General features: G+C 68.1%; 53 protein-coding genes, 2 tRNA genes, 1 other RNA gene and 1 riboswitch (1 of these 57 cut by a window edge). Of the genes, 35 read left to right on the top strand and 21 right to left on the bottom strand.

From position 1 onward, the window contains the following. On the top strand, nt 1-74 hold the 3' end of the coding sequence (locus tag M3G03_RS01300; RefSeq protein WP_259807513.1) for a 1,4-dihydroxy-2-naphthoyl-CoA synthase. 859 nt of this gene lie to the left of the window's left edge; 74 of the gene's 933 nt are visible here — the last part of the coding sequence; the start codon falls outside the window, past its left edge; it ends in the stop codon at nt 72-74. An 89-nt stretch (nt 75-163) separates the two neighbouring features. On the opposite strand, the gene M3G03_RS01305 is transcribed toward M3G03_RS01300, so the two are convergent. After that, nucleotides 164-859 (bottom strand): GNAT family N-acetyltransferase, encoded by a 696-nt coding sequence (locus M3G03_RS01305; protein WP_259807514.1) that lies wholly within the window; start codon nt 857-859, stop codon nt 164-166. Beyond that, entirely contained in the window at nt 856-1482 is a 627-nt protein-coding gene (gene upp, locus M3G03_RS01310) for a uracil phosphoribosyltransferase (RefSeq protein ID WP_259807909.1), read from the bottom strand. The genes M3G03_RS01305 and upp overlap by 4 nt, the downstream gene beginning before the upstream one ends. A gap of 112 nt (nt 1483-1594) precedes the next feature. Here upp and M3G03_RS01315 point away from each other — a divergent pair, with 112 nt between their 5' ends. The 3 genes from M3G03_RS01315 (at nt 1595) to M3G03_RS01325 (ending at nt 2769) form a co-directional block, all read left to right on the top strand. Next, nucleotides 1595-2191 carry a tRNA adenosine deaminase-associated protein gene (locus M3G03_RS01315; protein WP_259807515.1) on the top strand — a complete coding sequence of 199 codons (597 nt, stop codon included), beginning with the start codon at nt 1595-1597 and terminating at the stop codon, nt 2189-2191. Between the two features lie 17 nt (nt 2192-2208). After that, nucleotides 2209-2643, top strand: a complete 435-nt coding sequence (tadA, locus tag M3G03_RS01320) for a tRNA adenosine(34) deaminase TadA (protein WP_259807516.1) — start codon at nt 2209-2211, stop codon at nt 2641-2643. A 38-nt stretch (nt 2644-2681) separates the two neighbouring features. Then, nucleotides 2682-2769 (top strand) — tRNA-Ser (locus M3G03_RS01325). A 78-nt stretch (nt 2770-2847) separates the two neighbouring features. On the opposite strand, the gene M3G03_RS01330 is transcribed toward M3G03_RS01325, so the two are convergent. After that, nucleotides 2848-3381, bottom strand: coding sequence for a LytR C-terminal domain-containing protein (locus tag M3G03_RS01330; protein WP_259807517.1), 534 nt, complete (start codon nt 3379-3381; stop codon nt 2848-2850). A gap of 20 nt (nt 3382-3401) precedes the next feature. Further along, nucleotides 3402-3695: a type II toxin-antitoxin system VapB family antitoxin gene (locus tag M3G03_RS01335; protein ID WP_259807518.1), complete on the bottom strand. Its 294-nt coding sequence runs from the start codon at nt 3693-3695 to the stop codon at nt 3402-3404. Between the two features lie 87 nt (nt 3696-3782). On the opposite strand from M3G03_RS01335, the gene M3G03_RS01340 reads away from it, so the two are divergent. Continuing rightward, a complete protein-coding gene (locus tag M3G03_RS01340; RefSeq protein ID WP_259807519.1) occupies nt 3783-5417 on the top strand; it encodes a DUF853 domain-containing protein in 1635 nt (544 codons plus the stop codon). Between the two features lie 38 nt (nt 5418-5455). Here the strand turns inward: M3G03_RS01340 and M3G03_RS01345 are convergent, their stop codons facing one another. The 3 genes from M3G03_RS01345 to ngcE all read right to left on the bottom strand — a co-directional run bounded on the left by M3G03_RS01345 (nt 5456) and on the right by ngcE (nt 8980). Further along, the gene (locus tag M3G03_RS01345; RefSeq protein WP_259807520.1) at nt 5456-6394 is read right to left on the bottom strand and encodes a carbohydrate ABC transporter permease; all 939 of its coding nucleotides are present in this window, start codon (nt 6392-6394) and stop codon (nt 5456-5458) included. Next, on the bottom strand, nt 6391-7392 hold the full coding sequence (locus M3G03_RS01350) for a carbohydrate ABC transporter permease (protein ID WP_259807522.1): 1002 nt from the start codon (nt 7390-7392) through the stop codon (nt 6391-6393). The genes M3G03_RS01345 and M3G03_RS01350 overlap by 4 nt, the downstream gene beginning before the upstream one ends. Before the next feature lie 187 nt (nt 7393-7579). After that, nucleotides 7580-8980, bottom strand: coding sequence for an N-acetylglucosamine/diacetylchitobiose ABC transporter substrate-binding protein (ngcE, locus tag M3G03_RS01355; protein WP_259807524.1), 1401 nt, complete (start codon nt 8978-8980; stop codon nt 7580-7582). 232 nt (nt 8981-9212) lie between these two features. Here ngcE and M3G03_RS01360 point away from each other — a divergent pair, with 232 nt between their 5' ends. Together M3G03_RS01360 and M3G03_RS01365 are read left to right on the top strand one after the other, a co-directional pair. Beyond that, the gene (locus tag M3G03_RS01360; protein WP_259807526.1) at nt 9213-10247 is read left to right on the top strand and encodes an N-acetylglucosamine kinase; all 1035 of its coding nucleotides are present in this window, start codon (nt 9213-9215) and stop codon (nt 10245-10247) included. A 118-nt stretch (nt 10248-10365) separates the two neighbouring features. Beyond that, nucleotides 10366-11070: an EcsC family protein gene (locus tag M3G03_RS01365; protein ID WP_259807527.1), complete on the top strand. Its 705-nt coding sequence runs from the start codon at nt 10366-10368 to the stop codon at nt 11068-11070. Between the two features lie 65 nt (nt 11071-11135). On the opposite strand, the gene M3G03_RS01370 is transcribed toward M3G03_RS01365, so the two are convergent. Beyond that, nucleotides 11136-11867, bottom strand: a complete 732-nt coding sequence (locus M3G03_RS01370; RefSeq protein ID WP_259807529.1) for a glycerophosphodiester phosphodiesterase — start codon at nt 11865-11867, stop codon at nt 11136-11138. Between the two features lie 101 nt (nt 11868-11968). Here M3G03_RS01370 and M3G03_RS01375 point away from each other — a divergent pair, with 101 nt between their 5' ends. Beyond that, on the top strand, nt 11969-13504 hold the full coding sequence (locus M3G03_RS01375) for an FGGY-family carbohydrate kinase (RefSeq protein WP_259807531.1): 1536 nt from the start codon (nt 11969-11971) through the stop codon (nt 13502-13504). A 206-nt stretch (nt 13505-13710) separates the two neighbouring features. On the opposite strand, the gene M3G03_RS01380 is transcribed toward M3G03_RS01375, so the two are convergent. Beyond that, entirely contained in the window at nt 13711-15093 is a 1383-nt protein-coding gene (locus M3G03_RS01380; RefSeq protein WP_259807532.1) for a sn-glycerol-1-phosphate dehydrogenase, read from the bottom strand. A 129-nt stretch (nt 15094-15222) separates the two neighbouring features. On the opposite strand from M3G03_RS01380, the gene M3G03_RS01385 reads away from it, so the two are divergent. Continuing rightward, nucleotides 15223-16716 (top strand): DUF2252 domain-containing protein, encoded by a 1494-nt coding sequence (locus M3G03_RS01385; RefSeq protein WP_259807534.1) that lies wholly within the window; start codon nt 15223-15225, stop codon nt 16714-16716. 3 nt (nt 16717-16719) lie between these two features. Here M3G03_RS01385 and M3G03_RS01390 read toward each other — a convergent pair whose 3' ends face one another. After that, entirely contained in the window at nt 16720-18171 is a 1452-nt protein-coding gene (locus tag M3G03_RS01390; protein WP_259807536.1) for a hypothetical protein, read from the bottom strand. Between the two features lie 191 nt (nt 18172-18362). Between M3G03_RS01390 and M3G03_RS01395 the strand changes: the two genes are divergently transcribed. Genes M3G03_RS01395 through M3G03_RS01405 form a run of 3 tightly spaced genes read left to right on the top strand, consistent with a single transcriptional unit; the run spans nt 18363 to nt 21553 of the window. After that, nucleotides 18363-18929, top strand: a complete 567-nt coding sequence (locus M3G03_RS01395; RefSeq protein WP_259807538.1) for a SigE family RNA polymerase sigma factor — start codon at nt 18363-18365, stop codon at nt 18927-18929. Next, nucleotides 18929-20260, top strand: a complete 1332-nt coding sequence (locus M3G03_RS01400; RefSeq protein ID WP_259807540.1) for a hypothetical protein — start codon at nt 18929-18931, stop codon at nt 20258-20260. Before M3G03_RS01395 ends, M3G03_RS01400 begins: the two co-directional genes overlap by 1 nt. 21 nt (nt 20261-20281) lie before the next feature. Next, entirely contained in the window at nt 20282-21553 is a 1272-nt protein-coding gene (locus M3G03_RS01405; RefSeq protein ID WP_259807542.1) for an aromatic acid exporter family protein, read from the top strand. Here the strand turns inward: M3G03_RS01405 and M3G03_RS01410 are convergent. Beyond that, nucleotides 21529-22464 (bottom strand): class F sortase, encoded by a 936-nt coding sequence (locus tag M3G03_RS01410; RefSeq protein WP_259807544.1) that lies wholly within the window; start codon nt 22462-22464, stop codon nt 21529-21531. The two genes, M3G03_RS01405 and M3G03_RS01410, sit on opposite strands and share 25 nt — an antisense overlap. A gap of 6 nt (nt 22465-22470) precedes the next feature. Between M3G03_RS01410 and M3G03_RS01415 the strand changes: the two genes are divergently transcribed. Then, on the top strand, nt 22471-22605 hold the full coding sequence (locus tag M3G03_RS01415; RefSeq protein WP_259807545.1) for a hypothetical protein: 135 nt from the start codon (nt 22471-22473) through the stop codon (nt 22603-22605). On the opposite strand, the gene M3G03_RS01420 is transcribed toward M3G03_RS01415, so the two are convergent. Continuing rightward, a complete protein-coding gene (locus tag M3G03_RS01420; RefSeq protein WP_259807911.1) occupies nt 22598-25264 on the bottom strand; it encodes a multicopper oxidase domain-containing protein in 2667 nt (888 codons plus the stop codon). The genes M3G03_RS01415 and M3G03_RS01420 overlap by 8 nt on opposite strands. A gap of 133 nt (nt 25265-25397) precedes the next feature. On the opposite strand from M3G03_RS01420, the gene M3G03_RS01425 reads away from it, so the two are divergent. Continuing rightward, nucleotides 25398-25928: a hypothetical protein gene (locus tag M3G03_RS01425; RefSeq protein ID WP_259807547.1), complete on the top strand. Its 531-nt coding sequence runs from the start codon at nt 25398-25400 to the stop codon at nt 25926-25928. 36 nt (nt 25929-25964) lie between these two features. Here the strand turns inward: M3G03_RS01425 and yaaA are convergent, their stop codons facing one another. Further along, entirely contained in the window at nt 25965-26744 is a 780-nt protein-coding gene (gene yaaA / locus M3G03_RS01430; protein ID WP_259807548.1) for a peroxide stress protein YaaA, read from the bottom strand. A gap of 32 nt (nt 26745-26776) precedes the next feature. Next, complete coding sequence (locus M3G03_RS01435; protein ID WP_259807549.1) at nt 26777-28156, bottom strand: FAD-binding oxidoreductase; 1380 nt, start codon at nt 28154-28156, stop codon at nt 26777-26779. Between the two features lie 109 nt (nt 28157-28265). Between M3G03_RS01435 and M3G03_RS01440 the strand changes: the two genes are divergently transcribed. From M3G03_RS01440 to M3G03_RS01480, 9 genes are all read left to right on the top strand, one after another. Further along, nucleotides 28266-29345, top strand: a complete 1080-nt coding sequence (locus M3G03_RS01440) for a helix-turn-helix transcriptional regulator (RefSeq protein WP_259807550.1) — start codon at nt 28266-28268, stop codon at nt 29343-29345. A gap of 26 nt (nt 29346-29371) precedes the next feature. Further along, nucleotides 29372-29465: riboswitch (TPP riboswitch) on the top strand. Then, nucleotides 29458-30258, top strand: a complete 801-nt coding sequence (gene thiM, locus M3G03_RS01445; RefSeq protein ID WP_259807554.1) for a hydroxyethylthiazole kinase — start codon at nt 29458-29460, stop codon at nt 30256-30258. Its footprint overlaps the riboswitch before it by 8 nt. Beyond that, the gene (gene thiE / locus M3G03_RS01450) at nt 30255-30893 is read left to right on the top strand and encodes a thiamine phosphate synthase (protein ID WP_259807556.1); all 639 of its coding nucleotides are present in this window, start codon (nt 30255-30257) and stop codon (nt 30891-30893) included. Before thiM ends, thiE begins: the two co-directional genes overlap by 4 nt. Then, nucleotides 30890-31720 (top strand): bifunctional hydroxymethylpyrimidine kinase/phosphomethylpyrimidine kinase, encoded by an 831-nt coding sequence (gene thiD, locus M3G03_RS01455; RefSeq protein WP_259807558.1) that lies wholly within the window; start codon nt 30890-30892, stop codon nt 31718-31720. The genes thiE and thiD overlap by 4 nt, the downstream gene beginning before the upstream one ends. Further along, complete coding sequence (locus tag M3G03_RS01460) at nt 31720-32364, top strand: TenA family protein (RefSeq protein ID WP_259807560.1); 645 nt, start codon at nt 31720-31722, stop codon at nt 32362-32364. The genes thiD and M3G03_RS01460 overlap by 1 nt, the downstream gene beginning before the upstream one ends. Nucleotides 32365-32463: 99 nt before the next feature. Further along, nucleotides 32464-33291 (top strand): ABC transporter ATP-binding protein, encoded by an 828-nt coding sequence (locus tag M3G03_RS01465; protein ID WP_259807562.1) that lies wholly within the window; start codon nt 32464-32466, stop codon nt 33289-33291. Next, nucleotides 33288-33953 carry an ABC transporter permease gene (locus M3G03_RS01470; protein ID WP_259807564.1) on the top strand — a complete coding sequence of 222 codons (666 nt, stop codon included), beginning with the start codon at nt 33288-33290 and terminating at the stop codon, nt 33951-33953. The genes M3G03_RS01465 and M3G03_RS01470 overlap by 4 nt, the downstream gene beginning before the upstream one ends. Next, nucleotides 33950-34612, top strand: a complete 663-nt coding sequence (locus M3G03_RS01475; protein WP_259807566.1) for an ABC transporter permease — start codon at nt 33950-33952, stop codon at nt 34610-34612. The genes M3G03_RS01470 and M3G03_RS01475 overlap by 4 nt, the downstream gene beginning before the upstream one ends. A gap of 54 nt (nt 34613-34666) precedes the next feature. After that, nucleotides 34667-35596, top strand: a complete 930-nt coding sequence (locus tag M3G03_RS01480; RefSeq protein WP_259807568.1) for an ABC transporter substrate-binding protein — start codon at nt 34667-34669, stop codon at nt 35594-35596. Between the two features lie 76 nt (nt 35597-35672). Here the strand turns inward: M3G03_RS01480 and M3G03_RS01485 are convergent, their stop codons facing one another. From M3G03_RS01485 to M3G03_RS01495, 3 genes are all read right to left on the bottom strand, one after another. Then, nucleotides 35673-36050, bottom strand: coding sequence for a hypothetical protein (locus tag M3G03_RS01485; protein ID WP_259807569.1), 378 nt, complete (start codon nt 36048-36050; stop codon nt 35673-35675). A gap of 294 nt (nt 36051-36344) precedes the next feature. Beyond that, nucleotides 36345-36432: transfer RNA gene (locus tag M3G03_RS01490), tRNA-Ser, on the bottom strand. 20 nt (nt 36433-36452) lie between these two features. Continuing rightward, nucleotides 36453-36839, bottom strand: coding sequence for a molecular chaperone TorD family protein (locus M3G03_RS01495; RefSeq protein ID WP_259807570.1), 387 nt, complete (start codon nt 36837-36839; stop codon nt 36453-36455). Between the two features lie 282 nt (nt 36840-37121). Here M3G03_RS01495 and ffs point away from each other — a divergent pair. The 3 genes from ffs to M3G03_RS01510 all read left to right on the top strand — a co-directional run bounded on the left by ffs (nt 37122) and on the right by M3G03_RS01510 (nt 40207). Next, nucleotides 37122-37218, top strand: an RNA gene (ffs, locus tag M3G03_RS01500) — signal recognition particle sRNA small type. A 207-nt stretch (nt 37219-37425) separates the two neighbouring features. After that, entirely contained in the window at nt 37426-39819 is a 2394-nt protein-coding gene (locus M3G03_RS01505) for a DNA polymerase III subunit gamma and tau (RefSeq protein ID WP_396121859.1), read from the top strand. 76 nt (nt 39820-39895) lie between these two features. Beyond that, the gene (locus tag M3G03_RS01510; RefSeq protein WP_259807572.1) at nt 39896-40207 is read left to right on the top strand and encodes a YbaB/EbfC family nucleoid-associated protein; all 312 of its coding nucleotides are present in this window, start codon (nt 39896-39898) and stop codon (nt 40205-40207) included. A gap of 33 nt (nt 40208-40240) precedes the next feature. On the opposite strand, the gene recR is transcribed toward M3G03_RS01510, so the two are convergent. From recR to M3G03_RS01525, 3 genes are read right to left on the bottom strand one after another with little or no spacing between them, the layout of a single operon-like run. Further along, nucleotides 40241-40840 carry a recombination mediator RecR gene (recR, locus tag M3G03_RS01515; protein WP_259807573.1) on the bottom strand — a complete coding sequence of 200 codons (600 nt, stop codon included), beginning with the start codon at nt 40838-40840 and terminating at the stop codon, nt 40241-40243. 54 nt (nt 40841-40894) lie between these two features. Beyond that, entirely contained in the window at nt 40895-41854 is a 960-nt protein-coding gene (locus M3G03_RS01520) for an N-acetylmuramic acid 6-phosphate etherase (protein WP_259807574.1), read from the bottom strand. Beyond that, nucleotides 41854-43155 (bottom strand): anhydro-N-acetylmuramic acid kinase, encoded by a 1302-nt coding sequence (locus M3G03_RS01525; RefSeq protein ID WP_259807575.1) that lies wholly within the window; start codon nt 43153-43155, stop codon nt 41854-41856. Before M3G03_RS01525 ends, M3G03_RS01520 begins: the two co-directional genes overlap by 1 nt. A gap of 309 nt (nt 43156-43464) precedes the next feature. Between M3G03_RS01525 and M3G03_RS01530 the strand changes: the two genes are divergently transcribed. The 8 genes from M3G03_RS01530 to M3G03_RS01565 all read left to right on the top strand — a co-directional run bounded on the left by M3G03_RS01530 (nt 43465) and on the right by M3G03_RS01565 (nt 53567). Further along, a complete protein-coding gene (locus tag M3G03_RS01530) occupies nt 43465-45144 on the top strand; it encodes an ABC transporter substrate-binding protein (RefSeq protein WP_259807577.1) in 1680 nt (559 codons plus the stop codon). Nucleotides 45145-45284: 140 nt separating this feature from the next. Then, a complete protein-coding gene (locus M3G03_RS01535) occupies nt 45285-46280 on the top strand; it encodes an ABC transporter permease (protein ID WP_259807579.1) in 996 nt (331 codons plus the stop codon). Further along, the gene (locus tag M3G03_RS01540) at nt 46273-47379 is read left to right on the top strand and encodes an ABC transporter permease (RefSeq protein ID WP_259807580.1); all 1107 of its coding nucleotides are present in this window, start codon (nt 46273-46275) and stop codon (nt 47377-47379) included. The genes M3G03_RS01535 and M3G03_RS01540 overlap by 8 nt, the downstream gene beginning before the upstream one ends. Continuing rightward, entirely contained in the window at nt 47376-48272 is an 897-nt protein-coding gene (locus tag M3G03_RS01545; RefSeq protein WP_259807582.1) for an ABC transporter ATP-binding protein, read from the top strand. The genes M3G03_RS01540 and M3G03_RS01545 overlap by 4 nt, the downstream gene beginning before the upstream one ends. Beyond that, complete coding sequence (locus M3G03_RS01550; RefSeq protein ID WP_259807583.1) at nt 48262-49092, top strand: ABC transporter ATP-binding protein; 831 nt, start codon at nt 48262-48264, stop codon at nt 49090-49092. Before M3G03_RS01545 ends, M3G03_RS01550 begins: the two co-directional genes overlap by 11 nt. Nucleotides 49093-49099: 7 nt before the next feature. Continuing rightward, on the top strand, nt 49100-51427 hold the full coding sequence (locus M3G03_RS01555) for an N-acetyl-beta-D glucosaminidase (protein ID WP_259807584.1): 2328 nt from the start codon (nt 49100-49102) through the stop codon (nt 51425-51427). Next, complete coding sequence (locus M3G03_RS01560) at nt 51424-52647, top strand: DUF1343 domain-containing protein (RefSeq protein WP_259807585.1); 1224 nt, start codon at nt 51424-51426, stop codon at nt 52645-52647. The genes M3G03_RS01555 and M3G03_RS01560 overlap by 4 nt, the downstream gene beginning before the upstream one ends. Further along, nucleotides 52647-53567, top strand: a complete 921-nt coding sequence (locus M3G03_RS01565) for a MurR/RpiR family transcriptional regulator (RefSeq protein WP_259807586.1) — start codon at nt 52647-52649, stop codon at nt 53565-53567. The genes M3G03_RS01560 and M3G03_RS01565 overlap by 1 nt, the downstream gene beginning before the upstream one ends. Before the next feature lie 3 nt (nt 53568-53570). Here M3G03_RS01565 and M3G03_RS01570 read toward each other — a convergent pair whose 3' ends face one another. After that, nucleotides 53571-55166 carry a threonine/serine exporter ThrE family protein gene (locus M3G03_RS01570; protein WP_259807587.1) on the bottom strand — a complete coding sequence of 532 codons (1596 nt, stop codon included), beginning with the start codon at nt 55164-55166 and terminating at the stop codon, nt 53571-53573. A 218-nt stretch (nt 55167-55384) separates the two neighbouring features. On the opposite strand from M3G03_RS01570, the gene M3G03_RS01575 reads away from it, so the two are divergent. Next, nucleotides 55385-55825: a hypothetical protein gene (locus tag M3G03_RS01575; protein WP_259807588.1), complete on the top strand. Its 441-nt coding sequence runs from the start codon at nt 55385-55387 to the stop codon at nt 55823-55825. The last annotated feature ends 42 nt before the right edge of the window (nt 55826-55867 follow it).

Consider the following 55867-nt stretch of genomic DNA (forward strand, 5'->3'; position numbering starts at 1 on the left):
AGGCCGTCGAGGGGCGCGACTCATTCCTGGAGAAGCGGGATCCGGACTGGTCGGACTACCCCTACTACTACTAGCAACCCCTACTACTGCTAGCAACGGCCTCCCCATGGCGGGGACTGGCCATGCACGGTCGGGCGTCAGGATGAGGCCGAGGGGTGGCGTGTCATGCGGGCTCGGCCGAACCGCCCGCGTCCCCCTCGAGCCCGAGGAACCGGCGCAGCGGCTCGAGGCCCTCGACCTCGACCGGCTCCTTGGGGCGCACCAGGGTCCCGGGGGTGAGGCGATACATCAGCGAGTCCGCTGCGCTCCTGGTCCCTCGTGGGATCCGGTGGATGCCATTGCGCACATACCCGGTCTTCTCACTCACCCGCTGGCTCGCCGGGTTGTCGGTGAAGGCGCCGGAGATGACCTCCTGCGTCCCGAGCTGATCGATCAGAAAAGTGCAGAACACCTGGCGCATCAACGTCCCGATGCCGCGGCCCTGGAACTCGCGCCCGATCCAGGAGCCGGTGCTGATCGATCGGGTGAGATGGAACTTCTCGCCCTTTCCCTCCTGGACGCCGACGATCTCACCCTGGTACTCCACGGCCAGCGCCAGGATGAACGAGTCGCGGGTGAAGTTGACCCGGTGACCCCAGGCCCATCTGGCGTAGTTGATCGCCAGGTACCGCGGGGGAGCGGCGGTCCAGTCGAAGCCGAGCGGGTTCTCCTCCTCGCCCTTGTCGTGGACACCACGGCGAGCCACCTCGACCAGCGGCATGATCAGCTCATCGGTGATCCCCCGCAGGACGAGGTCCCCGCAGGTCACCCTCAGCCCGAAGGGAGGGTAGACCTCCTCGAGGGTCCTGGACGGACTCATTCCGCCAGACCGTAGAGCCGGTCGCCAGCGTCACCGAGGCCGGGCACGATGTAGCCGACCTCATTGAGCTTCTCGTCCACGGCGGCCGTCACCAGAGTGCAGGGCACGTCGAGGGCGTCGACCAGTTCACGGAAGTGAGCGATGCCCTCGGGGGCAGCCAGCAGGCAGATGCAGGTGATGTGGTCGGCGCCGCGGTCCACCAGGAACTTCACGGTGCCGCCCAAGGAGCCGCCGGTGGCCAGCATCGGGTCGAGCACGTAGCACTGGCGTCCGGTCAGGTCCTGGGGCAGGCGCTCGGCATAGGTGACCGGCTGCAGGGTCTCCTCGTTGCGGGCCATCCCCACGAAGCCGACCTCAGCGGTCGGGATCAGCCGCATCATGCCTTCGAGCATTCCCAGGCCGGCGCGCAGGATCGGCACCACCAGCGGGTTCGGCTTGGCGATGCGGGTCCCGACCGTGGGGGCGACAGGGGTCTGCAGCTCCCAGGACTCGACGCGTACTTCGCGCGTCCCCTCATAGGCGAGCAGGGTCATCAGCTCGTCGACGAGCTGGCGGAAGGTCACGCTGGAGGTGTCCCGGCTGCGCAGCAGGGACAGCTTGTGGGCAACCAGGGGGTGATCGATGACACGCAGTTCCACGCAATCACTCTCTCACACGCTTCCAGCCCGATTGGGGGGAGCGCTGGGGAAGGGTTCGTGGCAGGATGGGCAACGGGCACCAGCCGTAGGAGGAATCGTGAGCGCCGACGAGGACGAACTTTTCGACGAGGACATCGAGTCCTTCGACGAGGATGACCTGGACGACCTCGACGACGATGACGACGACTTCATCGAGGATGCCACCGACGACGAGATCGACCTGGTCGTCGCCGCCTACCGTGAGGATGGCGAGCCGGTTGTCGTCCCGATGGCGCTGGAGCTGGCCAATGATCTGGATGAGCTGATCACCCAGCTGCGTCGCCTCCCCGGCGACGGCGGCGTGGTCGGCGCGGTCTCCATCAACAGCGAGTTCTTCGTGTTGGTCCGTGTCCGCGGGCGCAATGTCGAGGTCCTGCTCAGCGATGCACTGGCAGCTCTGGAGTGGCCCCTCGCCCACGATGTCGCCGACTTCCTCGGTGTGGACGTCGAGGACGAGGATGACGACGACGACTCCGACTACCTGGGTGACATCGAGATGTTCGCCGACGTGGGCATCGAGGAGATGGACATGGAGGCGATCGTCGATGAATCCAATGACGGCAACTCCGAGGACGCCGTCGCCATGGTCTTCGACCAGCTCAAGTTCGGTGCCCAGTACCGTCGCGCACTGCAGCAGGCCGGGGGCAACCGCTGAGTCGGTGGGACGCGCCGATGGACGCGGCGCTCGAGTTCGCCCGCCGGGCTCTCCTCCACGCCGACGTCCCGATCGGGGCAGTCGTCGTGGACGCCCAGGGCCGGGTGATCGCCGGTGCCTGCAATGAGCGCGAGTTGCACCACGATCCGACTGCGCACGCGGAAGTGCTGGCGCTGCGCCGGGCCGCCGAGCGACTCGGGACCTGGCGGCTGGAGGGCTGCACGCTGGTCGTCACCCTGGAACCCTGCACGATGTGCGCTGGAGCGCTGGTCCTGGCGCGGGTGCAGAGACTGGTCTTCGGGGCGTTCGACGAGAAGGCGGGGGCGGTGGCGTCCCTGTTCGACGTGGTGCGCGACGCGCGGCTGAACCACCGCCCCGAGGTGGTGAGCGGCGTTCGCGTCGAGGAGTCGGCGGAGCTGTTGCGCGAGTTCTTCGCCGACCACCGACCATGATTTGGTGACAGATTGGTGAACGCGATAGCCTACTGGGCGGTGACGTGTCTGAGCGGCCGAAAGAGATCGCCTCGAAAGCGATTGTGGTGCAAGCCACCGAGGGTTCAAATCCCTCCGTCACCGCCAGCTGAGAAGGCCCGGATTTCCTGAGGAATCCGGGCCTTCTCCGTGTCAGAGGGGGTGGGCGCAGCAGGTCAAGGCGGCTCAGGCCTCGGAAGGGCTGGCGCTCGGCGGGGGCAGGCAGGGGTCCTCGCTGACGGCGACCTCGAAGGGCTTCTTCGCCGGGGAGGTGCCGGCGAACTTGTTGCCCACGAGTACGTCCACGATGCCGTCGGGCTTGCCGTCCTCGCGGATCTCGGGCTTGACGAACTGTTGGGCGACCAGTTTCACAGCTGGATCGTCCTTCGAGTTTCCGATGATGACGGTCGTCTCGACCTTCTCCTCGGTGTTGTCGACGTGTTGGACGCTGAAACCGCGTGACTTGAGCTGCTTGGCGACCTTGCCTGCCAGGCCGTGCTGGCGTCCGCCGTTGTAGATGTTGACGGTCACCTGGCTGCTCTTGAGCACCTTGCCCACCGGCGAGGGCGAGCAGGAGATGATCGGCGGGGGCAGCGGCGGAGCAGTGACGTTGCGATAACCCCACCGGGCGCCCAAGAACAGGATGGCGAGCAGGACAAGCAGTGTCAGCGGTGACACCAGCGAGCGTGAGACCCGCTTCCAGTTCGTTGCCTCGGCCATGGGCGTCCTCTCGGGCGGGGTCAGCGCAATTCGAGCACGCGGGCGTGCATGGTCTGACGCTGCTGCAGCGCGGCGCGGAGGGCGCGGTGCAGACCGTCCTCCAGGTAGAGCTCGCCACGGTAGGAGACGACGTGGGCGAACAGGTCACCGTAGAAGGTGGAGTCGTCCTCTAGAAGGGCTTCGAGGTCGAGGGTCCGCTTGGTGGTCACCAACTCGTCGAGCCGGACCTGGTGGGGTGCAATGGCTGCCCACTGCTTCTGCACGTACCCGTGGTCGGGGTAGGGGCGAGTGTCGCCGACACGCTTGAAGATCACCTCGTCAGCCTACCAACACCCGACGCGACCAGCGTGGTGGCGCGCGTGCCGACGCTGCCCGGGCACCAGGGCCCTAGTCTGGGGTTCATGACTGAGAACGCTGCGGCCGCCGGCATCGTCGAGGAGATCACGAAGGGTTACACCTTCGAGGAGGGCTCTCTCGAATTGGGTGTGCTGATGAACGAGGACGCCCCCGTCCCGGGCGCAAAGGTGCGCATCCCGCTGTCGATGGTGAACCGTCACGGGCTGGTCGCCGGAGCCACCGGCACGGGCAAGACCAAGACCCTGCAGCTGCTGGCAGAACAGCTCTCGGCCGCCGGCGTCCCGGTCTTCGCGGCCGACATCAAGGGCGACCTGTCCGGTCTGGCCTCGCCGGGCCAAAGCAGCGAGAAGCTGCTGGCGCGCACGCAGAAGATCGGCCAGGAGTGGACGGCCAGGGGCTTCCCGGTGGAGTTCTTCACCCTCGGCGGTGAGGGTCTGGGTGTCCCGATTCGTGCCACCATCAGCTCCTTCGGTCCGATCCTGCTGTCGAAGGTGCTCGACCTCAACGACACCCAGGAGTCCTCCCTCGGGTTGGTCTTCCACTACGCCGACCAGGCCGGGCTGCCCCTGCTGGACCTGGCCGACCTGCGCGCGGTGCTGCAGTTCCTGACCAGCGACGAGGGCAAGCCGGAGTTGAAGAACCTCGGTGGGGTCTCGACGGCGACCGCCGGGGTGATCCTGCGCAAGCTGGTCGCCTTCTCCGACCAGGGCGCCGACGAGTTCTTCGGTGAGCCCGAGTTCGACACCTTCGACCTGATCCGGGTCACCGGTGATGGGCGGGGTGTGATCTCGCTGTTGGAGCTCCCCAACCTTGTCGACCGGCCGGCGCTGTTCTCGACTTTCCTGATGTGGCTGCTGGCTGACTTGTTCAGCGACCTTCCCGAAGTGGGCGACCTGGACAAGCCCAAGCTGGTCTTCTTCTTCGACGAGGCACACCTGCTTTTCAGTGGGGCATCCAAGGCGTTTGTCGAGGCCATTACCCAAACGGTGCGACTGATTCGTTCCAAGGGGGTCGGCGTCTTCTTCGTCACCCAGACCCCCAAGGACGTCCCGGACTCGGTGCTCGCCCAGCTCGGTTCCCGCGTCCAGCACCAGCTGCGGGCCCACACCCCCAATGACGCCAAGGCGCTGAGGGCGACGGTGCAGACCTTCCCCACCTCGGGGTATGACCTGGCCCAGGTGCTGCAGCAGCTGGGCATCGGCGAGGCGATCGTCACCGTGATGGACCCCGACGGCGCCCCCACGCCGGTGGCGTGGACGAGAATGCGGGCGCCCGAATCGTTGATGGCCCCCACCCCGGCAGAGGTGTTGCGTCCGGGCATCGCGGCGTCCTCGATGATGGCAAAGTACGGCCAGGCAATCGACCGAGACTCGGCCTACGAGATCCTGGGCCGCAAGCTCCAGGAGGGCGCCCAGCGTGCCGCCGAGGAGCAGGCCCGTGCCGAGGCCGAGAAGCAGCACGTCCAGGAGGAGAAGGCTCGAGCGGCAGAGCAGCGCCGCCTCGAGCAGGACCTGCGCGCCGCCGAGCGCTCGGCGTCCCGTTCACGTGCCCGGGCGCCGAAGCCGGAGCCGGGCATGGTGGACAAGATCGTCGGCTCCTCGGCCTTCAAACAGATGGCACGGTCGGCTGGACGCGAGATCGTCCGCTCGATCTTCGGCACCGCTCGCCGCCGCCGCTGATCAGCGGGGGTGAGCCCGGGTCAGCCACTGGCTGACGGCTACTTCATCGTCCCCTGGGAGACCGAGCCCTGCAGCTGGCGCTGGAAGAGCACGTAGACCACCAGCACCGGCAGGACCGTGATGACCACGGCGGCGAACAGGGCGCCGAAGTCCACGTCGTAGCCCGCGCTGGAGGCGAATCGGGCCAAGCCCTGGGAGAGCACGTACTTCGGCTCGTCGGTGTTCAGCGCCACCGGCAGCAGGAACTGGTTCCACAGACCCAGGAAGTTGAAGATCGTGATCGAGGCCAGGCCCGGGCGCGCCATCGGCAGCATGATGCTGAAGAAGGTGCGCCAGTCCGAGGCACCATCGATCTGGGCGGCCTCACTGATCTCGTAGGGCAGCGAGCGGAAGAAGGCGTACAGGAAGAAGACCGTGAACGGCAGCGCGAACGCCACGTAGGTGATGGTCAGGCCGGGCAGGGTGTTCAACAGCCCGAAGCCATCCAGGATGAAGAACAGCGGCACAATCGCCAGGATCACGGGCACCATCAGGCCGGCGAGCAGGGCGTAGTAGATCAGCCGGTTGCCGGGGAAGCGGAAGCGAGCCAGGACGTAGGCGCACATGGCACCCAGCAGCATGACCAGGAAGAGCGCCGAACCGACGACGAGAACGGTGTTGAGGAAGTAGCGCCCGATGCCGGCGGTCTCCCAGGCGTTCACGTAGTTGGCGAAGCCCCACTTCGCCGGCAACGTGAAGGGCGAGGCGAAGATCTCGCTGGTGGTCTTGAACGAGGTCAGCAGCGTCCACAGCATGGGCGCGACGACGATGAAGCTCCACAGCCCCAGCACGATGTGCGCGACGGTGGCGAAGGTCTTGTCGGCAGCGGTTGAGACCGGCTTGCGCAGCTCCTGTCCGGACGCGCTGCCCTGAATGGTGCCGACGCTTCGCACCCGGGCGGTGGGCTGGGTGGGGGTGGGGTTCTGGGTGGTATTCATGCCATCGTCACCTGGTCCTTGCCTCCGGTGAGGGCGTTCACGGTGAAGACGATCGCTGCGAAGACGGCGGTCACCAGGCCCATCACCACGCCCATGGCGCAGGCCAGCCCGAACTGGGACTTCTCGAAGGCCGTGGTCATCAGGTACTGCGGCATGACGAGGGTCGAATTGTTCGGGCCACCGAAGGGGTTGAGGGCCTGCATGTACACATAGGCGTCGATCGCCATGATGCCCAGGTAGATGTAGGCGGTCTGGACGTTCTCCCGGATCAGGGGGAGGGTGATCGACCAGGCGGTGCGCAGGCGTCCAGCGCCGTCGAGGCGTGCGGCCTCGTAGATCTCGCCGGGGATGCCCTTGATCGCCGCCACGAACAGGATCATGTAGAAGCCGATCATGCCCCAGCAGATGATGAACATCGTGATGGGCATGGCAGTCGACTCCTCGCCGAGCCAGGGGAAGTCCTTGAACTTCGAGAAGCCGAGCTTGGTGAGCAGGCCGTTCACCAGGCCGGCGGAGGGGTCGAAGATGCGGCCCCACATGATGCCGACCACGATCGCGGGAATGGCATAGGGGAAGAAGGAGATCACCCGGTAGAAACCGGCGCCACGCAGGCCACGTGTCTCACCGACACTACGTCCCGCGACCGTGATCATGGTTGCCAGCGCGAGCGACAACACCACGATCGCCAGCGGCAGCACGATGGCCAGCAGGATGTTGTTGGTCAGCGCCTTGCGGAAGATCTCGTCCTCCATCAGGCGCTGGTAGTTCGCCAGCCCCACGCTGTCCTTGGCGTCGGAGTAGCCGCTCCAGTTGGTGAAGGAGTAACCGATGGCCTGCACGAAAGGTGACACCACGAAGATGCCGTAGATGGCCAGGGGCAGCCCCAGGAAGACCAGGAACAGACTGACCCGGTCGAAGGAGAGGTTGCGCCTGCGTTTGCGCATGGGAGGCGGCGGTGCCGTGTCGAGCGCGGGTGTGGCAGGGTTCAGTGTCGTCATGGAGGCCCTTCCGCTGGGTGGGGTGTGGGGAGTCCAGGGCCTGCCCGATGGGCGGGCTCCGACATGCAGGGGTGAACCCCTGCACCGAAACTGCGTGACATGCAAGGCCCGTCAGCCCCCCGCCGGTCCTCCCCGGGGAGCACTGGCGCGATGCCGACGGGCCGTTGCGGATGTCAACGGGCCGGGATCACTTGATCTCGATCCTCTTGACGGCCGGGTCCTTGGCTGCCTTGTCGGTGATCTTCTGCATGCCCTTGGTGAGCTCGTCCACGCTGGACTTGCCGGCCAGGAACTCGTTCCAGACCACCAGCTGTTCCCTGTTCATGCCGTAGTAGGTGTTGGAACGCAGCGCGAAGACGTTCTTGTCGGCGTCCTTGAGCATCTTGTTCTGCGACTGGAGGGCGCTGGAACCGAAGCCATCCTCGGGGACAGTGTCCTTCACGATGGTCGGAGCCAGGCGGGTCTTGGCGAAGTTGGCGGCAGCTTCCTTCGACAGCATGGCGCGCAGGAGCTCCTTGCCGCCGGCCGGATTCTTCGACTTGGTCGGGACGATGAAGCCTTCGCCAGCCTCGGCACGGATCGTCTCGTAGGGCATCTTGGGGGCGTCCGAGACAACCAGCTCAGGCATGCCGGTCATCATGAAGCCATCCTTGGTCTGGGACTTCATCTCGTTCTCGATCCAGGCACCGGAGGGGTAGATCAGGGCCTCCTGGCCGTTGGACCACTGGGCCTGGGCGGCGGTGAACTGGGTGCCATTGCCACCGGGCTTCATGTAGCCGGCCTTGATGATGGCCTCCAGACCCTTCCAGACGTCCTGGACAGCCTTCTGGGACCAGCAGTCGGGCTGAAGGTTCTCAATGCTGAGACGAACCTCGTCGCCACCCTCCTTGATCGCGGAGATCATGGTCGAGGTCAGGTAGTAGGTGGCGGCCTCCTTGCCCCAGAGCATGAGGTACTTGCCCTTCTTCTTCGCCTCGGCGCCCAGCTTGAGTGCCTCTTCGTAGGTCTTGGGCGGGGTCCAGCCATTGGCCTCGAAGAGGGAGGCCGAGTACCACATGCCGAACACCGAGAGCACGTAGTTGAGCACGGCGAACTTGTCGTTGTAGGTGCCCGGGTCCTTCACGCCGGCGAAGAGGGTGTCCTTGATGGCGGTGCCCTCGTAGTTCTTGGCGTCGAGCAGGTCGTCCAGAGGCTCGAGCTGGTCGACGATGGAGCCGAAGCCGATGAAGTTGGCACCGGAGTTGTCGATCAGGTCCGGCGGGTTGCCCTTGACGAAGCGGGGCTGCAGTTCCTGGGAGATCTGGGTCGAGGGCTTGACCTGCACCGTGACGTCGGAGAACTTCTTCTTCATCTCTGCGGCGGCGAAGTCGACGTAGTCGTGTTTGTAGCCGCCCGAGAAGATCACGGCTTCGACGCTGGTGCCCTTGCCCAGGCCGAAGGGGTTGTCGTCGGACTTGGCCTCGGTCTTGGCGCCCTCGGACTTCTTGCTTCCGCTGCTGCTGCCAGCGCAGGCTGCGAGGGGCGCGATGGCGACCGTGGCCGCGATGCCTCCCAGGACGCCACGACGTCCGAGCTGGAATTCCTGCATGGATGCTCCTGTTGTGATGGGGAGGGCCGCCGCATCATTGCCGGCTTGTCCCTCGGTTGTGGTCACAGAGTAACCCGGCATGCCGGGGGTAAAGAAGGAAAGCTTCACCGGCGAGTCTTTCCGAAACCAAGTCGTGATTAAGGCCGCGCCGCTGGGAGCCGAAGCGCTCACCACCCCTGCGCAGGCGCAGGGGTGGTGCCCGCCCTCGACACGGGGCTGGAAGACTCATGGGGTGATCTCCACCCACCCATTCCCGCTGAATTCCTCCGCCCGCACCGCGATCGGGGTGGACGCCGGCGGCACCGGCACCCGGGCCGTTCTTCTCGACGAGTCCGGTCGGTGCCTGGCCCTCGCCCGCAGCGGGCCGGGCAACCCGGTCTCCGCCGGGGCGGAGGTGGCGATCGGCAATGTGGTCGCGGCCTGCACCGGGGCTCGCGCAGCGCGCCCGGACGTCGGCGATCCTCAGGTGGTCGCCCTCACCATGGCAGGTGTGATGGCGCTGGGGGGACGACTGCCCGGGCTCGCGGAGGCGCTACAGGGTGCCGGGTTGGGTGCCAGTGTCCATTTCCACGCCGATGTCGAGAGCGCCTTCCGCTCCGCCACCTCCGCCAAGGAGGGCGGCGTCCTCATCGTCGGTACCGGGGCGACCGGCGCAGCGATCCGTGATGGCCGGCTGGCGGCCCTCCGTGACGGCCTCGGGTGGCTGCTGGGGGACGAGGGATCCGGCTTCTGGATCGGCCGCGAGGTGGTGCGGGCGGTGGGGCGTGCCCTGGACCGTCGCGGGCCCGACACCGCGTTGACCGGCCTGCTGCTGCCCCTGGTCCAGACCGGCGGCGGGGCCGCCCAGCCCGGTCGCGACCCCCGGGTGATCGACCTGCTCGACTGGGTTCGGTCCCGGCGTCCGGTCGAGCTGTCGATCGCCGCCCGCCTGGTCGCAGCCCCGGAAGCCGCCGACGACCCTGTGGCGCGCGCCATCGTGGAGGGTGCAGTCGAGGCGCTGGGCGGCACCCTTGCGGCCGTGGCGGAGGTGGCGCCGGAGGGTCCGATCGTGCTGGGTGGCAGCGTGGTCGCCCCTGGGGCGCCGGTGGGTGAGCGCCTGGTGGAACTCATCGGAGCGCGGCAGTCCGGGCGTCCCGTGCTCAGGGCCCGTGATGGCGTCGCGGGGTCGGCCCTGCTCGCCCTCGAGAACCTCGGCGCAGCGGCGGGTGAGACCGAACTGGGGCGAATCCACGCGTCCCTCGCAGGGCTTGCCGACCTTCGCCCCTGAGGGTGGTCCGTCCGTGGAACCTTCCCGAAACGCCCTCGTGGGCGGGTGGCGGCTGGCACTCTGGTGAAGTCAAGGACTCACACGCCGGCAAAGTGTCGGCATCCAGGGAGGAGGCCCCGTGGGACTGTTTTTGGGGCGGGACAAGAAGAACACGAAGGCTGAGAAGGCAGCCCAGGAGGCCGCCTTCGGAGACCCGCAGAAGGTCGACGAGGACATGGTCACCAAGTTCATCCAGCAGTTGCTGGAGGTGGGCATCGACGGCCGCGGACCGCTCAAGTCCGCCGTCCAGCTGGCCGACAAGGCCCGGGCAAAGCACAAGAACACCGAGGACGCCGTCGACGAGGTCGCCGGCGATGCGCTCAAGGCCCTGGCGGCAGGTGGTTTCGTGACCGGCCTGGGCGGCTTCATCACCCTGCCCGTCGCTCTCCCGGCCAACATCCTGGAGTTCTACGTGCTCGCAGCGCGGATGACGGCCTCGATCGCGCACCTGCGCGGCTACGACACCTCCAAGCCGGAGGTGCGCTCGGCCATCCTGCTCACCCTGACCGGGTCCAAGGCAGAGGAGGTCCTCCAGAAGGCAGGCGTGGGTGGCGCGGTGAGTGGCCGGGTCACCAACCTCGCGCTCGGCAAGCTGCCAGCGGCCGCGCTGATGATGGTGAACAAGGGCGTCGGATTCCAGATCCTGCGCTCCACCGCGTCGAAGACCCTCGCCAAGCTCGGCAAGGGCGTTCCGGTCGTTGGCGGCGTCATCGGCGGCGGCATGGACGGCTGGATGGGCAAGCGCATCGCGGACGCTGCCCGCGAGTCCTTCCCCCAGCGCTGACCCGTCCCCCCAAGCCCTCCGGTGGTCCCACCCTCAGGAAGGCCCATCCTCAGGAAGGCCCAGCCTCAGACCCGGCCGAGGACCTGCCTGGCCCGCAACGGGGTGTTCGTGATGATGGCGTCCACTCCCTGCTGGGCCAGCCGCAGGACCTGGGTCGGGTCGTCCACTGTCCAGGTGTGGACGAACACGCCGTTCTCGTGGCACTCGGCGACCTCGCCCTCGTCGAGACTGCCCCAATGGGGGTGGATGGCGACCGCCCCGAAGGTGTGGGCGTAGTCCCAGGACTTCACCAGCGGCTCCACGAAGAGGGCACCCACCGGGACGCGCGTGCCCGAGGCGACCAGCAGTTCCAGCGAGCGGTGGTTGAAGGAGCTGTAGATGAGTCGCTCGCTGGCATCTCCAGCGAGACGGGAGGTCTCGACCAGAGCCTCGCAGGCAGCTTCCATGCCTCGGTAGGGGACGATCGAGTTCTTCAGCTCGATGTTCAGGCGTACGTGGGTGGGAGCGATGAGGTCGAGCACCTCGGCCAGGGTGGGGATCGAGCAGTGCATGCCGTCACGTCCATGGCTGAAGTTGTACTGGCGCAGCTGGTCGAGGGTGAGCTCGGCGATGGCCCCGCTGCCATCGCTGGTGCGGTCGATGGTCTCGTCATGACAGACCACCAGGACGCCGTCGGCGGTGAGTTGCACGTCCAGTTCGATGCCGTCGGCTCCCTGATCGATCGCCAGCTGGAAGGCATCCATCGTGTTCTCGGGGGCATCCGCGCTTGCTCCCCGGTGGGCCCAGATCTGCGTCATGCGACCACGGTATCCCCCCGCCCCTGCGCAGGTCGCAGACCTCTGGCAGGGTGGGATGGTCTGACCCTGGAATGCAAAAAGCCAAGGACGAGGAGGTCCTCATGTCGTCGAACAGTGATTCCCCGCTGGTCATCGGAGTCGATTCATCCACCACCAGCACCAAGGCCATCGTGGTCGACCGCGACGGCAATGTCGTGGCCGAGGGGCGAGCCGACCTGGAGATGCTCACCCCGCGGGTCGACTTCTACGAGCAGGACCCTCGCGAGTGGTGGCGCACCACCAACGAGGCAATCACCCAGGCCGTGGGTGCCCTGGGTACGGCGGATCGTGCGCGGATCAGCCACGTCTGCTGCACCATCCAGCGCCAGTCCTTCGCCCTGGTGGACACCCAGGGATCTCCGCTGCGTCCGGGCATCCTGTGGCTGGACGGTCGAGCGACTGAGCAGGTGCGCAGACTGGGCAGCGAGGAACTCCACGTGCTCTCCGGCTTCCAGCCCGACGTCACGCCCAGCTTCTACAAGATTGCCTGGCTGCACGACCACGAGAGGGAGACGCTGGAGAAGGCGGCCAGGATCGTCGGCGTCCATGCCTACCTGGCCTACGCGATGACCGGTCAATGGATCGACTCCAAGGGCGCCGCGGACAGCCTGGGGCTGTTCGACATGTCCCGCCAGGACTGGTCGGACCAGCTCCTTGAGATGGCGGGCCTTCGTCGGGACCAGCTCTGTGACCTGGTCGAGCCCGGCAGTGTCATGGGCACGGTCAGTCCTGAGATCACCACCGGCTGGGGACTGGACCAGAAGGTCGAGTTGGTGGCGTCCTGTGGTGATGGCCAGGCTGCTGCGCTGGGTGCTGGGGCGATCGGCCCTGATGAGGCCTACCTCAACATGGGCACCGCGTTGGTCGCCGGGGTCCACTCGCCGAGCTATGAGCATGCCGATGTCTTCCGGACCGATGCCGCCGGCATCCCCGGCCACTACGTGCTCGAGATCGTCCAGAACTCCGGCGCCTACCTGGCTGGCTGGTTCCGCGACAAGCTCGGACGCCCGGAGCTGGGCGGCACACCGGATCCTGAACTGGAGCGCGCCGCGTCCGCGGTGCCGGCCGGCTGCGGTGGCCTGGTGACGCTGCCGTACTGGAATGCAGTCCAGTCCCCCCACTGGGACCCGATCGCGCGGGGTGCTTTCGTGGGCCTGGCCGGGGCCCATGACCGTGCGGTGATGTACCGCTCGGTGTTGGAGGGGCTGTCGCTGGCGATGGCCCGCAACCTGAAGGGATTGCAGGAGACGACCGGGGTGCCGCTGACCAGCATCCGTGTGGTCGGTGGCGGGCAGCGTTCGCCCCTGTGGCGGCAGATCATGACCGATGCCTGCGGGGTCCCACTGACCGAGGTGAAGCAGTCGGAGGTCTCGGCGATGGGGGCGTCCGTCATGGCGATGGCTGCCGCGGGGGCATACGGATCGGTGGAGGAGGCAGCGTCCGCGATGGCGCAGCTGGGTGAGGCGAGTGAGCCGAACGAGGACCTGCACGAGCTGTACGGGGAACTGGCCGCCGTCCAGGAGAAGCTCTATCCAGCCCTGCGCGAGGTCTTCGAGGCCCAGTACGCGTTCAGCCAGAAGCATCCGCTCCACCACTGAGCCCCCCTTCCTGCTACTACGCGCCGTAAGTACTCACTCGGACCAGCGACAGGACGTCACGACTGTGAAGGTCGACCACCCCCGTGGTGGCCCTGCGCTGACCGGGCACTGAACCACGCACACCCGCGCGAGAAACACCGGACGCCGGGAGTCAGGGCTGACAGCAGCCCGGCTCCCGGCGTCCGTGTGCTCAGGGGTGGCGTGGATCAGTTCTCGGGGACGATGGAGCCCTCTGTCGGGACAGGTGCCTCGGCCCAGTAACCGCCGGGCGCGAAGAGGGTGTCGATGACCTGGTCGAGCAGGCCGAGCTCGAACAGTGCATCCATGATCGTGTAGCGGCTGCGGATGGTCTGGGACTGGTAGTAGGTGAGCTTCATCTTGTCCAGGTCGACGCCGACCTGCGCGGGGTGGTAGGGCCCACCGACACGGCGCAGGATGTCGGCGACCTCCTCGGCAGGCATCGTCTGGGGCTTGACCCGCTCGAGAATGGCGTCCCAGTGGTCCTTGATCAATTGGACGCGCTCCGCGGCCTGCTCGGCGGGCACGTACTTCGCACGCGACTGGCCGAGCGCGGCCTCCTGGATCGCCGGGATCGGCTGCAACTCGACGATGCGGGAGTCGTTCTGCTCGGGGGTGAGCCACTCGGCGGCCCGCTTCTCCGGGTCGATCGAGGCGACGTCGAGGGTGGGCAGCAGGTCATAGACCGCCGAGGTGGCGACCGAACCGATGCCGACCTTGTTGCCGTGGCTCAGCGGGGGCTCCCAGTCCAGGCCGTGGCCCTCCATCTCCCACTGATGGCTGAAGTTGTGGCCGGCGCCCGAAGCAGGGCGGGAGGACTGGTGCGCCTGCATGGCCAGGCCCGACATCAGCAGGCCATCGGCCAGCCCGACGATCGACTCGGCATTGCCGGCGGCCAGACCGTCGGGGTCGGACAGGGCATCGCGCAGTGGGCCCTGGACAAGCCCCCAGACATAGTCGTCCACGGCTTCGATGCCGAGTTCGTCAGCGACCAGCCAGTCAGCGCCGCCGGGTACCTTCTCGATCAGGTCGCCCAGGCCGGTGGCGGTCAGGCGCTGCGGGGCGGCAGCCATGATGTCGTAGTCGGCGATCAGCGCGGCGGGCGCGGGACAGTTGCGGGTGATCTTGAAGCCGTCCTTGGTGATGGACGCACCGAAGGCCGCGTAGCCGTCCATCGATGCGGCGGTGCAGACGTTCATGTACTGGCGCCCCAGTTCGCCGGCGGCGAGCTTGACGATGTCGTTCAGGGTGCCCGAGGCGATCGAAACCGGGACCGCCTCGACCTTGTGGAGAATCTCCCGCACCGTGGTGACGTTCTCGTAGCCCGCGTACAGGGTCGGCTTCCCGGGGAAGATGTGTTCGCCGGCAATCGGCACGCCGGCTTCCTGCAGCGAGGCGCGGACCTTGTCGCCGGCGACCCCCCAGGTGTTTTCGTCGGCCACCAGGAAGGCAGGCTGCTGCCCGAACACCTCGGTGTAGATCCGTCCGGTCTGGGCAATCACCCCGCGACCCGCCGCGATGGCCTTGGTATCGGTGGCGTTCTGCAAGGCCTGGTCGATCAGTTCTGACATCATCGTCCTCCATTGACTGGCTGTTTTTCACATCATACCTCTGGATTCTTCACGTCGCAGTTGTGAAGTCGAAGAATCCTTCGGCACCTTTCATGGCAACGAGCACAGCACAGGTGGCAGGATCAAGAGGTGCATTCCAGCGAAGCCAACGCCACCGACGTCGAAGAACACCTCTTCGAGGAGCCGGCCCTGCCCGAGCGCGAGTTCAGCATCCGCCGCCGCACCACCCCCCGCGACCAGCGCAAGGCCTACGGCAGGCGCCTGCGCGAGCGCGTCCCGCGACATGCGGTGGCCGAATTTCGGCCGACGGCCGACCGTCCCGACCCGGTCGACCTGATCATCCAGTCCCACGAAGGACGCATCGAGCGACTGATCCCCCTGCGGGTCGCGCGGATGACCGCCAGCCCCTACGGCTTCCTGCGCGGAGCAGCCAATGTGGCAGCCTCCGATTCGGCGTCCATGCCCTGTACCGGCATCATGCCGGTCATCTGCGGCGACGCCCACCTGGGCAATTTCGGCTTCTACCGGACGTCTGAGGGTGAGCTGGTCATCGACCTCAACGACTTCGACGAGGCGCACCCCGGCCCCTGGGAATGGGACCTCCATCGTCTCACCGCCAGCGTCTGGGTCGCCGGACGCCAGAACGGGCTGACCGAGCACCAGTGCGCGGACGCAGTGCATGCCTGCGCAGCGGCCTATCGCGATGAGTTGCGCCTGCTCGCCGACCAGTCGCTGATGTCGCGCAGCTTCGCGCGGCTCGACATTGCCCGGCTCACCGAGACCGTCAGCGAACCCAGCCTGCGCGACGAGGTCGAGCGAGCCTCCGAGAAGGCACGCCGCAAGACCTCCGACCGCGCCCTGCCCAAGCTCACCCAGGCGGGGGAGGACGGAGGCCGGCGCCTCATCGACGACCCGCCCATCCTGATTCGCTCCTCCCGGGCGCGCACCGAGCAGATCGGCGAAGCCCTCGACGACTACCTCGGACGCCTGCCGCACCAGTGGGCGCGAGTTCTCAACGGCTACACGCTGGTGGACGTGGGGCACAAGGTCGTGGGCGTCGGGTCGGTCGGCCTGCGGGCGTTCATCGCGCTGCTGGAGGGCACCTCCTCCGATGATGTGCTGTTCCTGCAGTTGAAGGAGGCCCGGCGTTCGGTGCTGGCCCCCTTCGTCCACGGCGACACCGCCCTGCACGCCCATCAGGGCCAGCGCGTGGTGGAGTACCAGCAGGCCCTGCAGACCGCGTCCGACCCGCTGCTGGGCTGGTGCTCGATCGGGCCGCTGGACCCTGCGACGACCAGGCTGGGGCCCTCGGTGCGCGGGGAGGTGCCGGAGTTGCAGTTCTATGTGCGGCAGTACCGAAACCTCAAGGGTGCGGTCGTGATCGATGACCTGGACGCCGTCGCGGTGGCGGACTATGCGAATGTCCTCGGACTGTTGTTGGCGAAGGGCCACGCGCGGACCTCGGGGGCGTCCATGATCGCGGGCTACATCGGCAAGTCGGACGCCATACCGGACGCCTTCGTGGGCTTCGCCCGGGCCTATGCGGACCAGACCGAGATCGACCACGCGGCGATGCTGAAGGCTGTCAAGGTCGGCCGGCTGCCGAGCCCCGAGGGCGAGTAGGGCTCAGTCGGCGATGCGGCGAGGGTGGAGCATCCCGCGAATCCCGAACAACCTGGCGCCTCCGGTGACGTGGCAGACGATGATCACTGCGGCGGGGTTGTCCGCCCGCCAGGGACGCCCGGGAAAGTCGAGCACCTGCCATCCGCTCTCGGTGAGGGGGCGGCAGGCCTCCCGCTCGAAACCGACCACGGGCTGACGGTACCGGTCCGACCACAGCTCATAGGTGACCGAGCCACCCTCAGGGACCTCCACCAGCAATTCAACCGGCTGGTGGCTGCCCTGGGCAGGAATGTTGAACGGGCCGAGCGCGAGCGTCCCGGGCCGGGAGGCATCGACCTGGGAGTAGTGGCCGAACTTGTCGACCTCGAGCCAACCGCGTCCGAAGGAGGTCTCCCGGAACCCACCGTGGGGACCGTTGCCACCCATCCAGTAGAACCAGAGCTTGCCGTCATCCTCGATCGGCGGTGCCGAGACGAAGATGCAGCCGCAATCCCAGTCGCCGTCGGGGTAGCTGCCGCTGCCGCGACTGATCAGCTGTTGGCCCTCGGCGGCGAAGGTCCAGGAGTCGAGGTCCCAGGCGACTGCCAAGCCGGTGTCCACCAGGTCATGGTCGAGGGCGTCCCGGTCGCCTTCGTGGAACAGCGACACCAGACCGAGGTAGTGCTGGTGATGGCGGAACACGGTCATGTCGTAGATCTGGTTGCGTGGGCCGTCACCGCGCAGGATCTCCACCGGATCACTCCAACACAGGAAATCGTGGCTGTAGGAGACGGCCGCAACGCGCATCCCGTCACGCCATGCCCGGGTGATCAGCACATAGCGGCGGCTCATCGGGTCACGAAAGACGAAATTGTGCACATCGGCGCGCGGGTTGAACCCCACCAACCGGTGCGGAGCGGACCAGCGGAGCCCATCGGGTGAGAAGGCGGCGCACAGGATGTGGTTGTCCGGGCCCCAGTCCATCCGCGTCAGCATTTTGTACCGGCGGTTCGGGTCCGGGTCGTCCACATCGAGACTGATGCCGGTGCCGTGAGCGATCGGCATCACGAGGTTGTTGGCGCTGCTGCCCTCGAACTCGAACAGGCCCAGCGAGGGCTTGATCCAGTGCACCCCATCGGTCGATTCGGCATAGGCCAGCGCCGCGGTGCGTTCATTGACCGGGTGGTAGGTGGTGGTGGGGCGCTTCTCCAAGGGTGTGGACGCCGAGACCGGGTCGGTGATGAAGACGCTCCACCACACCTTGTACTTGCCGTCGGCCGGGTCCCGGATGACATTGGGGTAGCCGTTGTCGAAGCGGGCCTCCCAGCGGCGCGGGGGGTCGGCGAAGAAGTCTTCGGTGAACAGGGGGTTGTTCTCGGTGTCCTTCTGGACCTGGCACAGCTGCAGTCGCATGTTGCGACCCAGGGGGTGGAAGACGGTGCCGGGATCGATGAACAAGAAGGTGTTGAGCACCATCTGACCTCCTGACGTCCCGGGGCGAGCGAGATGATCGTGACATGCGCGCGTCGCTGCGGAAGCGTCGGGAAGAATCTGACCACCCGTAGGGGTGGCAGCGTCCCCGGCGGGGGCAGGCATTCCATAATTCTGTGGACGCCCCACAACCCTCCAGAACCCCTGGCCGTATTGGAGGGTGAGAGGAGGGTCAGATGGGTCGAGCCACAGACGAGAGCTTCGTGCGCTTCGTCGATGAACGAAGTCCGGAGTTGATGCGGCTGGCACTGCATCTGACTCGTCACCAGGATGAGGCGAAGGACCTCGTCCAAACCTCTCTTGAGCGGGCCTATCGCAAGTGGTCGAAGGTGGAACTCGAGGCAGGCGATGGATTCGGGTACGTGCGTCAGATCATGGTCAATGCCCACACTGACAGCCTGCGCGGCAGGCAGCGATGGGGGCGCAAGGCCGGTATGCGGGACCTCGACCACGAGGTCGTGATGAGCGACGGTGAGTTGCAACCGGTACAGTCCGATCGGCGTGGACCCGAAACGCTGGCAATCCAGCGTGCAACCCTTCGCAAGAATCTCGCGCTGTTGACGGCACGAGAACGAGCAGCAGTCGTGCTGCGCTTCGGGGAGGACCTTCCCGAAGCGGAAGTGGCGCGGCAGATGGGGGTGAGCGTCGGGACGGTGAAGAGCACTGTGTCGAGGGCACTGGCCAAGCTGCAGGTTCACGCCGCCACGTCCACACCTGCGGTGGCCCGGGGAGGAGGGCAGTGATGGACACCGACGATCTGCGTGCCATGTTGCAGGAAGAAGGGCTCCCGGAGGGGCTCGATGGGGAGAAGGTCCTTGCCTTCGCGCACCGCGCCCGGACCCGGCGCCGCGTGGTCGCGGCTGGCACCGGGGCAGCAGCGGTCATCACAGCCGTGGCTGTGGCCTTCGGGGTCAACTCCCTGCGCTCGGACGAGCCGCAGTGGGCCCAGGCCCCCAGCCCGACGACCTCACCCACGTCCACCAGCGACTCGCCCTCGCCCGTGTCGACTCGCACCGTGTCGACTCGCACCGTGTCGACTCCCACCGTGTCGACTCCCACCGTGTCGACTCGCACCCCGTCCACCCCGACACCGGCCAGCTCGGCGCCCGGTTCAGGGTCCAGTGCTGGTTCGACCGGGCGGGGGGCGGGAAGCGTGACCAGCCTCTGCACCCCTGATCTCAGTCTGCAATTCCGCAATTCGCCCAACCTGCTCACCATGGGCCCTGGTGGGACCATGGGCGTCGACCTCCGCGAGGACGGCTGGGTCGAGATCAATGGCAGGAGCGTCCTCGACCTCGGCGAGGGCGACGTCGTCAATGCCCAGACCGATGGCCGCTACGTCGCCTTGTTGGCCACCCCGGGCCAGAACGCCGGGGAGGCGAGTTCGGTGCTCTACCGCTGGGATGCCCAGACCGGAGGCAATGCCGTCCAGGTCCAGGTTGGCGAGCAGGTCTTCTTCAACGGCGATCTCCAGGTGCGCGATGGCTGGGCGCTCCTGACTTCCGGCGGCGAGATGGACACCCAGCGCATCCACCTGGTGAACCTCGACACCGGCGCGAGCAAGGTCGTCCACGTCGGGGAGTACGGCACCGCTGAGCTGCTGCCCCAGGGGGCCTACGCGGTCTACGTGCCCGGCTCGAGTGGAATGGTTGATTCCGGTGACGGTCCGGCGCGCCCCACGTCGGCTGACGGCTCCACCGTGGCGATGTACTCGCCCATCAAGACCAACGGCACCACCTGGGTCTTCGCCAACTCCAACCCCGGCGAGGGCGGAGCCAAGACCATGGTGTGGTCGCCGGCGATGCCGAAGCCGCTGGAGCTCCACGCCGACGGCTCGGACATCTCCCTCGGCTCGGTGGGCACCAACTACGCCCTGAGTCGCCAGGGCCGAGACGGTGACTTCCACCTCGTCGACCTCCGCACGGGCGCCCACGTCGTGCTCCCCAGCGGGCCGCAGGGGCCGTACTACCGCCTCACGCCCCAGGACGTCCTGCTGCGGAACCCGGGAACAACCCACAATGCGACCGGCACCAAGGGGTGGTCCGACCTGTCCACGACGACCCTTCGCTGCTGACCCCCTCACTAGACTTGCGGGGTGAGCGAGCCCCCACGTTCTGACCGACGTCATCTCCGGGTCCTGGCCACAGTGCGGGCCTGGGCCGCCAGTGGACGCTCCCGTGTGCGCGGAGCTGCGGTGCCCAACACCCAAGCCGCCATCGCCGCCACCATCGCCTACCTGATCTGCGCCTACCTCTGGCGGCAGCCCAACCCGGTCTTCGCGGCCGTGTCCTGCTATCTCGCGCTCGGCTTCTCGCGCAACAGGCAGCCGCGACGGGTGCTGGAGATCGGTGTCGGGGTAAGCTTCGGCGTCCTCATCGGCGAACTCGCGGCCAGGGCGATCGGGTTCGGCTGGTGGCAGCTGCTGCTCATCCTGCTGGTCACGCCGCTGCTGGCCCGCATGATGGACCGCTCAGACCTGATGACCTTCCAATCGGCGATCAACGCCATGGTGGTCGCCGCCCTCGCAGCTTTGGCCACCCAGCACGATCTGCCGCATTCCTCGGTGGGGCGCTGGGTTGACTCGCTCACCGGCGCCCTGGTGGGTCTGGTCGCGGCGGTGGTCTTCCCGACCAGTATCACCACCCGCCCGCGTCGCTACACCAGCACCGCCATGCACCGGCTGGGTGAAGCGCTGGAGGCCATGGGCAAGGGCCTGTCCAGGGGGGACGCCGAACTGGTCAGCGCCGCCCAGGGGTATCTCGACGAGGCTCGCCGCCAGCTCACTGATGGCCAGGCTGCCCAGTCCTCGGCAGCAGACATCGCCGCGCTCAACCCGCGCCTGCGTGGGGAACGACGCGAACTCGCCGAACTCGACCGCCTCCTGGAGATCGCCGGACGCCTCCAGATAGCGCTGCAGATGCTCGTTCGGCAGGCGCGCGGAGTGGTCGGCGAGATCGGGCCCAACCCCCGCGGCGGTGAGTTGGTGAGCGACTCTGCCCAGGCGATGCGCCACTTGGCCTCCTCAGTGGGGCACTGGAACAAGCCCGTGAGGGCACGACGCGAGGCCCTCGACATCGCCCATCAGCTCGCTCCGCTGGAGGTGGCTCGCTCGAATGACTGGCGCACCACCTCGCTGGTTTCGCTGCTGCGGGCTGTCGTGGTGGACCTGCTCCAACTCACCGGCCTGTCACTCCACCAGGCGCGCGCCGCGCTCGCGGACGCTCCCACCCGGGAACGCAGTCTGGAACTGGGGCTGGAGGATGCCTCCGGCCTCTGGGGCACCGAGACGTTCCCGGCGATCAGGACCTCCGACGCGACCAGCCCGCAGGGCGGCGCGGGCGATCAGCCGGCCAGCGGCTCGAGGTAGTAGAGCAGGCGCGAGTCCCAGGCCTGGGTGGACCGGTTGAAGTCCCAGCAGGTCACGATCACGATCTGGGGACGCCCGGAGGTGTCGTAGACGGCATTGCTGTTCGGGTCGTAGCTCTTGACCCACACCTTGGTGCGCTTGACCAGGTGGTAGCACTGGGTGCGGCCCGAGGAGTCGCTGAGCTTGACGATCGAGCCGGTGGTGAAGGTGGAGGCCATGCTGTTCCCCAGCGCGCCGCCGTTGCGGTAGGTGTGGATCGTCAGGACAGCCTTGCCCTGGCTGGAGCCGACGCGCGGGCCCCCGGCCCACCACGCGGTGGTGTGGGAGGCCGATTTCGGAGGGGCGCCGGCGGCGCCATTGGCGTCGGTGCCGACGGACATCACCGGTGAGCTGACGCCCATGGAGGGGATGCGCATCCGCGTGGGGGTGATGGGGGTCAGCGTGGTCATGCAGCCTGCGTTCGAGCCGCCGCCAGAACCCCCAGCGCCGGAACCGCCCCCGTTGCCGTTACTGGAGCCATCCCCGTTCGAGCCGCCCGACTTCGAACCGCCCGTACGTGAGCCATTCGTTCCCGTGCCCGATCCGTCGTTCCCGCCAGCGGTCGAGGACGCAGGGGGCTTCGTTCCCGTGCTGGCCTTCAACGTGCTGCTCGGCGCGGCAGGCGTCGGGGAGGCGCTGGCGGGCGAGGTCGGCGCAGAGCTGCTGGCGGCGGTGCTCGGGGCGTCCGAGGTGGGAGGGGCGGCGCTAGATGTCGGAGCAGTGTTGCTGGCCGTCGAGGTGACCGGCTCGGCAGTGAGCTGGTCCTTCGAGGGCATCAGGAGTCGCCAGATGACCAGGGCCGCGACCATCGCGATCACGACCAGGCCGACGACGAGCATGCGTCGCTGCGCGGGACGGAGGGGGGTGGCCACGCCGCCATGCTAATTGACGAGGGTGGCCCCGAGCTACGGTGGACAGGATCCAGCCGGGGGCTGGCCGAGCAGGAACTCATCACCCTCCTCGGCGAGTTCGAGCAGACGACGGCCGAATGGCTGGTCAGTCGGTTCAGGTGACCGTGATCAACCCGCGCGCACCCTTCTCCATGCTCGCGAAGGAGTGGTTGACGAAGGTGTAGGTGCCCGGCTCTCGGAAGACCATCTCCACGAAACCGCCCTGGCAGGGGCCCAGGTCCAGGGCCTGCGATCCACCGCCGTGCGCATTGGGGCGCAGCAACCACTCGCCCTCCTTGAAGACGGTGTCGAACTGGCTCCCCACCACGTGGAAGGTCGTCCCACGCGAGGGCCCGGCCGCCAGCACCCAGATGCGCACCCGCTCGCCCACTCGGGCCACCAGCGGGTCGTGGACGTACTGATTGGCGTGCCCATTCCACATCACCAGGTCGGGGCGCTCCTCGGCGATCTTGGCGCTGTCGACCTCCCCGCCCTCGGGGCCCAGGTAGGCGTCCTGCTGGACGAGGTAGTACTCGCGGTCCACCGTCGCCAGGCCGGTGGGCGGCACAATGACAGCGCCGTACATGCCGGCCGCCACGTGGGCGCTGAGCGGCATCGTGGAGCAGTGGTAGAGCCAGATCCCCGAGCGCCGCGCGACGAACGGGTAGACCAGTTCCTCCCCCGGCGCGATGGTGCGCATCACCTGATTGGGTGATACGTCGCCGGCGTGGAAGTCGATCGAGTGCCCCATGGTGCCCTTGTTCCTCAGCCTCACCGTGACCGTGCGGCCCAGGGAGGCCTGCACTAGCGGCCCCATCACGCGTCCGTTGTAGGTCATCGCGTTCTGGGTCACCCCGGGCGCGAATTCCTGCACGGATTCGGTGACGACGAACTCGTGGGTGACATCGCCGGCCGGGGTCTCGGGCACCACCGCGGAGCGGGTGCGGAAGTTCTTGCCGGGCTTGGCGGCCAGGTCGATCGGCTGCTGCTGGTGTTGCTGGTGCGGGGCCGTGGTGGCGGCAGCCGCCGTCGACCCGGTGGTGCGGACGTGGAAGACCATGCCCATCGCGCGGTGTCCGACGATGGTGCACCAGCCCTCGAGCGGCTGGCCGACCACACCCAGGTCAAGGGTCGACTTCTGCCCGTGCTTGAGCCTGCCGGAGGTCACACCGGAGGCGAAGTAGAGGTCGTGGACCTGGGTCGGGTCGTCATTGGTGAGGTGGATCACCACGCGGTCCCCGGGGTTCACCTCGACGTGGTCGGGGATGAACCGCATGTCCTTGGCGCTCACGGTCGCCTCGACGGTGCGTCCGGTCGCGGGGACGTTCTGGCCCTGCCTCCCACCGCCTCCGATGCGGCGGCGGTCGAAGAGCGCCATCGCGCCCACCACCGCGCCCAGCCCGACCGCACCCTCAATCAGGTCGCGGCGCCCCCGATTCGCGGTCTGCTCGATGACCGCTGCGGGCGTGCCCACGGCGCTCGGGGCCACGGGGATGGTCTTCGACTGCGGGTTCTCCAGGCGCACCGTCGTGAAGGTGCGCACCATGGACAGGATCAGCGGCACGATCGCCGCGTAGGCGCCGAACACCAGCAGCGAGCTCACGACGCGCGCCATGGAGGACTCAGCCAGCAGGTAGGCGACCAGGCCGGCATTGGCCAGGCTCACTCGCAGGGCCCAGGCCCGGTTCATCACCGCATTGGTCGCCCGCACGGTGCGCGGCCCGCCGCCCATCACCACCGGCATCAGGTAACTCATCGCACCCAGGACGAGCTGCACCAGACCGCCGGCCACGAGTGGGCCGGTGGGCGACTTCACGCCCTCAGCGTCCATCACCTCACGGGTGGCGACCTGCCAGAGCAGCCAGGCGATGCAGCCGGCGACCCAGACGACTGCTGCGGCGACCGACCAGGTCGGGAAGTCCTTCGGGGGCTTGCGGCGGGCCACCGCGATCGCCGGCGCAGCGGCGAATCCGAGACCGACCAGCCAGGCACCGAGCCCGGCAACCGCGACCCAGCGCCAGCCCAGTGCCGCGCCAGTGGCGCCGACCAGGACGGCGGCAAGCATCAGCGGCAGGGCGATGCGGTGGGCCTTCTCACTCCAGCCCGCCATCGGGGTGCGGAGCATCGTGGGCCACAGCGTCAGCAGGGTGGCGGTGGCGGTCAGCCCGACGAAGCCCAGCACATTCAGCAGCAGGTGCGCGATCAGGAGGCGTCCCTGCCAGGGTTCAGGCTGGCTGAAGGACATGATTGCGCCGATGACGGCGCCCGCCGGCAGCAGCGCGGCGGCGGCCAGGTACCAGCGCACGACGTGGCCGAAGCGGGCCGGCAGGGCGGCCTTCGACTGGTTGGCGAGCGAGGCGGCATGCCACAGCAGTGCCAGCCCCACGACCGTGGCGCCGACCGTGGTCACCCAGGGCCACTCACCGACCATGCCGGCGGAGGTCACGACGATGCCCAGGTTGAGCAGCCGCATCCGCATGACCTGCTTGCTGTGGGAGGAATCGGTGCGGCGGGCATGCAGGAGGGAGTCCGCGAAGTGCTGGCTCCAGATGAGGATCGAGTTGGTGACCACGCCGAGCGTGGCCATGTGGACCAGCAGCCAGCGGGACTGAGGGATCCAGCGGTGGATGAAACCCAGCACGATGAGCGCCACCAACCAGGCCATCACCGGCCGCGAGGCCTTGCGATGCCAGGCACGCCTGTCGAGGGCATCACGCTGTCCGGAGGGCCGGGAGGGGCGATCAGCGGCAAGGCGGGAGGACAGGTCGATCACACCCTCCATCGTGCCCTGTGGCTGTGACAGATCGCGCACCGGGTCCACCCGAGGGGGGCATTGTATCGCTGGGCCACCCGACCGGGGGAGATTGGTCGGGATGGGTCTTTCCTTATTCGTCAGGGGCTGATAGAAGTGAGGCATGACAGTCGACCCGCCCTGCGCGACCGACGCCGCTTACGAGGACCCGATTCCGCTGTGGCCCGATGCTGTCGCCATTGAATCCCTTGAGGACGCCCAGGTCGAGGGCTTCGTGATCGTCTGCCAGTGCGAGGGCGGCTCGCTGCTGATGGCGCGACACGATCGCCTGGCTGCCGGCGTCCAGTTGTGGGAACTGCCGCGGGCACCGCTCGCCTTCGAGGCCGACGCCGAGCAGGCCGCCGCCACGCTGCTGCAGGAGGTCGGCCTGCGCGCCACCAAGGCGCAACTGCTCGGACGCTTCCATCCGGACGCCGGCTCGCTGCCACTCAGGATGGACGTGGTCCTTCTGGAGACCGCGGATGTCGTCCTCCCCGATCCTGGGCGTGACGGGGACGGCCCGGTCCTGGACTGGGTCGGTGAGGACGAGCTGGACCTGATGATGATGTCCGGCTCGCTGCGCGATGGTGTCAGTCTGTCGGCGCTCACGCTGTGGCGGGCATGGCGAGCCGGCGAGGATGCGCTCCCGGCCTGAGCCGGGTCACCCTGCCAGTTCCTCTTCTCGGCGCCGTCAGGCCAGCTTGCGGAACACCGGCTGGTCCGGGCTCGACACCTCGGCGGCGTACCGGTACCCGCCACCGTCGAACTCAGTGATCGCCTTCACGCTGCGGACGCGCTCGGTCACCAGCCAGCCGGCCATCTCGCCGCGGGCTCGCTTGGCGGGGAAGGAGATCACCTTCCAGTTCCCCGATCGGTCCCGGTCCTCGAAGCGGGGCGTCACGACTCTGGCGTCCAGCTCGTCGAACTTCACCGCACCGGCGTACTCGGCCGAGGCCAGGTTCACCACGACATCCGGACCCGGCGACCCGGCCAGGTCAGCGGCGACCAGGTCGGTGATGCGCGAACCCCAGTACTGGTAGAGGGTTGTGCCCCGCTCGGTGGCCAGATGCGTCCCCATTTCGAGGCGATAGGGCTGGATCAGGTCGAGCGGTCGCAACAGGCCATAGAGCCCCGACAGGACGCGCAGGGTCTTCTGCGCCTCGGTCCAGTCGCGGGCATCGAAGCGCTCCCGGGCGTCCAGGCCCTGGTAGACGTCGCCGGAGAACATCAGCATCGCCGGGCGCGCATTCCTTGTCGTGAACGGCAGCTCGAAGGACGTGTAACGCTCCACGTTCAGCGCCGCGAGCTCATCGGAAATCCCCATCAGCTCCGCCACCTGCGAGACCGACTTGCCACGCAACACGCGCACGAGCTCCTCGGACGCCTCCAACAGGCGCGGCTCAGTGTGCTTGCGGGTCGGCAGTGGGGACTCGAGATCCAGTGATTTTGCGGGGGAGAGCAGGGCGAGCATGTCTTGAGGGTAGCGGGCTGGCCCGCCTCCCCTCAGCTGCCGATCGGGTGGGACAGGACCAGAAGGCGATCCGGGTCCATCTGGTCCCGAATCGCGCCCAGCCGTTCCCACGACGCGACCGGATACAGGCTCTCGGAAGGAGCCGGCCGGTTCGTGAAGTTGGCAAACCGCCGACCCGTCGACCAGGGCTGCATCGCCTCGACCAGCACAGAGCCGGCTTCGACCCCGGCAGCGGCCATCTCAGGGGTCGCCGCGATCGCGGCGGTGAACAGCGCGTACTGCCCCGCAAGTGAGCCCACCGCCCCCGCGCCCACAGGTGCTTCGCCCAGAGCGCCGCCGAGATGCCGCAGTTCAGCGGCCAGCAGCGGGCTCCCGGAGGGGACGGCGGTGATGAAGGCCTCCACCGCCGCGTCATCCAGGTGGGTCAGTAGGGCGTGGTCCGAGACCGACGGTGTCGGACCTTCCGGATCCAGGTGGATGCGGGTCACGGCAGGCGCCGGGATGCGTGCGAACGTGTCGATCTCGGGCGACAACGCCCGCAACGGCTCCAGAAGTTCCGCGGCCCTCCGATCATCCTCCAGGATCGCGCCGTCGATGACGACCAGTTCACGACCCCGCACGGGCTCTGGAACCTCGGGCAGCGGTGGCACGGTCAGCAGGCGCAGAGACGTTGTCGCGGTGTCGGGGACAGTCCCGGTCCAGCGCACCCAGGCCGGAACCACCTCTGCGGCGCAGCTGCGGTCCCAGGCGAGCATCCCGGCAGGGACGTCCACATGGGGGAGTAGTTGGAGCTCGACGCTGGTGACGATCCCGAAAGAACCTCCTCCCCCACGCACAGCCCAGAACAGGTCGGCATTCTCCGAGTCAGAGCAGCGGACCACGTCCCCGGAGGCGGTCACCACCTGAGCCGAGCGCAGCTGGTTGCAGCCGAGCCCGTAGCGCCGCGAGTACCAGCCGATGCCGCCACCCAGCAGGAAGCCGATCGCCGCCACGTCCGGCGCACTGCCATGGTTCGCGGTGAAACCGTGCGGTGCCGCCGCGTCCAGCACGTGCTGCCACAGTGCACCGGGCCCGATGACTGCGAGCCCCGCTTCCGGGTCGATGGTGACGGAATCGAGCCGACCCAGCCTCATCAGCACGGTGTCCTGCCAGATGTCTGGTGTCAGTGCTCCCGCATGGTGGCCGGTGGCCTGGGGCATGATCCGAAGACCGGCCTCGCGTGCAGCGTGGACGACGCGCACGACCTCCGCCACGGAACGAGGCTCGACGACTGCCACGGGGGTTTGGTCGACATTGCAGGCCCACGGCAACCGCGCCGCGTCGAAGCCGGGGTCACCAGCGAGGTGCACGATCACGCCATCCAGGTTGCGGAGACCCGGCGCGGTGGAGGAATCGGGGGCAAGGGCAGTCATGGTGGTAGTTTGCGGACAACCCGGAGCCTCCGACCATCCCACAATGTTGGGGTTTTTCGGCCGTGCTTCCGACGCCGTTCTGGCCCCAGCCCATGCGATGGTGTCCGCCATGAGGATCGCTGCCCAGCGGGCGCGGCGTGAACTGGAACTCCTGGCTCGCGCCGGTTTGGATCTCGCGTCATTCGTGGACGAGGTGATGTCCGCGCTCCAACCGGTCGTGCCCTCAGCCGGCTCCTGCTTCGCCACCCTCGACCCTGCCACCGGGCTGATCTCCGGCAGCTTCAAGTACGGCCCGCACGCCGCGGACCGCCGCTACGACGCTGCCTGGGGCCTGATCGAGTTCGGTGAGCCGGACGAGACCAGCTTCCACCGGCTGCTCGAGCGGGGTGTGGACGCCGTGTCCATGTCAGTGGAGACCGATGGCCAGGTCCATCGCAGCCCCCGCCTCGGCGCCGTCCTCATCCCCGCTTTCGGGGTTGGTGACGAACTGCGAGCAATCTGTCGGGACCGAACGTCCCCCTGGGGAGCGCTGTCGCTGTTCCGCCCCCAGAAGGACATTGCCTTCAGCGTCGCTGAGACCTGCTTCATGGCGTCGGTGTCGGGCGTCATCGCCCATGGGGTGCGGCAGGGGATTCTGCGCCAGCGGGCCGTCACCCCACCGTCCGCGTCGGCCCCGGCTGTCCTGATTGTGGACGCCAGGGGTGAGGTGCACTTGCGGTCTGCACATGCCGAAGGGTTGTTGGCCCTGCTCGAGTGGCGTGAGCGGCCACATTCCGCCCCTGCCACCTTCCCACCCCTGTTCTGGACGCTTGTCGCCGCTGCCAGGGTGCACGCCCAGCAGGATCCCCAGTCCTCGACCCATACCCGTGTCCGTACTGCGCAGGGGGGCTGGCTCGTCCTCCACGCCGCACCCCTGCATGGCCCCGACAGTCGCCCCGGGGATGTGGCCGTCACCATCACCCACGCCCGGGCACCGGAGGTGATGTCGTTGCTGCTGGCCGCGTCCGGACTCACCGATCGGGAATGCCAGGTCGCTGAACTCGTGCTGCGCGGCGCCTCGACCAAGGAGATCGCCGCCACCTTGTGCCTGTCGCCGTACACGGTGCAGGACCACCTGAAAGTGGTCTTCGGGAAAGTCGGTGTGCGCAGCCGGCGCGAGCTGATCTCTCGCATCTACGTCACTGGCTGAGCACATCGCGGCACCTGCTAGGTTGGCATGAGGACGCGGGGTGCCGAGCGATCGGCTGAGATCACACCCGTCGAACCTGCTCTAGTTCGAACTAGCGAAGGGACGTCTCAGGATGAGCGCACCTGCTGTCACCGTTGACCAGCTTGCCCGGGCCCATCAGGCCGTTCTCGACCACACCCCACTGGTGCAGTGCATCACCAATATCGTGGTCGCCAATGTCACCGCCAATGTGCTGCTGGCAGCCGGTGCCTCCCCGGCCATGTGCGACACCATCACCGAGGCCGCAACCTTCGCCGAGGTGGCCTCCGGCGTCCTGATCAACCTCGGCTCCCCCTACCTGGAGACCATCGAGGCGATGCGGCTGGCCGCCCCCGCTGCCCGCGCCGCCGGGACGCCCTGGGTGCTCGACCCGATCGCCGCCGGCGGGCTGCCGGTCCGCACCGCCGTCGCCCGCGACCTGCTCGCACACAAGCCGACCATCATCCGCGGCAATGCCTCCGAGATCTCCGGGCTCGCCGGCGGCGCCGGCGGTCGCGGGGTGGACGCCACCGATTCGCCGGAAGCAGTTCTCGACGTCGCGAAGGAGCTCGCTCGCAGCACCGGCGCTGTCGTCGCCGTGTCCGGTGCGGTCGACCACCTCACTGATGGTGAGCAGGTGGTCCGGATCGCCAACGGTGACGAGCTGATGACCAAGGTGACCGGCGTGGGTTGCTCGCTGGGTGCGCTGATGGCTGCCTACGCGTCCGAGGCCGAACCGCTGGTCGCCGCTGCGGCCGCGACCGCCGTGCTCTGCGTCGCTGCCGATGCTGCCGTCGAGAAGTGCGCCGGCCCGGGCAGCTTCGCGATGCACCTCATTGATGAGCTGCATGCCCTCACTCCTGAGCAGCTGGCCGCGAGGGTGAAGCTGTCATGAGCCACGCCTTCGACCTGACCTGTTATGTCATCACCGACACCGCCATGTGCGGTGGGGTCGAGGGGGTCGTCCGTACCGTCGAGGCAGCCGTCGACAACGGTGCCAGCTTCATCCAGGTGCGCGATCCGGACGCCTCCCGCGACCAGTTCGCCGAACTTTCCCGCGCGGTGGTCACGGCGGTCGACGGTCGCGTCACCGTCGTGCTGAATGACTGGGTCGACCTGGTCGCCGAGACCGGCGCGCATGGCGCCCACATCGGCCAGAACGACATGGACCCCCGCGAGGCACGCCGGATCCTTGGTCCCGACGCGATCCTCGGGCTGTCCGCCCAGACCATGGAGCAGGTCCGGGCGATTAACGACCTGCCGCTGGGCACCGTCGACTACCTGGGCCTGGGGCCGATCTTCGACCAGACCACCAAGCCCAATGCGGTGGCGAGCTCCGGGCCGGACCACATCCGAGCGCTGGCCCAGGCATCCGAGGTGCCGTGCGTGGCCATCGGCGGCATCAAGCCCGGGCGCCTGCAGACGGTGCGCGCGACCGGAGTAACCGGCTTCTCCGTGGTCAGCGCCGTGTGCGCCGCCGAGGACCCGGGCGCTGCCACCCGCCAACTGATCGAGGAGTGGAACCAGTGACCTCCGTTCCCAAGGTGCTGACCATCGCCGGCGTCGACCCCAGCGGTGGCGCCGGGGTGTTCGCCGACGTCAAGGCCTTCAGCGCGCTCGGCGCCTACGGCATGGGCATCATCGCAGCGCTGACTGCCCAATCCACGAAGGGTGTGACCGGTTTCGTCGCTGCCGAGCCCGAATTCGTCCGGCAGCAGTGGGACACCCTGGTCGACGACATCGTCCCCGATGCGATCAAGATCGGCATGCTCGCCAATGCGCGGGTGGCGACCTCCGTCGGCACGATCCTCGACGACTACCGCGAACGTCGCGGCGAGGACGCCCACGTCGTGCTCGACCCGGTCATGGTCGCCACCTCCGGTGACCGGCTGCTCGACGAGGAGGCTGAACAGGCCGTGCGGGAGCTGGTCCCACGGGCATCCCTGATCACGCCCAATCTGCCGGAGGCCGCCGTGCTGCTCGGTGTGGAGACGGCACGCGACCAGGAGCAGATGGCGACCCAGGCGCGGGCGCTGCTCGCGATGGGGGCCCAGCGCGTCCTGATCAAGGCGGGGCACCTGGCCGGGCCGGAGGCGACCGACCTGTACGCCGATGCGGACGGCATCGTGGAGGTCACCGCGCACCGGGTCGCAACGGAGAACACCCACGGGACGGGGTGCACGCTGTCCTCGGCGATCGCTGCGCTGCGTCCCCGGACTGAGGACTGGCCGACGGCGGTACAGGAGGCCAAGGAATACCTGACCGGCGCGCTGGAGCACGCCGACGAACTCGAGGTGGGCCAGGGGCACGGGCCCGTGCACCACTTCTGGAAGCTGTGGGAGAAGGGAGAGCAGTGATGGGGTTCAGCGACGAGGTCTGGGAGAAGACCCAGCCGATCATGCAGGCGATCCACGAGCATCCGTTCGTGAAGGCGCTCGGGGACGGGTCACTGGATCGCGAGGTGTTCACCCATTACATGACCCAGGATGCGCTCTACTTGGCCGACTACGGCCGCGCGATGGGGCTGCTGGCCGCCAAGGCCCTGGACGCCGAGGAGGTGGCGTTCTGGGCCAACGGCGTGATCGGCGCGATCGTGGCCGAGCGTGAACTGCACTCCACGCACGTGGACCTGGACTTCGGTGACATGTCGCCAACCTGTGGGGCCTACACAAACTTCCTGCTGGCACGGGCGGCTGTTTCCCCTTATGAGGTGGGAGTTGCGGCGATCCTGCCGTGCTTCTGGATCTACCAGGTCGTCGGCGAGCGACTGCTCGAGGCGGCCGGGGACCTGGACAAGCATCCCTATGGGGACTGGATCGGCGTCTACTCCGACCCCGAGTTCGCCGAGTCGACCGCGAAGGCGCGGAGGATTGCCGATGGGCTGGCCGAGACCGCCACCCCGGCGGTGCGCGAGCAGATGGTCGAGGCCTATGTCACGGCAGCGAGGTACGAGTGGATGTTCTGGGACGCCGCCTGGCGCCGGGAGGGCTGGCCGGTCTGATCGAGCCGCGCACCACCCGTGCGGGTGGTGAGCAGTGAATCACCACGCGTGCGAAGCACGGTGTGGCAGGGTGGGGACACCCCAGGAGAGGACCTCGCCGTGATCACCTTCGAGCACGTGGCCAAGTCCTACCCCGACGGCACCCGCGCCGTGGAGGACTTCAGTGCCGAGGTGCCGGTCGGATCGACCACAGTGCTGGTGGGCTCGTCAGGGTGCGGCAAGACGACGCTGCTGCGCATGGTGAACCGGATGGTCCAGCCGAGCTCCGGACGCGTCCTGCTCGACGGGCGCGACGTCGCATCGCAGGACCCGGTGACGCTGCGCCGCGGCATCGGCTACGTGATGCAGAGCGGTGGCCTGCTGCCGCACCGCCGCGTCCTGGACAACATCGCCACCGTGCCGCTGCTGGAGGGTGTCTCGAAGAAGGACGCCCACGGTCGCGCGCTGGAGCTGATGGATCTCGTCGGCCTTGACCGTTCCATGGCCCGTCGCTACCCGCACCAGCTCTCCGGAGGCCAGCAACAGCGCGTCGGAGTGGCTCGCGCCCTGGCCGCCGACCCGGCGGTGCTGCTGATGGACGAACCCTTCGCCGCCGTCGACCCGCTGGTCCGCCGCGACCTGCAGCAGTGGCTGCTCGGGCTGCAGGGTGAGCTCGGCAAGACGGTCCTGTTCATTACCCACGACATCGCGGAGGCGTTGCTGCTCGGCGACCAGATCCTGATCCTCGCTCCCGGCGCGCAGGTTGCCCAGCGTGGCACCGGGGAGGAGATCCTCGCCCAGCCCGCCAACGACTTCGTCCGCGATTTCGTCGGCCTGGCCGCAGGGGAGCGGGTGTTGCACCCCTCGGGGAGCGGTGACCGCACCGTTCTTCTGGACGCCCAGGGTCGCGCGGTGGGTGTGCTCGGCGAACCGGGGCAGCATCGATGAGCTGGACGCTGGACAACCTGGATGTGATCGGGCAATTGCTCGGTCGTCACCTGCTGCTCTCGCTCCCGCCGATCGTGTTGAGCCTGCTGCTCGCCATCCCCCTGGCATGGGTCGCCACCCGCGTGAGGGTGCTGCGCGCGATGCTGGTCGGCGGCTCGGCGCTGCTCTACGCCATCCCCTCGCTACCGCTGTTCGTCATCCTTCCGCTGGTGCTGGGGACCGGCATCCGCTCGCAATGGAACATCATCGTCGCGCTCACGCTCTACGGGGTGGCGCTGATGCTGCCCGCGACAGTGGACGCGCTGGCCCAGGTGAACCCGCGAGTTCTCGACGCCGCGCAGGCCATGGGCTACCCATCGTTGAGCCGGTTCCTGGCCGTGGAACTGCCGCTGGCCGGTCCGACAATGCTTGCCGGCCTGCGGGTGGTCGCGGTGAGTACCGTCTCGCTGGTCACCGTCGGGGCGGTGCTCGGGGTGCCCAGCCTGGGGTCGCTGTTCACCGACGGCTTCCAGCGCGGCATCACCGAGGAGATCGTGGTCGGGCTGGTGCTGACGATGCTGCTCGCGCTGGTCCTCGACCTGCTCATCGCCCACCTCGGACGCCTGCTGCTGCCCTGGTCGCGACCCCTGCGCCGGGGTGCGGTGGGGCAGGGGGCGCCATGATCCAGCTCCGCGCGGCCCTCGACTGGCTCGCCGACGGGCAGAACTGGACCGGAGCCCATGGCGCCGGCGTCCTGGTGTGGCAGCACCTGTGGTACTCGCTGCTCGCCGTGGCCATCGCTGCTGCAGTGGCGATCCCGGTGGGGTGGTGGGTCGGGCACACCCGGCGCGGCCGCGGGCTGGCTGTGGGCGTCACCGGCGCGGCTCGGGCGCTCCCCACCTTGGGTCTGGTCACCCTGCTCGGGCTGATGCTGGGGGTGGGGTTGCAGGCACCGATCCTGGCGCTGGTGGTGCTTGCGATCCCCAGCGTGCTGGCTGGGGCCTACTCCTCCCTGGAGGCGGTGGACCCCCAGGTCGTCGATGGCGCCCGGGCCAGCGGGATGAGCGAGCTGCAGGTGCTCAGCAAGGTGGAAGTGCCGCTCGGGATGCCCGTCCTGGTGGGGGGCCTGCGCTCGGCGATGCTGCAGGTGATCGCGACTGCCACCCTGGCCGCCTATGTTGGCGGCGGTGGCCTGGGGCGCCTGCTGTTCCTGGGGTTGAAGACCCAGCGCTATGACCTGATGCTGGCGGCGTCCCTGCTCGTGATCGCACTGGCGCTGGCCAGCGAGGTCGTGTTCACCCTGCTGCAACAACTGCTGACCCCGGTGAGCGCCCGCCGATGACACTGCCATCCGTAGATGAAAACTCCGATGAGTACAGGAACGAAAGGAACGACCATGACCCTCTCCCGTCGTGACCTCGGACATTGGGGGCTGGCCGCGGGGGCCGGACTCCTCGGCCTGGCCGGCTGCTCCACTGACGACCCGCTCGCACCCGCCACGAGCGGAGGGGATGCCGGGAGTCAGGCTGCGGGCGTCCTCGTGGTCGGATCGCAGCAGTACTACTCGAACGAGATCATCGCCGAGCTCTATGCGCAGGTGCTGGAGAAGGCCGGCCTGACGGTGAAACGGCAGTACCAGATCGGCCAGCGCGAGGTGTACCTGCCCGAGATCAAGGCCGGCAGGATCGACGTCTTCCCCGAGTACACCGGCAACCTGATGCAGTACCTGGACAAGAACGCGAAGGCGACCGATGAGGCCGGGATCCAGGAGGCGATCAGCAAGGCCCTGCCCGATGGCCTGCGGGTGCTGAAGCCCGCGACGGCCTCGGACCAGGATTCCTACACCGTGACCCCGGAGTTCGCCGCCAAGCACGGGCTGAAGTCCATCGCCGACCTGGCCAAGGCGGGGAAGGTGAAGATCGCCGCCAACAGCGAGTTCGCCGAGCGTCCCTACGGGCCGAAGGGAGCGAAGTCGGCCTACGGGATCGACGTGGAGGTGCTGCCCGTGGAGGATTCCGGCGGCCCGCTGACGGTCAAGGCGCTGCTCGACGGCAAGGCGCAGGTCGCCGACCTGTACACCGCCAGCCCCGTGATCGCCGAGAAGAAGCTGGTGGTGCTGGAGGATCCGAAGAACCTGATCCTCCCGCAGCAGGTGGTGCCGGTGGTGTCGAAGAAGGTCGATGACAAGGCCGCCGGTGTGATCGATGCGGTGAACGCAAAACTGACCCCGGAGGTGCTGCAGAAGCTGAACGCGCAGTCGGTGAGCGAGAAGAAGAAGTCCAAGGAGATCGCTTCGGGTTGGCTCACGGAGCAGGGGCTCCTCTGATAGCGAACCATGATTCGTATTTTGCGTCCCCGCTGCAGCGAGGCCGGCGACGGTTGAACGCCAGGTGAACGACGGCTTAAACCTTGGCTGGCTCCTGCCTGGGGGTTGACCCCGAGTCGCCCTCGACGGTGACAATCTCATCGCTGTTCACCCGCGACCCCCAGATGCACTTGTCCTGCCGTCGCCGAACATTTGACGACTCCGGCACGACGAGCTGCAGGAGAGCTGGGACCTTGGCCACGGCCAGTCCATGGAGGAGTGCGGCTGACTCCAGCCCCAGGATCCCGGTCTCCTGGCGCGCCAGCGCGAGATGTTGCTGGCGCGGTGACTTGAGGACCTCGCGCGTGTAGCGGCCCCTGCCGACGCGATGGAGCTTGCCCGCGCTGACCTGGCCTCGGATGTCGGCATCGGTGAGCCCGGTGGCGAGGAGGGCTGCGCGGGTGAGGTAGGTCATGCGTCCATCCACGCGGATTCGGTTCAGGGGTACAACCCCCCGGGCACCGATCTGTGGACAACTTCGGGGTGGCCGCCGACTCTGTTTTGTCAGATGAACCTTCTTTGTGGATCTGACCCTGCTGCAGCAGGTTCATCTGGATGAAGCAGGTTCACCTGCGTGGGCGGGCCTGCGGAGTGGGCGGGGCCTGTGGATGGCGCGGGGCCTGTGGATGGGGCGGGCGCGTCGGTGACGACGAGTGCACCCAGATGCTGCAACGCCCCCGCCGGATCAATCCGGCGGGGGCGTCCCGTATGGCGGAGGATACGAGATTTGAACTCGTGAGGGCGTGAACCCAACCCGCTTTCCAAGCGAGCGCCATAGGCCTCTAGGCGAATCCTCCGTCGTCCAGCATAACCGAGGTCATGCCCCAGAGGCCAACTGGCCCTCGCCCGACCGGGGGAACAGCCTCGCGAGTTCCTCGACCGTCCTTGCGAGCAGGTACCCGGACGCGCGGTAGAGCGCCGTCTGGGCGCCTTCCACCACCAGCTCCGCCAGGCGTGGGGCCCAGCGCGCCAGGTGATCGTGCACGAAGCGCGCCACGGCGTCCACCAGGGCAGCCTGGCCGCCGACATCCCCGCCCTCGGACGCCCGGAGCGCCGCGACGCAGAGTTCGCCGATGAAGGCCAGTTCCAGCCCGATGTGATCGTCCGGCTCCTGGTTGACCGCCCCCAGCACGTCAGACGGTGCCGCATCGACCACCGACGCCCGGAGCTCATCGAGGTCTCGGTGATCGGGACTGCGTGGCATCCTGCCCCGTTGATGCCATCACTGTGACCGGGCGTCTGGGCTGGGAGCCGGTGATCGCGGGCCGACCGATCCCGCTCGCCAGACTCGACACCAGGGAATGCGACAGGTGCCGGGCGACCATTCCGCGGGGGCAGTCCCACTGCGATCCCTGTCGCCGACGCGTGGCCGAACCGTTCCGGGCACACCTGCCCGAACACGTCCGCGCCGCCCTCCCGCAGCACTGGCGGGATCGGCTGGGCTGACGGCCGTTCGACCCCCTTGGCCGGGTGCCCTACACTGGATGAAGGTCCCTCGTGCGGCGATATCTCGCCCAACCCCCCCAGGGTCGGAAGACAGCAAGGGTAAGTGAGCTCTTTCGGGTGCGCGGGGGGCCCCTTCATGTCTCCAGCCTTCGCCCCCGGGTCTTCCTGGCGTCTGGACTGCGCCCCTCCGCCTTCACCGGTTTGCCCGGGTTCCATGCTCCTGCTTGCGGTATGTCCGAGCAGGTACAGACAACTCAAGCAAACGCGCCTGGGGGGTGGGCGAGCGGTGGCCGAGCGGCCATCCGGCCGTTGCCGGCTCACCCTGCGTCCACAGGCGGCAAGCCCTGTCATACCCCTCGTCTAGAGTTGCCGACGTGGACGACACCTACGACGACAGCGACGACCCGGAGGTCGAGCCCTGGGACGAACCGGGGGAGGGCCTCTTCGACGAGCCGGTCACCCAGGAGGGGCCGGGTCTCTTCGACGACGAGCCTGACGAGGCCTCCGTTGACGCTGCCGTTGCCCCCGCTGGCGAGCCCGCACTCGAAGTCGCCGACGAACCGGCCCATGCTGCCGCGACACCACCCCAGCCCGAGCCGCAGCCGCTCGCAGCGCCCAGCTCGAAGCCCCGAGCGCAGCGTCCCACAGAAGAGGTCGCGGCCCCGCTGGCGCTCTACCGCCGCTACCGCCCCGACACCTTCGACGAGGTGATCGGGCAGGAGCATGTCACCGAACCGCTCAAGCGCGCGCTGACCAACAACAAGGTCAACCACGCCTACCTGTTCAGCGGCCCGCGCGGTTGCGGCAAGACGACCTCCGCGCGCATCCTGGCCCGCTCGCTCAACTGTGAGCAGGGCCCCACGCCCGTCCCGTGCGGGAAGTGCCAGAGCTGCCTCGACCTCGCTCGCGGCGGCCCCGGTTCCATCGACGTGATCGAGATGGACGCCGCCTCCAATGGTGGGGTTGAGGACGCCCGTGACCTGCGTGAACGCGCCTTTTTCGCGCCGGTCCAGAGTCGCTACAAGATCTACATCGTCGACGAAGCGCACATGGTCACCACGGCCGGCTTCAACGCGCTGCTGAAGCTGGTCGAGGAGCCGCCGCCGCATGTGAAGTTCATTTTCGCGACCACTGAACCGGAGAAGGTGATCGGGACCATCCGTTCCCGCACCCATCACTACCCGTTCCGGCTCGTCCCGCCGAAGGTGCTGGTCAACCACCTCTCCACGCTGTGCCAGAAGGAGATGGTGAACGTCGACCCGGAGGTGCTGCCGCTGGTGGTCCGCGCAGGCGCGGGCTCGGTGCGTGACTCGCTCTCTGTGCTCGACCAGCTGCTCGGTGCCGCCGGGGAGCACGGCGTGGAGTACGAGTCAGCTGCCGCGCTGCTGGGCTACACCCCGGACGCCCTCCTGGACGAGATCGTGGACGCCTTCGCCGCGCGCGATGGTCGGGGCGTCTTCGCGACCATCGACAAGGTCATCGAGGTCGGCCAGGACCCACGGCGCTTCGCCGAGGACCTGCTGCACCGCCTGCGTGACCTGGTCATCGTCGCTGCTGTTCCGGACGCGGTGAGTTCCGGCCTGATCGAAGTCTCCGGCGACCAGGCCGAACGCCTCAGCCTGCAAGCGGCCGCCATGGGAGCCGGCGAACTCACCCGCGCCGCCGAGGTCATCGCCGAGGGGCTCACGGAGATGCGCGGCACCACCGCCCCCCGCCTCCACCTGGAACTGATGTGCTCCCGCGTGCTCCTGCCAGGGGCCGACGTCGATGATCGCGGCATCCACGCCCGGCTGGAGCGGCTCGAGCGCCGCCTGGCCGAGGGCGGCGTGCCCGTCACCCACCGTGAGGAGCAGCCCGCCCCCGAGCCTCGTCAGGAGTGGACCGACACCCGTCCTGCGGCGCACGAGCAGCAGACACCGCCGACCCAGCAGCCCGAGCGACCTGCACAGCCTGAGGGGCCACCAACCCAGCCAACCGCGCCGCCCTCCCAGGACGCGCCGCGTCAGCGACCGGCCCGGCAGCGCCCCGCCCAGCCCCCGCCATCGCGGGGGGAGAACCTCCCCGAGAACGTGGTGGCCCTGCGGGGCGGCCAGCCGTCGAACTCGGCCCCCGCGGGGACCATCGACACCGCCCGCATGCGCCAGGAATGGCCGCGCGTGCTGGATGAGGTCCAGAGGCGGCGCAGGTTCACCTGGATCCTGCTCAGCCAGAACGCGCAGGTCGCCTCGGTCGAGAACGGCGTGCTCACCCTCGCCTTCGCCAACCCCGGCGCCCGCGACCGTTTCAACAGCTCCGGCTCGCACGACCTGCTTCGGGATGCCATCGTCGAGACCCTCGGCGCCGACCTCAAGATCATCACCACCGGCGACGGCGACGGCCCGCGCGGCCCGTCGGGGAACGCCAGCGGCCCGAGCCAGCAGCGACACCACCCCGAGCAGCGGACGCAACAGCACGCGCCGCAGGAGCGTCCGCTGCACCCGCACGAGCCCCCGCCCCACGATGACGAGGTGCCGCCGCCTCCCGACGAGGAGCCTGAGCCGGAGCAGCCCCACCGCTTCAGCGAGGCCGCCCGGGCGGCAGCACGTCAGCCCTTGACCCAGACCAACGGCGCCCAGGCGCGCCCTGAGGACGCCGGGGAGTCGCGCGATGACGTGGAGCTCGACGAGGCCGGCGACGATGCCGTCGAGCTGATCCTGCGCGAGCTGGGCGGGGAGATCATCGAGCAGGAACAGCGTTAACCCCGAGCGTCCCCTCCACCGACCTGCGACACCACACGCCTCCTACGATGGGGGCACCACCACCGAAAGGATCCGCATGTTCCCCGAAGGCATGGACATGAACGCCCTGCTCCAGCAGGCCCAGGCGATGCAGGCCCAGATGGCCGAGGCGCAGCAGAAGATGGCGTCCACGGAGTACACCGGTTCCGCCGGCGGCGACCTGGTCAAGGCGACCGTCACCGGCACCGGCGAGCTGACGGCGCTGTCCATCAAGCCCGAGGCCTGCGACCCGGAGGACACCGAGACCCTCGCCGACCTGGTCATCGCTGCCGTCCGCGATGCCAACGGTCAGGCCCAGCAGGCAGCCGCGGCCGCCATGCCGCAGATCCCGGGCGGCCTGGGCTTCTGAGCCCAGCAACCTCCCAGCCCGGGCCGAACAGGCTCAGGAATTCACATAGCGGCGACCATCGAGTGCCCGGCCGAGGGTGACCTCGTCGGCGTACTCGAGGTCGCCACCCACCGGCAGGCCGCTGGCCAGGCGAGACACCTTCACGCCCATCGGCAGCAGCAGCCGTGACAGGTAGGCAGCGGTCGCCTCGCCCTCGACATTGGGGTCGGTGGCCAGGATGACCTCCTCCACCGTCCCGTCGCCCAGGCGCATGCACAGTTCACGAATGTGCAGGTCAGCGGGGCCACGCCCATCAATCGGCGAAATCGAGCCCCCCAGCACGTGGTAGAGGCCGCGGAACTCCCGCGTCCGCTCGATGGCCATCACGTCCTTGGACTCCTCGACCACGCAGATCGCCGTCGCGTCACGACGCGGGTCGCGACAGACCCGGCAGCGCTCGTCCTCGGAGACGTTGAAACAGACATCGCAGAACTTGGCCCGCGCCTTCACCTCGCGCAGGGTGTCGGCCAGGTGGTGCACATCCTCCACCGGCGCATCAAGCAGGTGGAAGGCGATCCGCTGGGCACTCTTGGGGCCGATCCCGGGCAACTGGCCCAGGGCATCAATCAGGTCCTGGATCGGGCCTTCGTACACGTCATCTCCTGCGGTGGGGCGTCCCCATGCCGGTCGCGGCAGGGCCCGCCCAGTCTACGTCGCCGACCCGACGCTTCCGGCCGCCGCGCGCGCTGCCTCCACGGCAGAACGGATCCCGGAGGGGTCCTCCGAGCGCCCCGCATCAGTCGGGTTCGCCGCCACCGCGTCCCGAGCCACGGACGCCTCCACCCCGGCGAGCAGTGAGACCAGCGCCACCCGCACCTCCCCGCCGCTCGCCTCGAGTGCTGCCGCACAGGCAGCAGGGTCGGCGTCGGTGGCCTGCTGCAGCATCCGCACCGAGCGCGCCTTGAGCTTCTCGTTGGTCGGCATCATGTCGATCATCAGGTTGGAGTACGTCTTGCCCAACCGGATCATCGCCGCCGTCGACATGGTGTTGAGCACCACCTTCTGAGCCGTCGCGGCCTTCATCCGCGTCGACCCGGTGACCACCTCCGGCCCGGTGTCGGGCAGGATCGCCACATCGGCGAGCTCGGCGAGCGGGGCATTCGGGTTGGACGAGACCAGCACCGTGCCCAGCCCGCGCTCCCGGGCAGCGGCCAGCGCCCCGCGGACGTAGGGCGTCCGACCGCTGGCGGCCAGACCGATGATCAGGTCGTTGTCGCCAGCCCCGCTCACGACCTCGGCGCCGGAGTCGGCATCGTCCTCGGCGCCCTCGACAGCCTTCACCATCGCACCCGCACCGCCGGCCAGGTGCCCCTGGAACTGGTCGCTGCCGACGTGGTAGGTCGGCAGCAGCTCGACCGCATCCAAGATGCCCATCCGGCCCGAGGTCCCGGAACCGACGTAGTGGACGGTGCCCCCGGCTGACAGGCAGGCGATCACCAGGTCGGCGGCCCGCGCGATGTCGGCGGCCACGGCCTCCACTGCCCCGTGCACGGCGGCGTCTGCGGCGACGATCCGTTCCACGACCTGCGCAGTGGGCAGGGTGTCGATGTCGACGGTGTCCGGGCTGCGCTGCTCCGTGGACCAGGTGAGCTGCTCGGGGTTGGTCATCAGGTGTCCTCTCTGACGATGACAAGCTCTGCCAGCTCTGTCATGTGACTCACGTTCAGTGGTTCATGGGTCGGGGGTGCATGGGTCGGGGGTGCAAGGGTCGGGGGTGAACAGTTCAGGGGTGTGGCGGGGGTGAGCGACCCCAACACGCGGGTGGCCCGTGCACCGGTGACCGGGCCCTCCGTGCCCGACACGGTGCCGGACAGCCCGTGCACTGCAAGCCAGCCGAGCAGGGCGAAGAGCACCGACTCCTTGGCCTGGGACGGCACACCAAGCTGGTCGCTCCGTGCACACTGTATTCCCGACAGCGCCTCCAGGCGGCGCATCAGAACAGGGTTTTTCGTGCCACCCCCGGACGCCACCAGCCGCTCGATGGCCCAGCCTTCCGCCCGGGCGCGAGCCAGGGCGTCGGCCACGCTGCGCGCGGTCAATTCGGCAACCGTGGCCATCAGGTCGGTGGGGGAGAGCGGCCCGATACCGGCCAGCCGGTCGCTGAGCCAGCCCAGATGGAAGTACTCCCGCCCCGTCGACTTCGGCATCGGCTGCGCGAAATAGGGGTCGGCGATCAGTGCCTCCAGCGCGCCGTGGTCCACAGCCCCCGAGGCCGCAATCCGGCCCTCGGCATCATGCGGCAACCCGAACTCCCGCATCGCGAGGGCGTCCATCAAGCAGTTCGCCGGGCCGGTGTCGCCACAGAGGACCCGCCTGCCGTCCACCAGGGTCAGGTTCGCGATCCCGCCCAGGTTCAGCGCCGCCGACTGACTTCCGCGCAGCCACAGGGCATCCAGGGTCGAGGCCAACGGAGCCCCCTGCCCGCCGGCGGCGATGTCGGCCGAGCGCAGGTCGCTGACCACTGGCAATCCGGTGGCCTCGGCCACCCACGCCGGGTTGCCGATCTGCAGGCTCCCACGGGTCACACCACCTTCCACCCAGTGGAACAGTGTCTGCCCGTGCATCGAGACGAGGTCCGCCGGGCCCAACTCCTTCAACGCCGCGACAGCTGCCCTCGCATAGGCCTGGCCCATGTCGGTGTCCAGCCGGCACCACTGTGCCGGCCCACCGCGTTCGACATCACCGGAACCGCCCGGAAGAACCGAGAGCAGTTCCTCCCGCAAGGCGTCCGGCATCGACATCTCGCGGAAGCCGACCACACGCGCAGACAAGGTCGCACCCTGCACAGAGAACTCGACCAGGGCGGCATCGATCGCGTCCACCGAGGTACCCGACATCATGCCGAGGACACGCAGGTCATCGCGCTCGCCACGAGCCCGGTCAGGGGTCGGTCGGGAGGGAGATGCCACAGTGAACTCCGCTTCTTGGGTTCACCCTCTCGTAGGGAACCCCTTTACCTCAGGTGATGAAGGAAGGTTACCCCCGCCCCCTATCGGGGTCAACGACTCTCGCCGCCAAGGGTATGGCATACCTGAAATGACGGGCCAAACTGATGAGCAGGAAACTTTCCCCTACAGCCGGAAGCACGCGAAAATGCTTGACATTGATCTCGAGGCGGGCCTACGCTCGAGGGCAACCGGCGACACGGGTGTCGCACCCCGAGGGTGAGCGCAAGCAGGGCGCCTCCCCGGGAGCTTGAGGACTTGGGAGGAACGATGATGTTGACCAAGAGGGCTTGGCGCAAGGCGGCCACCGTGGCGCTCGCGGCAGCGATGCTGGCCACCTCTGCCTGTGGCAGCAACGACGACAAGGGCAAGGGTGGGGAAGGCGGGAGCGGACCGACCCTGGCCATCTTCTCCGGCTCCCAGACCCCCATCGTCGCCAACTTCAACCCCTACTCGCCCACGGCCCTGCCGGGCACGCTCGGCTCCATCTATGAGCCGCTGTTCTTCTACAACAAGGCCAAGGTCGGCGACCCGATGCCGATGCTCGGTGAGAGCTTCGAGTGGTCCAAGGACGGCAAGTCCCTGACCGTGAAGCTCCGCAAGAACGTGAAGTGGAACGACGACAAGCCCCTCACCGCTGACGACGTCATCTACTCCTTCACCAACGAGGCTGTGAAGCTCGAGTACGTCAACGAGGTCAAGAAGGTCGACGACAACACCATCGAGTTCACCTTCAAGGATCCGCAGTTCACCAACGAGTACGCCCTCCTGGGCGCGACCTACATCGTCCCCAAGCACGTCTTCTCCTCGCAGAAGGACCTGGTCACCTTCACCAACGCCACGGACCCGGTCGGCACCGGCCCCTTCAAACTGAAGGCCATCACCGACGCCTCCTACAACGTCGTGAAGAACGACAAGTACTGGGATCCGGAGCGCCCCAAGATCAAGGAAGTGCAGTACCTGGGCATCGACGGCAGCTCGACCGCAGAGTCGCTGTTCAAGGCGAACCAGCTCGACTACTCGACCATGTTCGTACCCGACCCCAAGACCCTCACGGGCAATGGACGCCTGGGGTACCTGCACATGAGCTCTCCCAACCCGATCAGCATCCTGACCTGCTCCAACGCCGAGTACGGTTGCAAGGGTGCCCAGACCGACAAGGCCGTCCGCCAGGCCTTCAGCAAGGCGCTCAACCGGGACGAGATCAACAAGAAGGCCTACTACGGTCATGCCAGCCTCGCCGCTCCCACCTTCACTCTGCCCGGGCGTGACGAGAAGTGGATCAAGGACGGCCTGCCCAAGCTGGTGCCGGGCTCGGCCGACGTCGCCGGCGCCAAGAAGATCCTCGAGGACGCCGGTTACAAGCTAGGCTCCGATGGCATCTACGCCAAGGGCGGCCAGAAGGCCTCTTTCACCGTCGCCTCCGTGGAGGGCTGGTCGGACGCCAATGCTGCCGGTCAGTTGATGGTGGCCCAGGCCAAGGCGGCCGGCATCCAGGTCAAGGCCGAGACCGTGACCCTGGACCAATACACCGAGATGCGCCAGAACGGCAAGTTCGAAATGATCATCTCCGCACTGTTCGGCACCCCGGTGTCCGACCCGTACACGCTCTACCTGAACTACTTCACCACCCAGGCGACCACCAAGGTCGGCACCGCGCTCGGCCCCAAGCAGACCAACTTCGCACGCTATGCCAACCCGAAGGTCGACGAGGCGGTCAAGAAGGCAGCCCAGACCAACGATGAGGGCATCAAGAAGGAGGCCTACGCGGTCATCCAGCAGGCGATCGTCGAGGACGTCCCCTACATCCCGATGTTCCACGGCGGTTCGCAGACCTTCTTCAACCAGAAGGACTTCCAGGGCTGGCCCAGCGAGGAAGACCTCTACGCCTTCCCCGCCTCCTGGGATGGCCTGCAGGCCGCCTACGTCCTGTCGAAGGTGAGCTACAAGTAAGCCGACGTCGGCCGGGGCAGCCTGCCTGAGCCCCCGGCCGGCGTCCACCCCACCATTCCAGCAGCAGGGCCCAGCTGTTCCAGGCTGGGCCCTGCCGCGTGGGATCCCTGTCCATCCACCTGTGAGAAGGACCCATTCCCGTGAAGTATTATGCGCGCCGGATAGCGTTCTATCTGGTCACCCTGTGGGCTGCGATCTCGCTGAATTTCCTGTTGCCGCGCCTGATGCCCGGCGACGCCCGGTCGATCTTCATCGACAAGTTCATGCGACGCGGCGGTGAGATCACCCCCGCCATGGAACGCTCGATCGACCTCGTCTTCGGTGAGAAGGACGCCTCCCTGTGGGAGCAGTACGTCCGTTACTGGGGCAACCTGCTCAAGGGCGACCTGGGCGTCTCGATCACCAAATACCCCACACCGGTCAGCGACCTCATCTCCGATGCCCTGCCCTGGACGCTGATCCTGGTCGGCACCGCCACCATCATCTCGTTCTTTCTGGGGGTTGGCATTGGCGCCTATGCCGGGTGGAAGCGTGGCACCATCGCCGATGCGCTGATCCCGGGCATGACGCTGCTGCAGTCGGTGCCCTACTTCTGGGTGGCGCTGATCTTCGTCGCCTACTTCTCGGTCGCCCTGGGCTGGTTCCCGATCATCGGTGGCTACTCCCTGCGTGACTTCCCGGCCGGCCCCGAATGGAGCTGGGCCTTCATCGGCAGCGCCGTCTACCACGGCGTCCTGCCCGCGGTGACGATCATCATCGCCTCGGTCGGCGGCTGGGTGCTCGGCATGCGCAACATGATGGTCTCCACCCTCTCGGAGGACTACGTCGTCACCGCCGAGGCCAAGGGCCTGACCAAGGGCCGCATCTTCACCTGGTACGCCACCCGCAATGCTGCGCTGCCCTCGATGGCCAGCTTCGGCATCACGCTGGGCTTCGTGGTCGCAGGCTCCATCGTCATGGAGCAGGTCTTCACCTACCCCGGTGTCGGCAAGCTCATGATCAACGCGGTGCAGGACAAGGACTACGCGCTCATGCAGGGCGTCTTCCTCGTCATCACCGTCACCGTGCTGGCCGCCAACTTCCTCATGGACCTCATCTACGGCCTGATCGATCCGAGGGCGCGAAACAATGTCTGATCCCACCACGAACCCCGCAACCCTCATCGAGGACGCCGTCCCGGTCGACCAGGCGGTCGAGTCCGCCACGCCCACCGCCCCCGGCGCGGACGGCCGCAAGACCGGCCCCCGCAAGGTCCTGGGCCTCACCCTGCCCCGGATGGACTTCAAGCTCGCGTTGGGGCTGTTCCTGACGATCTCGATCGTGCTGTTCGCCCTGTTCGGCTCCTTCTTCACCCAGGATCCGCGCAGCTACGACAACGGCACCTTCGAGCCGCCGAGCGGCTCCCACCTGCTGGGTACCAACAACCTGGGCGCCGACCTGCTCGCCCAGGTCGCCGAGGGCGCCCGCGGCTCGCTGCTGGTCGGCCTCACAGCCGGCTTCATCGCGGTCACCCTGTCGCTGTTCTTCGGCATCGTGGCCGGCTACATGGGTGGCTTCGTCGACGAGCTGCTCTCGCTGATCACCAACATCATGCTGGTCATCCCCGGCCTGCCCCTGGTCATCGTGATCGCCTCCTACCTGCAGAACCGCTCGATGTGGCTGATCGCGCTGGTGCTCGGCTTCACCTCCTGGGCCGGTGGCGCCGTCGTGCTCCGCCTCCAGGCCAAATCCCTGAGGACGCGAGACTACGTGGCAGCCTCCCGGGTTGCCGGCGAGAAGACCCACCGCATCATCCTGGTGGAGATCTTGCCGAACCTGCTGCCGCTGCTGGCCGCCATGTTCCTGTCCGCCGTGGTGCTGGCGATCCTGTCCGAGGCAGGCCTGTCCTTCCTCGGTCTGGGCCCCTCAGGGGCGATCACCTGGGGCACCATGTTGAACCAGGCCTCCCAGCACAACGCCTTCCACGTCGGGGCCTGGTGGTGGTTCGTTCCTCCGGGTGCGCTCATCGCCCTGCTCGGCTGTGGTCTTTCCCTGATCAACTTCGCCATCGACGAGACCATCAACCCCAAGCTGCGCAATGCCCCGCAGGCTGTGCGCAGCGTGCGCCGCGCCGAGAGGGAGGCCCGTCGCAACGCCCGAGCCAAGGCCCTGGCCGGCGCCCGGGGTGCCTCGGGTGCATCCGTCGCCGACCGCGCGACCGCGACGGCGTCCACCACTGAGGAGGAGACGCGATGAAGCCGCTCACCACCCCGGCCCACGACGCCTACCTGGCCGCGCGGACCCCGGTGCTGACCGCCGACCACATGACCATCGAGTACGAGGTCACCCCGCCGGTGCGCGCCGTGAAGGACGTCTCCCTCACCCTGCACCGTGGCGAGATCCTGGGCTTGGCCGGAGAGTCCGGCTGTGGCAAGACGACGCTGGCCTATGGCCTCAACCGGCTGCTCAAGCCACCGGCCATGCTGCACGACGGGCAGGTCACCCTGCACGACAAGGACGGCACCGACATCGACGTGACCGGCCTGGTCGACGACGAGCTGCGCCGCTTCCGCTGGGACAAGGTCTCCATGGTCTTCCAGGGCGCGATGAACGCCCTCAACCCGGTGATCTCGATCAAGGCGCAGCTGTTCGACGTCTTCTCCACCCATCGCCCCGACATGACCAAGGCTGAGAAGAAGGCGGCCGCCGAGGAACTGCTGGAGATGGTGGGCGTGGACAAGTCCCGCCTCACCGCCTACCCCCACGAGCTCTCCGGCGGCATGCGCCAGCGCATCATGATCGCCATGGCCCTGGCCCTGCGCCCGCAGGTGATGATCATGGATGAGCCCACCACTGCCCTCGACGTGGTGGTGCAGCGCGGGATCCTGCGGGAGATCATGCGCCTGCGCGAGCAGTTCCATTTCGCGGTCATCTTCATCACCCACGACCTGCCGATGCTGCTGGAGATCTCCGATCGCGTCGCGATCATGAAGGAGGGCGAGATCGTGGAGATCAACACCGCCGAGGAGATCTACGAGAACCCCCAGCACGACTACACCAGGAAGCTGTTGAGCTCCTTCCCGTCATTGCTGGGTGAGCGCGGCGGGTTCGTTCGCTCCCACGAAGGAGGCACCTCCGATGACGCTTGAGGTCACCGACGTCACCAAGAAGTTCAAGATCCGCAAGGGGCTGAAGTCCTCCGACCTGGTCGCGGTCAACAACGCGTCCTTCAGCATCGAACCGGGCCAGACGGTCGCCCTGGTGGGGGAGTCCGGATCGGGCAAGTCCACCATCGCGAAGATGATCCTGCGCCTCGAGCGTCCGACCTCCGGGTCGATCACCCTCGACGGGGTCCGGTCCACCGCGCGCGGCGAGGAGGCCAAGAAGTACCGCAACCTGGTCCAGATGGTCTTCCAGGACCCGTTCGCCTCGCTGAACCCCTACCACACCATCGCGCACCACCTTGAGCGTCCGCTGCTCATCCACCACAAGACCAGGGGACGCGAGGAGACTCGCGCCAAGGTCGAGGAGCTGCTGGCTCGCGTGAACCTGTCCCCGGACATGGCTGACCGGCGTCCCCATGAGCTGTCGGGAGGCCAGCGCCAGCGCGTTGCCATCGCCCGCGCCCTCGCTCCGGGTGCCCGCTACCTGATCGCCGACGAACCGGTCTCAATGCTGGACGTCTCGATCCGGCTCTCGGTGCTGAACCTGCTCGCTCGGCTGCAGCGCGAGGAGAACCTGGGCGTCCTCTACATCACCCACGACCTGGCCACGGCACGACACTTCTCCGACGAGATCATGGTCATGCTCAAGGGCAATATCGTGGAGCGAGGACCGTCCGACGAGGTCATCCTCAACCCGCAGCATGACTACACCCGGACCCTTCTGGACGCCGCTCCAGACCCGTCCCACCACGGCCGGATGAAGCGCCAGGTGCACGATGAGTACCTGGCCACCACAGGGAGCTGACGCGACGATGGCTGATTCGACACCCCCCGCCGACACCGTCGCGGGCTGGAGCATTGAGCAGGTGGTCGGGCAGCTGTTCAGCGTCTCGGTCGGCCACCACACCGACGGCGGCTACGGCTTCTCCGACACCCTGGACGCCACCGCCGAGCTGGTCGCTGAACGCCACCTCGGCGGGGTCTGCTACTTCCCGCTCGGCGAGAAGGGCAGCCGCCCCGAGATGATCCGGCAGCACCTCGACGAGCTGCAGGCCTGCGCCGAGGTGCCGCTGCTGACCTCCATCGACCAGGAGGGCGGGCTGGTCACCCGGATGCGCGAACCCGCCACGCGCTGGCCCTCGGCGATGGCCCAGGTCGCGGCCTTCGGCGTGGACGAGACCGGCGTGGAGTCCATCCAGACCATGGCGCGGATGTCAGGTGAGGAACTGCGCGCAGTCGGGGTCAACCACGACTTCGCGCCCGACGCCGACATCAACACCGCCCCCCGCAACCCGGTCATCGGCATCCGGTCGGCCAGCTCCAACCCGGACGCCGTCGCCCGCTTCGTGGCGGCTTCCGTGCGCGGGTTCGCCGAGGCGGGGGTCGCCTCCTGCCTGAAGCACTTCCCCGGGCACGGCAACACCACCGTTGACTCCCACGTCGGCCTGCCGGTGCTCGACACCACCCCGGAGCAGTGGCGAGACACTGAACGGCTGCCGTTCGCCGCGGGCATCGAGGCCGGGGTGGACGCGATCATGATCGGCCACCTCTGCGCCCCGCTGTTCGACCCCTCCGGAATGCCGGCGACCTTCTCCCGGCCCATCGTCACCGGGCTGCTGCGCGAGGAGCTCGGCTTCGAGGGCGTCATCGTCACCGATGCCCTCGACATGGCCGGGGCCCAACTCGACTCCCCCGACCCTGACGACTGGGCTCCCGGCCGCGCCTGCATCCTGGCCCTGCAGGCCGGGGTGGACCAGTTGCTCATGCCCCGCGACCCGGCCCGTTGCATCGACACGGTGTTGGCCGCCGTGGCCTCCGGTGAACTCGACGAAACCCAGCTCCGCGCCTCCGCGGCCCGGATCCTGGCGCTCAAGGAACGCCTCCGACTCCGCGAGCGCCTCGAGGCGCCCGCACCGGAGGACCTCCCGCGGGAGTTCCCGGTGGTGCGCCACCAGCGCCGGGCTGCGGTGGCCACCAGCCGCGCCCTCACCTGGCGCGACCGCGCCACCACCCTGGTCCTCGACCCGACCCGCCCCGTCACCGTCGTCCACGACATCGAAGCAGGCGGAGCCGGTCGCGGCCTCGAGGACGTCCCTGCCGCCCTGGTGGAGAGCTTGCGCGAGCATGCCTTCCAGGCGTCCGCGATGAGTTTGGCCGAAGCGGCCGGAACGGGCGCCCCTGACGACAGCACTGTCGTGCTGGTCACCCGCGATGCCTGGCGTTCGGCCCAGACCCAGCAGCAGCTCCGGCAACTCCACGACCGGGGACGCCTGGACCTCGTGCTCTGCGCACGATCTCCCTATGACTCGCTGTGGGTGCCGGCGCAGGTGCCGGTGCTGCTGGCCTTCGGCGACATCCCCGGGGTGGCCGGCGCGGTCACCGACGCGCTGATCGCCGGCGTTGCGCTGGGAACCCTGCCCACCGACCTGCCAGACCCCGCCGACCACGACGTGATCCGGTGGCGCTGCGCCCTCGACACCGGCGCAGAGGGCACGCGGGAAGACGGCGACCACGTCCGCATTCGCCCCTACCAGCCCGCTGACCGTGACGCGCTGGGCAGGATCTGCGTTCGCACCGGGGCCTCCGGCGCGGACGCCACCGGCGACTTCACCGACGACCAGCTGCTCCCCTGGATCTACGCCTACCCCTATGTCGAGTACGCCCCCGAGCTGTGCCTGGTGGTGGAGGCCGACGACCAGGTGGTCGGCTACATCCTGGGCGTGGCCGACGTGCGCGACTTCGCCGACTGGTGGGCCCGGGAATGGAACCCCCGCTTCGAAGCCCGCTTCCCGCCCACCCCGGAGTGGAACGAGCGCGAAACCGGGCTGGTCGCCCGTGCCCTCGCCCCGGAGACGATGGTTGCGCCCTGGCATGAGGAGCACACCGCCGAACTCCACATCGACCTGCTCCCAGTGGTGCAGGGGATGGGCCTGGGCCGCCAGCTGATGGACCGGTTCACCGCCCTGCTCCGCGAGCGCGGTGTCACCGGGGTCACCCTCGGCGTCGGCGGAACCAATACCACTGCGGTGGCCTTCTACCGCAGCCTGGGCTTCCGCACGCTGCGCGACCAGACCGACGCCGAGGGTCGGGTCACCGGGTATTCGCTGTGGCTGCCCACCGATGAAGGGTCGGTCCAGTGAGTGCGCGTCGCGTCCGGCTCGGCGCCGACCGCCTGCTGGCCGGCGAAGTCGACCTCGGCGGCCGCCGCTGGGGGCTGCTCACCAACTACACCGGCACCACCTCCACCCTGGAGTTGACGTCGGTGAAACTGGCCGAGAGCACGGCGCCGCTGGTGGCCCTGCTCTCCCCGGAGCACGGGGTGCGCGGCACCGTCCAGGCAGGGGAGTCGGAGGTCTCGGCCCACGACCCGCTCACCGGGCTGCCCGTGCTGGACACCTACCAGCTCTCCGACGAAGCACTCGACGCCGCCATCGGGATGCTCGACATCGACACCCTCCTGGTCGACCTGCAGGACATCGGCGCCCGCTTCTACACCTACGTCTGGTCGATGGTCGACTGCCTGCGCAGCGCCGCCCGCCTCGGCATCCGGGTGGTGATCCTCGACCGGCCCAACCCGCTGGGCGGGGTCGTGGTCTCCGGACCGGGTCTTGCGCCCGGTTTCGACTCCTTCGTGGGACGCCTGGACGTCCCGATCCGGCACGGTCTCACCATCGGCGAACTGGGGCGCGTGGCAGCAGCCCTCGACCGCGCCGAGGGCGAGGCCGCACCCGATCCCGAGGTGGTCACCATGTCTGGCTGGCGTCGGGAGATGCTGTGGGCCGACACCGGCCTGGAGTGGGTGCTGCCCTCACCCAACATGCCCACCCCCGAGACCGCCCTGGTGTTCGTCGGCACCGCCCTGTTCGAGGGCACCACCCTGTCCGAGGGGCGCGGCACCACCCGGCCCTTTGAACTGGTCGGCGCGCCCTGGCTCGACCAGCGTTGGGCCGCCGACCTGAACTCCCGCGAACTCCCCGGCGTCCACTTTCGCCCGACCTGGTTCCAGCCCACGTTCAGCAAATGGGCAGGCACCCCGGTCGGTGGCGTCCAGGTGCACGTCACCAACCGTGACACCTTCGACCCGCTGCGGGTCGGCACCCAAATGCTCCTGGCAGCCCACCGAGCGCCAGTTCCCGGCGACCAGACCGGAGGAGACCAGAGCGGTGAGTTCGCCTGGCGCGAACCGGCCTGGGAGGGGGACCACCAGCGTCCCCATTTCATCGACCTGCTCTGGGGCAGCGACCGGCTTCGACACCTCATCGACGACGATGACGAATCGGGGCTTGCCGAAGAGTTGGCCAAGGCAGCACAGTTGAGGCAGCGCGACGAGGCGCTCCTTCTGTACGAGAGGGGTCACTGATGACCACCTGGGAAACCAACGGAGGCTTCGCAGAGTCCCGCATCCCACTGACCACCCGGATTCGCGGTGCCCTGGCTGGCCTGCAACCGGCCATGGCCAGGGTGGGGACGTTCATCGTCTCCCACCCCAAGGATGCCGCCGGCATGACGATCTCGAAACTCGCCGAGGCGACCGACGTCTCGGAGACCACAGTGGTGCGTTTCTGCCGCGAGATCGGAGTCGACGGCTACTCCCAGCTGAGGCTTGGCCTGGCCCTGGAGTTGGGCAGCCGCAGCGAGGAGGACGGACGCTTCGAGGGCTCCACCGACATCTCCCCGAACGACACCCTGCTGTCAGCGGTCGAGAAGATCGCCTACGCTGACGCCCGCTCGGTGGAGGACTCGGCCAAAGCCCTGTCGATGGCGACCCTGGAGGCCGTGGTCAACAAGGTCGTCGGCGCCCGCCGCATCGAGGTCTTCGGGGTCGGTGCTTCGGGTCTGGTGGTACAGGACCTGCAGCAGAAGCTGCACCGCATCGGCATGGTCTGCTTCGCCTTCACTGACCCGCACCAGGCGCTGGTCTCCTCAGCACTGCTGGACGAGGACTGCGTCGCGATCGCGTTCTCCCATTCCGGGGCGACCACCGACACCATCGAGGTGCTGGAGCAAGCGAAGAGACACGGTGCCACCACGGTGGCGGTCACCAACTCCCCGCGCTCACCCTTGGCCACCCTGGCCGACTACGTGCTGACCACCGCCGCGATGGAGACCACCTTCCGTTCGGCGGCCACCGGCAGCCGCCTGGCGCAACTGACCGTGGTCGACTGCCTCTTCGTGGGGGTGGCCCAGCAGAGGCTGGAGCCCTCGATGAAGGCGCTGGAGGACACCCGCCGGGTGGTCGCGTCCAAGCGGGTTCCGGGAACTCGGTCTGGCGGGCTCTGACCTTCAGTCGCGCGCGGTGTGGCCGCGACCCCACGCCTTGGAGAGTGCGAGTCGGGTTGCCCAGTCCTGCGGCATGCTCAGGGGACGCCCGGCCGTGGTGCCCAGTGAGGCTCCCGCAGCGATCATCACGGCGGTGATGACGGCATTGAAGAGCGTGGTGGTGGGGCTCTCGGTGATGGCCTGGCCCTGGTTGACCTGGACCAGGCTCAGCAAACCGCGGTAGAGCGCCATGCCCGGAACCAGCGAGACCACACCGGCGGTCACCAGCGCGGTGGTCGGGACCCGCGCCACCCGGTTCAACGCCTGCCCGATCAGTCCGGCGGCAAAGGCGGCCAGGAAGACCATGCCCGGGTGCAGCACCACCCTGGTCCCGACGAGCGAGGACACCGCCCAGGTCAGCACCCCGAAGAAGGCCGCCAGCAGCCACGACCTGGGCGTGACATGGGTGTTCACCGCATAGGACAGCGCGATCAGTGCGGCGGCAATGAGCTGCAGGATCCACACCGGTCTCGCCCCGGTGCTGGGGGCCAGGTAGGCGGGCACACCCAACCCAATGCCGGCCCACAGGGTCGCAGTGAGGCCGAGCACGATCCCGCCGGTGAGCGTCCCCACTTCGACGAAGCGGGCTGCGGAGGTGACGTAGTAGCCGTCGATCGCGTCACGGGCCGCGGTGGTCATGGACAGGCCGGCGAGCATCGAGACCATGCCGGCGGCCACGATGAGCGAGGGCGAGATGGTGACATTCCAACTCGTGTTCGCGCGGGCACTCATCACCAACAGGGCAATGGCGCCGGTGAACGCCGAGCCGGCGACCTGGCCGAAGAAGTCGGGCGCCTTGATGCGCGAGACCCCGAGCAGGATCAGGTCGACCCCTGCGGTGGTGAGGCCGGCGAGCAGGCACTCGGCCAGGTCCCCGCCGAAGAGCATGGCGACGAAGAAACCCAGCGCCCCCTTGGAGGCGGTCTGGACCCAGCGCCGGAAGGTCTTCGGCATCCGGACGATGTCACCGATCCGGCGACGAGCCTCGGCGAGCGCCACGCGATCGGCAGTGATCTCGTCGACCAGCTCCTCCACCATCTCCAGGCGGCGATAGTCGGTGACCTTCTCCCGGACGCGGCGCAGGATCGTGATGGGGGAGCGTTCCAGGCTGCGGAAGTGGGTGATCGTCACCGATGACATGGTCACGTCGGCATGGACCGACACCTTGAAGTGCTGGGTGACCCGCAGCAGCATCGCGGTCGAGTCGGCGGCCGTGGCGCCGGCGCCCAGGGCAGCGGCGGCGATGCGTCCGGCCAGGTCGACGACGGCGCGGGCGTGCTGCAGGTCGATGTCCTTGGTGGACAGGATCGAGGTGCCGGTGGTGTTGTCACGGCGGGGTTCGGCCCAGTAGGCGCGGGCCTGTTCGCGGAGGTCCTGCAGGGTGAAGCGGGAGGGCTCACGGCGTCGAGTGCGTCGCCGGGAACGGGCCCTCATGGACTGCTCGGCCTCGCTGGCGAAGATGTCACCCCACTGGGTCGGTGTCTGTTGGGGTCGCGGGTTCTGGATGCCTGGCTCTGGGGTTCTGGGGTTGTCGGGGTTTGAGGGCCCTTCGCCGGTCACCGAACCACCTCCACTGCCACGTGCGTTGCAACCCCCACCCTAACGACTGATCAAGACCACGAGGCCACCACCGCCCTCCATGATCCGGATGGGTCCTTGATGACCTCCGCCCTTACCGCTACCGCTGGACCTACGGGACACCCACCCGCGCCGACGTTCGCAATAGTGAACCGGTTGCTGCCTACCGTGAAGCCACACACCCGACCAGGAGGCCAGCCATGCGTGTCAGCCGTCGAACCCTCGCCCTGAGCCTGTTGCTCGCGCCCGCCGTTGTTGCCTGTGACGAGGAGCTCGAGTACCCGCCCGGGGGGTCGACCACCCCCTCCGCCACCGAGCACCCGGCCTTCATGTTCCAGGTCATCGCGTCCACCTTCAACGGCTGGGACCCGAGCGCCACCCCGACCCCCGAGACCCAGTCCGTCGCGGTCGTGCCCAAGAACAGACTCACCACCCAGGGCCTCTCGAAGGACATGGTCTTCACCATCGAGAAGCTGGAGGGCCAGAGGGTCACCTTCACCACCTCGGAGAAGCTGTCCGACAAGGGCGTGTTCGACGGGGAGACCCTTTTCACCGTCGCCTACGGCGAGGAACTCAAGCTCCACACGCCGTCCATGGATGTCGTGGTCGACTACGTCATCTCGCTCCAGCCGGGCGCCTGACAATTTCGTTTGGGACGCGAGAGTCGCTGCCACTAGACTTGG

Source organism: Aestuariimicrobium sp. p3-SID1156 (assembly GCF_025144225.1).
In the GTDB taxonomy this organism is placed as follows: domain Bacteria; phylum Actinomycetota; class Actinomycetes; order Propionibacteriales; family Propionibacteriaceae; genus Aestuariimicrobium.

What these genes read in the sequence shown, in the direction of transcription:
- M3G03_RS01305 (WP_259807514.1), bottom strand. Translation starts at nt 859, where the DNA reads ATGAGTCCGTCCAGGACCCTCGAGGAGGTCTACCCTCCCTTCGGGCTG.
- tadA (WP_259807516.1), top strand. Translation starts at nt 2,209, where the DNA reads ATGGACGCGGCGCTCGAGTTCGCCCGCCGGGCTCTCCTCCACGCCGAC.
- M3G03_RS01330 (WP_259807517.1), bottom strand. Translation starts at nt 3,381, where the DNA reads ATGGCCGAGGCAACGAACTGGAAGCGGGTCTCACGCTCGCTGGTGTCA.
- M3G03_RS01340 (WP_259807519.1), top strand. Translation starts at nt 3,783, where the DNA reads ATGACTGAGAACGCTGCGGCCGCCGGCATCGTCGAGGAGATCACGAAG.
- M3G03_RS01345 (WP_259807520.1), bottom strand. Translation starts at nt 6,394, where the DNA reads ATGAATACCACCCAGAACCCCACCCCCACCCAGCCCACCGCCCGGGTG.
- M3G03_RS01350 (WP_259807522.1), bottom strand. Translation starts at nt 7,392, where the DNA reads ATGACGACACTGAACCCTGCCACACCCGCGCTCGACACGGCACCGCCG.
- ngcE (WP_259807524.1), bottom strand. Translation starts at nt 8,980, where the DNA reads ATGCAGGAATTCCAGCTCGGACGTCGTGGCGTCCTGGGAGGCATCGCG.
- M3G03_RS01370 (WP_259807529.1), bottom strand. Translation starts at nt 11,867, where the DNA reads ATGACGCAGATCTGGGCCCACCGGGGAGCAAGCGCGGATGCCCCCGAG.
- M3G03_RS01375 (WP_259807531.1), top strand. Translation starts at nt 11,969, where the DNA reads ATGTCGTCGAACAGTGATTCCCCGCTGGTCATCGGAGTCGATTCATCC.
- M3G03_RS01380 (WP_259807532.1), bottom strand. Translation starts at nt 15,093, where the DNA reads ATGTCAGAACTGATCGACCAGGCCTTGCAGAACGCCACCGATACCAAG.
- M3G03_RS01390 (WP_259807536.1), bottom strand. Translation starts at nt 18,171, where the DNA reads ATGGTGCTCAACACCTTCTTGTTCATCGATCCCGGCACCGTCTTCCAC.
- M3G03_RS01395 (WP_259807538.1), top strand. Translation starts at nt 18,363, where the DNA reads ATGGGTCGAGCCACAGACGAGAGCTTCGTGCGCTTCGTCGATGAACGA.
- M3G03_RS01400 (WP_259807540.1), top strand. Translation starts at nt 18,929, where the DNA reads ATGGACACCGACGATCTGCGTGCCATGTTGCAGGAAGAAGGGCTCCCG.
- M3G03_RS01415 (WP_259807545.1), top strand. Translation starts at nt 22,471, where the DNA reads ATGCTAATTGACGAGGGTGGCCCCGAGCTACGGTGGACAGGATCCAGC.
- M3G03_RS01420 (WP_259807911.1), bottom strand. Translation starts at nt 25,264, where the DNA reads ATGGAGGGTGTGATCGACCTGTCCTCCCGCCTTGCCGCTGATCGCCCC.
- M3G03_RS01425 (WP_259807547.1), top strand. Translation starts at nt 25,398, where the DNA reads ATGACAGTCGACCCGCCCTGCGCGACCGACGCCGCTTACGAGGACCCG.
- yaaA (WP_259807548.1), bottom strand. Translation starts at nt 26,744, where the DNA reads ATGCTCGCCCTGCTCTCCCCCGCAAAATCACTGGATCTCGAGTCCCCA.
- M3G03_RS01435 (WP_259807549.1), bottom strand. Translation starts at nt 28,156, where the DNA reads ATGACTGCCCTTGCCCCCGATTCCTCCACCGCGCCGGGTCTCCGCAAC.
- M3G03_RS01440 (WP_259807550.1), top strand. Translation starts at nt 28,266, where the DNA reads ATGAGGATCGCTGCCCAGCGGGCGCGGCGTGAACTGGAACTCCTGGCT.
- thiM (WP_259807554.1), top strand. Translation starts at nt 29,458, where the DNA reads ATGAGCGCACCTGCTGTCACCGTTGACCAGCTTGCCCGGGCCCATCAG.
- thiE (WP_259807556.1), top strand. Translation starts at nt 30,255, where the DNA reads ATGAGCCACGCCTTCGACCTGACCTGTTATGTCATCACCGACACCGCC.
- M3G03_RS01460 (WP_259807560.1), top strand. Translation starts at nt 31,720, where the DNA reads ATGGGGTTCAGCGACGAGGTCTGGGAGAAGACCCAGCCGATCATGCAG.
- M3G03_RS01470 (WP_259807564.1), top strand. Translation starts at nt 33,288, where the DNA reads ATGAGCTGGACGCTGGACAACCTGGATGTGATCGGGCAATTGCTCGGT.
- M3G03_RS01475 (WP_259807566.1), top strand. Translation starts at nt 33,950, where the DNA reads ATGATCCAGCTCCGCGCGGCCCTCGACTGGCTCGCCGACGGGCAGAAC.
- M3G03_RS01480 (WP_259807568.1), top strand. Translation starts at nt 34,667, where the DNA reads ATGACCCTCTCCCGTCGTGACCTCGGACATTGGGGGCTGGCCGCGGGG.
- M3G03_RS01485 (WP_259807569.1), bottom strand. Translation starts at nt 36,050, where the DNA reads ATGACCTACCTCACCCGCGCAGCCCTCCTCGCCACCGGGCTCACCGAT.
- M3G03_RS01495 (WP_259807570.1), bottom strand. Translation starts at nt 36,839, where the DNA reads ATGCCACGCAGTCCCGATCACCGAGACCTCGATGAGCTCCGGGCGTCG.
- M3G03_RS01510 (WP_259807572.1), top strand. Translation starts at nt 39,896, where the DNA reads ATGTTCCCCGAAGGCATGGACATGAACGCCCTGCTCCAGCAGGCCCAG.
- M3G03_RS01520 (WP_259807574.1), bottom strand. Translation starts at nt 41,854, where the DNA reads ATGACCAACCCCGAGCAGCTCACCTGGTCCACGGAGCAGCGCAGCCCG.
- M3G03_RS01530 (WP_259807577.1), top strand. Translation starts at nt 43,465, where the DNA reads ATGTTGACCAAGAGGGCTTGGCGCAAGGCGGCCACCGTGGCGCTCGCG.
- M3G03_RS01540 (WP_259807580.1), top strand. Translation starts at nt 46,273, where the DNA reads ATGTCTGATCCCACCACGAACCCCGCAACCCTCATCGAGGACGCCGTC.
- M3G03_RS01545 (WP_259807582.1), top strand. Translation starts at nt 47,376, where the DNA reads ATGAAGCCGCTCACCACCCCGGCCCACGACGCCTACCTGGCCGCGCGG.
- M3G03_RS01550 (WP_259807583.1), top strand. Translation starts at nt 48,262, where the DNA reads ATGACGCTTGAGGTCACCGACGTCACCAAGAAGTTCAAGATCCGCAAG.
- M3G03_RS01555 (WP_259807584.1), top strand. Translation starts at nt 49,100, where the DNA reads ATGGCTGATTCGACACCCCCCGCCGACACCGTCGCGGGCTGGAGCATT.
- M3G03_RS01565 (WP_259807586.1), top strand. Translation starts at nt 52,647, where the DNA reads ATGACCACCTGGGAAACCAACGGAGGCTTCGCAGAGTCCCGCATCCCA.
- M3G03_RS01575 (WP_259807588.1), top strand. Translation starts at nt 55,385, where the DNA reads ATGCGTGTCAGCCGTCGAACCCTCGCCCTGAGCCTGTTGCTCGCGCCC.